Raw genomic sequence first — 55,269 nt, forward strand, 5'->3', positions numbered from 1 at the left:
CGGATACGACTCCAACCCCTGGACCGGCATCCCCGGAAAAGCCGTAGACATCGGAGTCGCCGCCGACGGCACCGTCTGGCACGTCAACGCCGACGGCGGAATCTACCGCTACACCGGAGACCAAGGCCCCACCCCCTGGATCAACATCTCCGGCGGCCTCACCCGCATCTCCGTCGGATCCAGAACCCACGTATGGGGAGTGAACTCCCTCGGCCAGATGTACCGCTACACCGGATACGACTCCAACCCCTGGACCGGCATCCCCGGAAAAGCCGTAGACATCGGAGTCGCCGCCGACGGCACCGTCTGGCACGTCAACGCCGACGGCGCAATCTACCGCTACACCGGAGACCAGCCGAGCTGACCTCGGTCAGCAAGCCCGAGAGGCCCCTGCCGGGATCGCACGGGCCTCTCGCCCCCTTCCACCGGGCAATGTCACCACGCACCGATCCCTCTACGGCCACGCGAGTGACCCACCGAACGACACGCCTAGAGCCTGTCGGGCTCGTCCTCACCTTCCTGTCCTGCCCGGACCGCCCGCCGCCGCACCGCGAGCCGCTCCAACGACCATGTGGTCCACGGGTGTTCGGGGCCGAGCACCCGTGCCCGCGCATCGGCCACCCGCTCGGCCTGCGTCACCGCTTCTTCGCGCTTACCCAGCTCACCGAGGACGCGGCTCAGCAAGGAGCGGGCGGCGAGGGTCTTGGGGTGGTCCGGTCCGTAGGTGCGCTCGAAGGCGGCCACCGCGCCACGGACGAGGGGCAAGGCCCGGTCCTGATGACCGCTGACGATCAAGGCGAAGCTGTAGTTCAGCTCGGCGGCCAAGGTGATCGGGTGCCCGGGGCCGACCGTGCTGCGGCAGTCCGCCAGCAGCTCGGGGCCGGTGATCGGGTCCAGCTCCGGGCCGACCGTGAACTCCAGCAGGTAGGTCCGCGCGATGAGCATGGACGGGTGGGCCGTGCCCAGCATGGCGGCCCGGCCCTCGACGGCCCACCGCAACAGCGACATTGCCTCCGTCTTCCGATCGAGCCCCCAGAACAGCACCGAGGACAACCCCACACAGCTCTCCAGCGTCTCGACGGCATCCGCGCCGAACGCGGCGGTGCAGTCGTCAAGGGCACGGCGGTGAGCCGCCTCCGCTTCCTCGTACCGTCCGAGCCGGTAGAGGGCCCGTCCGACCCGTTGGCGGAGCGCGATCACCGCGGGGTGGTCCGCGGTCGGCAGCTCCGTCGCGCGCCCGAGCGCGTCCTGCGCCACCGACAGCGCGGAGGCGTAGTCGCCCGCCCGGTGCAGGGCCGTCACGAGCCGCAACGCGCAGTCCAGCACCCGGGCCAGGGGCTCCGGACCGATCTCGGGCCATTGACACGCCCGGCGCAGCAACGCCCGGATGTGCGGCGCGAACGGAGCGAGTGACGGATCCTCGCGCGCCCACGGCTGCGTCGCCTCGGGCAGCACCGTGCCGAGCAGCTCGGCGGCGGCGCCGACCAGCGATCCGCGCTGCTCTGCCGGGGTGCTCCGGGCGATGCTGTCGAGCAGTACCCCGTGGGTGCGCACACAGCGGGGCGGGCCGGGTACGAGGCGGGTGAGCGAGTGGTCGAGCAGTCCACGGAGCGCCGTCTCCACCCGGGCGCGGGGCAGCACCGCGCCGATGCCGGGACCGGCCAGCAGGTGAAGCGGCAGCGGGTCGTGGGACCAGCAGGCGAGCAGCCGGATCAAGGTCGTGGCCTCGGGTAGCCCGTGGGTACGCAGTGCGTCCAGGGACAGTTCCCAGGTGTTGCTGGCGAGATGGCGCGAGTCGTGGCCGCTGCCGTACGCGGCCCCTTGGTCGAGCAGTTCTATGGCGTCCACCTCGGAGCCCCGGTCGAGGACCCGCCCGTACTCTGCCATGTTCCACGGGTCGATCACCTGGTGTGCCAGGTAGCCGCCCGCGAGGGTGAGTGCCAGCGGCAGCCGCCCGAGCCGGTCCGCGACCTCGGCCGCCTCCTCCACCGTCCCGCTCTCCGGAGCCAGATCGCACAGCACCCGTGCCGCATCCTCCCGCGGCAGTACCCCTACGTGATGCAGCTCGGCGCCGGGCCACCAATGCGCGGCGACCTGCCGGGTGGTGACGAGGGTGGTGCCGCGCGGGCTGGTGCGCAGCCAGCTGCCGTCACGCAGGATGGCCGGGTCGTCGGCGTTGTCGATCACCAGCAGCCATGGCTGGTCGGACCGGTCCAGTCGGTCCCACACCAGGTCGGCGGCGGCTCGCAGCCCGCTGCGCGCGGCGGTCAGCTCGCCTTCGTCCGCCCCGCGGTCCGCGGCGACGGCGAGCATGCCGGCGCGTAGTGAGGTCAGGTCGGAGGCATTCACCCACAGCCCGATCCGGTCGCCCTCGGCGGTCGCGGAACGGAAGATCTCGGAGGCGACGGCGGTCTTGCCGCAGCCGCCCAGGCCGTACAGGACGTAGACGTCGTGAGCGGCGCCCTCTTCGAGAGCGGCCCTCAGCCGCGCCAGCAATTCCACCCGGTCCCGCAGGACCACCGGAGAGCGCCCTATGGCCGGTCGCCGTACGGAGTCCGGCGCCGCCCCAGGCATGGCGGTCCAGGCATCACCGTGGTGGTGGTGCTCGGTGATGTGCTGGTCCCCACCGGACTGATAGACGCGGCCGTTGCTCTCGGCCCGGCCCTCGGTCGACCCACTCATCGGCGCATGCTCCTCACGCTGCCGCGCACCGGTTGGCGTATCAGCGGACGGTGGGCGGTCCGAGCGGGGCGATCTCCCGCTCGAAGAACTCCGAGAATTCCTCGCCCTTGCGGTACAGGGACTCAAATTCGGTGAGTGTCGTCGCGATCCGCTCGGAATCGGTGAACCGGCGCGCACCCGCGCCCTTCAGTTCCTCGTCGTAGATCACGGCGTACATCACTGAATTCCCGAGGACCACGACCTCCGGAAGTGGCTCCGCACGCTCCAGGTCGGCGATCTCCCGGGCATCCAGTACTCGGATCTCCTCGCCCAGCTCGGACCGGAGCCGGAAGGAATTCATCTCCCACTGGAGATACGGGGCCACGGGGAATTCGACGATACGAAGCCTCCGGAACGCCAGGCCGCGTCGCGCGCAGCCCTGGAAGTACGCGGCAACGGAATCCCGCCCGGCTTCGATCAGACGCAACGCGCCCGCCCAGTCCCCGGAGGCGAAGGCATCCCAGCTGGGCGACCCCTGCTCCTTGAACGTCTGACCACGCTCGATCTTGGCGAGGAGGGAGATGTCGCTCTCGTAGAACCGGCCGAAGTCGGCGAGGTAGTCCGGCCTCTTGAGGATCTCGCCGGCGCCGTCGCGGAAGCACTCAAACACGAGGAATGGCTCCCTTCGCCGCGATGAGCATGCTGCGGGGGATGACCACGAGGCGTTCGTCCGAGCTGATGGAGACTCCGTCCGGCAGGCGGGCGCCGAGGGAGGTGGTGAGATCACGTCCGATCACAGCGATGTCGCCGTTCTTCAGCTCCCAGATGTCCGGACATTCAGGACCACCGTTGGTCGCACCCAACTCCAGGGCCGATTTCCCCAGACGCCTCTTGAAGTCCGTTCCCGGATCCGCTTCCCATGGCCTGCTCATGACGCCGCCCCTCTGTCACCTTGTCGCTCCAACGTAGCAGTGGCATTCAATCAAATTCCTTACGTCGTAAGGGTTTTGACCTAATCAGGTGAAGGCAGCGAGGACGCATGGCCAGGGTCCTACGCCGACCCACCCGCCATCGGCGCCACCGCCACCCCCGGCGCCCCACCCGCGTACAACCGCGCGATCACATCCTCGATATCCGGCTCGCGGATCGACAGATCCACCAGCGGGTAACGCTCGGCGATGGAGGCGACCAGCGGGGCGGCGCTCGCCGAGGCGGGGAAGGACAGCCATTGGCGGGGGCCGGCGACCTTGACCGTGCGGGCGCCGGGTACGCCGTCGATCGGGGGGAGTTCGCGGTCCAGGTCGACCACGAGGGTCCGCTCGCCCTCGCCCGCCGCGCGGAGCCCGGCGAGTTGGCCGTCGTAGACCAGGCGGCCGTGGTCGATGACCATCACCCGGCGGCACAGCTGCTCGATGTCGGTGAGGTCGTGGGTGGTCAGCAGGACGGTGGTGCCGCGTTCCGCGTTCACGTCGCGGAGGAAGGAGCGGACCTTCGCCTTGCTGACGACGTCGAGGCCGATCGTCGGCTCGTCGAGGTAGAGCACCTCGGGGTCGTGCAACAGCGCCGCCGCGATGTCCCCGCGCATCCGCTGCCCGAGCGAGAGCTGCCGTACCGGCACGTCCAGCAGCGGCGCGAGGTCCAGCAGCTCCACGCAGCGCTCCAGGTTGGCGCGGTAGGCGGCGTCCGGGACGCGGTACATCCGGCGCACCAGCTCGTAGGAATCCCTCAGCGGCAGGTCCCACCAGAGGGTGGTGCGCTGGCCGAAGACGACGCCGATACGGCGGGCGAGGCGTACGCGGCCTCCGGCGCCGCCCGCCCCGGAGCGGGCGAACGGGTCGATGCCCGCGACCCGCAGCCGCCCGGCGCTGGGCATCAGAATGCCCGTCAGCATCTTGATGGTGGTGGACTTCCCGGCGCCGTTCGGGCCGATGTAGCCGACCATCTCGCCGCGGGCGACGGTGAAGTCCAGCCCGGCGACGGCCCGTACCTCCTCCCGCACCCGCCGCAGTCGCCCCACCTTGCGCCGCACCGAGAACACCTTCTCGACCCCGGCCACCTCGATCAGCGCGTCCACCACAATTCCCCTTCCTCATACGTTCGTCGGATCGCCACGTCAGCTGCCGGTGCTGCGGTACGTGGTGAGCGCGCGGCGCCACAGGAGGCCCGCGGCCGTGCAGAGCAGCGCGGCGACCGCCGGGCCCAGGAAGGCCACCCACTGCGGCAGGCCCAGCGGCTCGGGGCGGCCCAGCAGCCACAGCGCGGGCAGCCAGTTCACGAAGGCCAGCGGGACGATGAAGGTGACGCCGCGCACCAGGTCCCTGGCGAAGACCGTCGGCGGGTACTGGAGCATCGCCTTGCCGCCGTAGGTGAAGGAGTTCTGCACCTCGGCGGCGTCCTGCGCCCAGAACTGGAAGGCGGCGCCCGCCGTGAAGACCGCCCCGAAGATCGCCGTCCCGGTCAGCAGCATCACCGGCACCATCAGCACCCGGCCCGCCGTCCACGCCACGTCGACGTGGCCGAGCGCCCAGCCCAGCACCAGCAGCGCCTGGGTGATGCCGCCCAGCCGCCGCAGCGCGAACCGGTCGGCCGCCAGTTGCGCGAAGACCGGCACCGGGCGCAGCAGCAGCGTGTCCAGCGAGCCGTCCCGGATCCGGCTGCCGAGCCGGTCCATGCTGCCCATGAGCAGGTCCGCCAGGTTCATCGCGGTGCCCGACGCGCCGTAGAGCAGGGCGACCTCGGGCAGCGAGAAGCCGCCGAGGACGTCGACGCGGGAGAACATCAGCAGCAGCGCGACGAAGTCCAGCGCGGTGGCGGCGAAGTTGCCGAACGCCATCATCACGAACGACGCCCGGTAGGCGAGCGTCGAGCGCACCCACATCCACACCAGCAGCCGGTACGCGCGCAGCCCGTGCGCCACCACCGCCATCCGCCCCTCGGCGTCCACCATCCGCCCCTCGGCGTCCGGCGCGCGGTCCGCGGGCGGCGCGGCCGTTTCCCGCACCCCGTCAGCCACCGTTCACCACCACCTTCCTGGTGGCGTACGACTGCACCAGCTGCCCCAGGGCGAGCAGCGCCACCGCCCAGCCCGCCTGGAGCAGCAGGCCCCGCAGCGCACCGGCGCCGGTGCGCGCGCCGAGCAGTATGTCGGCGGGGACCTGGAGCAGCGCCGCCCAGGGCAGCAGCTGCGCGGCGTGCGCGAGGGCGTCGGGGAAGACCGGCAGCGGCAGGACCATGCCGGAGAAGAACGTCGCCGCCAGGCCGGTGATCATCGACAGGCCGGCGCCGTCCAGCAGCCAGAACGAGGTGAGCGCCACCAGATACCGCAGACCGAAGCTGACGACGACCGCCAGGATCGCCGAGGTCAGGAACAACAGCCAGGTCAACGGCGCGTCGGGCAGGGCCAGTTCGAAGAAGCAGGCGCCGACGGCGAGTGGGACGACGCCCCGGCCGACCAGCTGGAGCACCGCCCGCCCGAGGTCGGCGGCGAGCCACCACAGCTGGAGGTCGGCCGGGCGGTGCAGGTCCACCGCGATGTCGCCGGTGCGGATGCGGTCCTGGAGTTCGGCGATGCCGCCGCCGGCCATCATCGAGGTGGCGGCGAGCAGTGCCTGCCCGGTCCAGGCGAAGGTCAGCGCCTGCGGCAGGTCGTAGCCGCCCAGATGGGGCCGCTGGTCCCAGAGGGCGGTGTAGGAGTAGGCGACGATGAAGCCGAAGACGGTGTTGGTGAACACTCCGGCCGCGGTGGCGACCCGGTAGGTGGCGTAGCGCCGGAAGCTTCCGGTCGCCACGGCCGCGTAGAGCATCGAGCCGATTCCCTTTCCTGTTCGGCGCCGTGGGGCGCGGACGTGGTGCTGCGTCCGGCGCCGTGACGCGCGGATGTACGGCGCCCGGTCCGCCGGGCGCGCGGGGTGCCCGCCTCGCGGGCGTGCACCGGCGGACGGCCGTGGGGCGCCGGGCCGGACGGTGCCGGGCGGGCGCACCGGCGGCGGCCGGGCGGGGTGCGGAGGCGGAGGCCGAGGCGGAGGCCGAGGCGGAGGCGGATGAGGAGGCGGATGAGGATCGGGGGCGGGGGCGGGGGCGGGCGACGGGGCCGCGCCCGGGCGTCGGGCCGTGTTTCCGGGGGCTGAGGTCCGGCGGCGTACATGCCGGGGCGGGGCCCGGCGGCAAAACACCGGAGCTTAGCGGGACACCCGCCGCGGGCACCACGCATTTATCACCCGTGGGGGTGAGACGGGGGCGCCATCCGGCTGCCCGTGGACCGGTCACCGGTGTGTGCCGCACCCCGGGAACGGATCAGATGATGCGACAGTACGTATCGGGACGAGCACCATCATTCCCGAACATCGCGCGCATTCCTTCCGGTACCGGCCCGCCGCGGCATCCGCCCCGGCGGCGGCAGAGGAGTCCCACCAGACATGAGCGAAGAGCCGCACGGCCCGGAGAACGGCGGCCCCCGGAAGTGGGGCCCCCGCCCCGGCACACCGGCAACCGCGGGGAAGGACACCGCCCGGCGCCGCCGGCGGCGCACCGGCTGGCGCCGCGCCTTCCCCACCTGGCGGATGTTCCTCGGCTCCGCCCTGCTGGTCGTGCTGCTCGTCCTGGGCGGACTGGTCGCCGGATACCTCCTCGTCGACATCCCGGCCGCCAACAGCGCCGCCCGCGCCCAGAGCAACGTCTATCTCTACGCCGACGGCTCCGAGCTGGCGCGCGACGGCGACATCAACCGCGAGAACGTCGCCCTCGCGCAGATCCCCAAGCGCATCCAGCGGGCCGTCCTCGCCGCCGAGGACCGCGACTTCCACTCCGAATCGGCCGTCGACCCCGCCGCCATGCTCCGCGCCGCCTGGAACACCGCCACCGGCAAGGGCCGACAGTCCGGTTCGACCATCACCCAGCAGTACGTCAAGAACTACTACCTCGGCCAGGAACAGACCCTCACCCGCAAGGCCAAGGAGTTCTTCATCGCCATCAAGCTGGACCGCGAGGTCAGCAAGGAGAAGATCCTGGAGGGCTACCTCAACACCAGCTACTACGGCCGCAACGCCTACGGCATCCAGGCCGCCTCCCAGGCGTACTACGGCAAGAACGTCGACCAGCTCACCACCGCCCAGGGCGCCTACCTCGCGGCCCTCCTCAACGCCCCCAGCGCGTACGACGTCACCGCCCACCCCGAGAACCGCTCCCGCGTCCTCGACCGCTGGAGGTACGTCCTGAACGGCATGGTCAAGGAGCACTGGCTCAGCGCCGCCGACCGCGACGCCATGACCTTCCCCGCCCCCCTCTCCACCACCACCCCCGCCGGTCTCACCGGCCAGCGCGGCTACGTCGTCAAGGCCGTCACCGACTATCTGACCGACCATCACCTCGTCGACGAGGACACCCTGCGCTCCGGCGGCTACCGCATCACCACCACCCTGGAACGCAAGCGCCAGGACGCCCTCACTCACGCCGTCGGCGCCAAACTCACCGACCGGCTCAGCGACACCCGCCCCGTCGACGCCGCCGTCCGCGCCGGTGGCGCCTCCATCGACCCGGCGACCGGCCGCGTCGTCGCCCTCTACGGCGGCACCGACTACGCCAAGCAGTACGTCAACAGCGCCACCCGCCGCGACTACCAGGTCGGCTCCGTCTTCAAGCCGCTGGTCTTCGCCTCCGCCGTCCAGAACGGCTCGGTCACCCAGAGCGGCGCCCGCATCACCCCGAACACCCCCTATGACGGCACCAACAAGCGCATGGCCGTCCAGCACGGCCACTCCACAGGCTTCGCCCCCGCCAACGAGGACGACCGCTCCTACGGGCAGATCACCGTCACCGCCGCCATGGACAAGTCCGTCAACGCCGTCTTCGCACAGATGGGTATCGACGTCGGCCCCGCCAAGGTCAAGGACACCGCCGTCGCCCTCGGCGTCCCCGAGGACGCCCCCGGCCTCGCCACCTCCCAGGGCGCCATCTCCCTGGGCACCGCCACCCCCAGCGTCCTCGACATGACCCAGGTCTACGCCACCCTCGCGCACCACGGACGGCACCGCCCGTACACCCTCGTCGACAAGGTCACCAAGGACGGGCAGCAGATCGCGCTGCCCGACCGGCCCGAGACCACCGCCGTGAGCCGCTCCGCCGCCGACACCACCACCTCGATGCTCCGCAACGTCGTCGACGGCGGCACCGCCACCGCCGCCCAGGCCGCCGGGCGGCCCGCCGCGGGCAAGACCGGTACCGCCGAGGACGACAAGGCCGCCTGGTTCGCCGGGTACACCCCCGAACTCGCCACCGTCGTCGCCGTCCTCGGCCAGCACCCGGAGACCGCCGCGCAGCAACCCCTCTACGGCGCCGCCGGGCTGCCCCGCGTCAACGGCGGCGGCTTCCCCGCCCAGATCTGGGCCGACTACACCGCCGCCGCCCTGCGCGGGCAGCCGGTCCGCACCTTCGACCTGAAACTGGAGCCCGGCGCCCAGAACTCCGCCTCCCCGGGCCCGTCCGCCTCGGGCGCCTCCCCGTCCCCGTCCGGCTCCGCCACCGTGCCCGGCGCCGCACCGACCGGCGGCCCGCAGCCCACCAACCGGCCCGGCGCCCCCACCGCGGGGCCGCCGCCCGCCGGTCCCGGCACGGACGGCGGCGCAGGGGGGAACGGCGGCGGCGAGGGCGGTTACGGCTACTGAGCGAGGCCGCCGGGCGGGCGGCGGCGCCCGCCCGTGCCCGCTAATGCCCCGACGTGGCTTTCAGCCCCACCACCGCGACCAGCAGCAGACAGATGAAGAAGATCCGGGCCGCGGTCACCGGCTCACCGAGGACCACCATCCCGACCACGGCCGCACCGGCGGCGCCGATCCCGACCCACACGCCGTACGCCGTACCTATCGGCAGCGTCCGCGCCGCGACCGACAGCATCAGCATGCTCGCCACGATGCCCGCGCCGGTGAACACGCTCGGCCACAGCCGCGTGAACCCGTCGGTGAACTTCATCCCGATCGACCAGCCGACCTCCAGCAGACCGGCGACCGCGAGCAGGATCCATGCCATGACGGCACCTCCATGAAAGAGCTTCAACAGGGGGGTGCGTCGTCTTTTCCTGCCCGGTACGGCGCGTCTCGTCGGGTGATTCCGAGGCTAGCAAAGGGCATGCACAACGGGCGGTGACCTCGATCACCGCCCGTACACCCGCGGGCCCGCTCCCGTACGGCGGCGGGCCCCGGAACGTCCTACAGGTACAGCCCCGTCGAATCGTCCGCGCCCTCCAGCCGCTCCGCGGCCACCGCGTGCAGGTCCCGCTCCCGCATCAGCACGTACGCCACCCCGCGCACCTCGACCTCGGCGCGGTCCTCCGGGTCGTACAGCACCTGGTCGCCGATCTCCACGGTCCGTACGTTCTGTCCCACGGCGACCACTTCGGCCCAGGCCAGCCGACGGCCGACGGCGGCGGTGGCCGGGATGACGATGCCCCCGGTCGAGCGGCGCTCGCCCTCGGGGATGTCCGTCCGCACCAGCACGCGGTCGTGCAGCATCCGGATCGGCAGCTTGTCGTGGGTGTCCTTGGCGTTATTCGGGCTCACGGCACGACCGTACCCGCACCCCGGCCGCCGCCCGACCGCCGGGCGCCGCTCAGCGGCAGGCTCAGCCGCGCCGCTTCCGGGAGCGCACCACCAGCAGGCCCACGACGCCGACGCCGACCATCGCGACCGGCACGATCCGCTCCAGCCGCGGCGCACCGTCCTCCGACACCAACTGGGCGCGGACGTCCGACACCACGCGGTTGACCGTCACATAGGCGCGACCGGCCGTGCGGTCCACCGCCTCGACGGTCTTCGCCTTCGCCTCACCGATGATCGTCTTCGGGTGCAGCCGCACGCCGATCTCGTCGAGCATCACGGCGAGATCCTGCCGCCTGCGGACGATGTCCGCCTCGATCTGCGCAGGGGTCCTGGCTTCCGACACCGCGCTGCCTCCGTCGTCTCGGGCCGATGCGTACGGGGCCGGGCACGAGGCCCCGTACGGAACCGGCCACCACATGCGTACCGATTCGTGCACACAGTCTGTCAGCTCACACCCCGCCGCGCCCCACAGCACCCCCTGTAACGCTCGGCCCCCACGCACCGGCACAGCCGGGCCGCCCGCCCGACGCCGTAATCTCGGGGCGTACGGAACCTTCGAAGGAGAGCCATGAGCGAGCGACTGCAGCCCGGCGACACCGCCCCCGCCTTCACCCTGCCCGACGCGGACGGAAACGAGATCTCGCTCGCCGGCCACAAGGGCCGCAAGGTCATCGTCTACTTCTACCCGGCCGCCCTCACCCCCGGCTGCACCAAGCAGGCGTGCGACTTCACCGACAACCTCGACTTCCTCGCAGGTCACGGCTACGACGTCATCGGCATCTCGCCCGACAAGCCGGAGAAGCTGGCGAAGTTCCGCGAGAAGGAAGAGCTGAAGGTGACGCTCCTCGGCGACCCCGACAAGAAGGTCCTGGAGGCGTACGGCGCCTTCGGCGAGAAGAAGCTGTACGGCAAGGTCGTCACCGGCGTGATCCGCTCCACCGTCGTCGTCGACGAGGACGGCAAGGTCGAGCGCGCGCTCTACAACGTGAAGGCCACCGGCCATGTCGCGAAGATCATCAAGGATCTGAAGCTCGCCACTCCTTCCTGACCTGCGGAAATACTGACGCCCGGATGTCCTGACCCGCGGATGGGCCGAGGAGGCCGGTCGGGCGGCCTACCCCCGCCCGTCCGGTCCCTCCGCCGCCACCGCCACCCGGTCCGGCAGCTCCAGCACCGCCCGGGCGCCGCCGTCCTCCGCCGCACCGAAGTCCAGCCGCGCCCCCAGCACCCCGGCCTGACCCACCGCGATCGTCAGCCCCAGACCGTGCCCGGTCCCCCGCTCCGGCGCCGCCGTACGGAACCGCCGCGGCCCCTCCGCGCGCAGATCCGCCGGATACCCCGGCCCGTGATCCCGCACCACGATGCGGTTGCCCGCCACCACCACCTCGATCGGCGGCTTCCCGTGCCGCTCCGCGTTGGCCAGCAGATTCACCAGCACCCGTTCCACCCGGCGCCGGTCCGTCTCCACGATCCGCGGCTCCCCCTCGACCGTCACCGTCACCTCGTCCACGCCACGCTGACCCGCCGCCCGCCGTACGATCCCCCGCACCAGCGAAGGCAGCTCACAGGCGTCCACGTCCGCCCGCTCCACCCCGGCGTCCAGCCGCGACACCTCCAGCAGGTCCTCCACCAGCCGCCGCATCGCCTGCGCCCGGTCCCGCACCAGCTCCACCGCCCGTGGCTGCGGCAACAGCTCCGCCGCCGCCACCAGCCCCGCCACCGGCGTCCGCAGCTCATGCGCCACATCCGCGGTGAACTCCCGCTCCGCCTGCGCCTGCGCCGCCAGCGACGTCGCCATGTGATGCACGCTCCGGCCCAACTCGGCCACCTCGTCCCGCCCCGCGCTCGCCAACCCGTCCCACTCCAGCTCCGGCCCCGCACCCGCCGCTATCCGCCGCGCCGCCGCCGCACTCAACCGCAGCCGCCGCGACAGCCGCTGCGCCACGAACCACGACACCACCGCCATCAACACGACCGTGCCCACACCCGCGATCAGCAGCGCCCGGTCCAGCGCCACCCGCGCCGGATCGTCCTCCGGATACGCCGCCGACACCGACAGCGACCGCCCCCACCGCGCGCCGCCCGTCCCGTCATCGACACCCGTCGCCGCCCACACCCGCGGATCCTCGCCCCCGCTCAGATACGTCCCCGACCGCCCCGCGAACACCGCGTCCCGCAACGGCCCCGGCAGCGCCGCGTCGTCCAGCTGCGCCCCCATCGCCAGCGTCCCGTCCCGCTCGTATATCTGCACCGCCGAACTGAGCCGGACGTCCTGATACGCGCGCGCCGCACGCTCCCGCCCGGCGTCGGCGATGTGATGCACCGCGAAACCCAGCACCACCACGGCGAGCGCCGTCACACACGAAATGGCCAGCGCGATCCGGCCCCTGATCCCCATCACGCGAGGCTGTACACCTCCGTCGTGTCCCCCATCGGCGTCGAACCGTCGTACGTCACCTCCAGCCCGGTGAACGCCCGGCCCCCCTTGACCGTCCGCACCCCGTACAGCCGGAACCGCGCCGGGAACACCGCGTCCCCCGCCGCCCCCGCCGCCGCCTTCTCCACCTGCACCACGCCCCGGCCCTCCGCCGACGTCCGGCCGTACCGCTCCCAGGTGATCCCCGTCGCCACCATCCCCGAGTCCGCACACGTCAACGTGATCACCTGCGGCTCGACCTCCAGCTCACCGAAGCCGCAGTCCCGCACCCCGGGCAGCCCGTCCGGCGCCGCCTTCTGCGGCGCCTCCCCGGGCGCCGGACGCAGCCGCGCCGCCGACGTCTGCGGCGCCACATCGACCGCCGACGCGTGCCGGCCCGCCTGCGCACCCCACACCCCGGCCGCGATCAGCACCGTGAGCACGGCGCCCACCGGCACAGCGGTACGCCACCCCACCCGGCGCGCCCCTACGCGGTCGCCCATCGCCCTCTCCTTCCGGGGCCACGGCCCCGCACCCCGCCCGTACACCCGACGCCACCACCCCCCGCGAGGGGCCCGGCGAACGGCGGCTTCGCGGGCGCATGGCAACGGCACCGGCCCACCCTGCCCCGGCCCCCGCACGGGCTGATTGCCCGCGCACGGCGATGACCGCGCGGCTTCGTACCAGTTCTGTAACAACGCCCCGCTGACCGGGTTCGGGGAGCCCCCGCTCGCGGACCTCGAAACCCCAGGCCACCATGGCTTTCCCCGGACGGCTCAGCCGGGGTGACGTACCTCCCCTTCCGGAGCCATGGTGGTTTGATCCGCGCTCGACTGCGCAGGCGCACCCGTCGTATCCCCGCGCACTTCGCGCTCTGAACGAGAGGACCGCCTCGTGCCGACCGGCAGCACCGAAGCAGACCCCGCTTCCGAACACGATCCGGAAGCCCTCAAGCGCCACCGTGCGCTCTTCCGTGCCATAGCCCGGCGCAGGAATCCCAAACTGCGGCGCACCGACATCACCATCACCGACGAGCGCGTGGTCAAGCGGGCCGTGAAGGCGGCCGCCCTCGGTAACGCCATGGAGTGGTTCGACTTCGGGATCTACAGCTATCTCGCGGTCACCATCGGCAAGGTCTTCTTCCCCAACGGCAGCGGCACCGTCAGCCTGCTCTCCTCGTTCGCCACCTTCGCCGTGGCCTTCCTCGTCCGGCCCCTGGGCGGCGCCTTCTTCGGCCCCCTCGGCGACCGCGTCGGCCGCAAGAAGGTCCTCGCCCTCACCATGATCATGATGGCGGCGGGCACCTTCTGCATCGGCCTGATCCCCTCGTACGCGGCGATCGGCTTCTGGTCCCCGGCCCTGCTGATCCTCTTCCGGATGGTCCAGGGCTTCTCGACGGGCGGGGAGTACGGCGGCGCGTCCACGTTCATCGCCGAGTACGCGCCCGACAAGAAGCGCGGCTACTTCGGCAGCTTCCTGGAGATGGGCACCCTGATCGGCTACACCGGGGCCGCCGGGATCGTGCTGATCCTCAACACCACCGTCGGCGCCGACGCGATGCTCCACTGGGGCTGGCGCATCCCGTTCCTGGTCGCCGGGCCGCTCGGCCTGGTCGGTCTCTACCTGCGGCTGAAGCTCGACGAGACGCCCGCCTTCCAGAAGCTGGAGGCGTCCCAGACACACTCCGCGGCCGGTTCGCCCACCGAGACCGAGGCGGAGTTCGCGCACCTCTCCGAGAACGCCCCCAGGAAGAAGATCGGCGAGATCTTCGCCCAGCAGTGGCCCACGCTGATCCTCTGCATCGCCCTCGTCGGCGCGTACAACATCGCCGACTACATGCTGCTGTCGTACATGCCGACGTACCTCACCGACACCCTGCACTACAAGGAATCGCACGGCCTGCTGATCCTGCTGGCCACCATGATCGCGCTGATGCTGATCATCACCACCGTCGGCCGGCTCAACGACCGCTACGGCCGCAAACCGCTGCTGATGAGCGGCATGCTCGGCTTCTTCATCACCGCCATCCCCGCCTTCCTGCTGGTCAAGCAGGGCAGCCTCGGCGCGGTCATCGCGGGCATGGCCCTCCTGGGCCTCTCCCTCGTCTGCCTGCTGGGCACCATGTCCGCCGCCCTCCCGGCCCTCTTCCCCACCAACGTCCGCTACGGCTCGCTCTCCATCGGCTACAACCTCGCCGTCTCGCTCTTCGGCGGCACCACCCCGCTGGTGATCACCGCCCTGATGGACGCCTTCGACGGGAACGTCATGGTCCCCGCCTACTACACGATGGGCGCCGCCCTCGTCGGCGTCATCGCCGTCGCCTGCATGGAGGAAACCGCCCAGCAGCCCCTGGCGGGCTCCCCGCCCTCGGTCGCCACCAAGGAGGAGGCGGTCGAAATGATCACGGCCCAGAACCAGGAGCCGAAGTTCTGAGGGGTGGCGCACGAGGAGGGGCCGAGGGAGGAGCGGCCGAGGAGGGATTCCCCGGCTCTCTTCATCTGACGACCGAGCACTTCCCCGGCCAGGCTCATCAGCGCGGCAAGCCTGGCCCCGTGCCTGCCAACTGCCGGTACGATGAGGACGGCTGGCGGCGGTGGCGCAGTGGCGACGCAGCAGACTTAGGATCTGTGGCCCGTAAAGGGCTTGAGGGTTCGAATCCCTTCCGCCGCACCCTGAATGGCCTGCGAATCGAAGCTTCGGTTCGCAGGCCATTTCCCTGCGTACGGGCTCAGCCCAGAAGCTCCCGCACGACCGGAACCAGTGCCCGGAACGCCTTGCCGCGGTGGCTGATGGCGTTCTTCTCGTCGGGGGTCAGTTCGGCGCAGGTGCGGGATTCGCCGAGGGGCTGGAGGATCGGGTCGTAGCCGAAGCCGCCGGTGCCGGACGGGGTGGGGCGGAGGGTGCCGGGGAGAGTGCCCTCGACGACGCGTTCGGTGCCGTCGGGGAGGGCGAGGGCGGCGGCGCAGGCGAAGTGGGCGGCGCGGTGGGCGGCGTCGATGTCGGAGAGCTGGGCGAGGAGCAGGTCGAGGTTGGCGCGGTCGTCGCCGTGGCGGCCGGACCAGCGGGCGGAGAAGATGCCCGGCGCGCCGCCGAGGACCTCGACGCAGAGGCCGGAGTCGTCGGCGACGGCCGGGTGACCGGTGGCGCGGGCCAGGGCATGCGCCTTCAGCAGGGCGTTCTCGGCGAAGGTGACGCCGGTTTCCTTGACGTCAGGGATCTCCGGGTAGGCGTCGGCGCCGACGAGTTCGACGTCGAGACCGGCGGCGGTGAGGATCGCGCGGAGTTCGGTGACCTTGCCGGGGTTGCGGGTGGCGAGGATGAGGCGGCGGGGTGCGGCGGGCCGCTGCTCGGTGGTGTGCTGCATGGGAGTGATTATCCCGGGGTGCACACCTTGGTCAGTTCGCCGGCCGCGTCGGCGAGCGGCTGGAGGTCGGGGTTCCTGCCGTCCCGCACGGCCTGGCGGGCGCTGTCGATGCCGTCGTTCATGCTCTTCAGGGCCTTGGTGAGGTCGGGCTCTCCGGTGGCGTCGCCGATGCCCTTGAGGTCGTGATCGAGGCCGTCGAGGGCCTTCTCCGTCTGCTCGGGGTGGTCGGCGGCGTTCTGTGCGGTCTGCTGGAGCTTGTCGACGCCGTTGACGACGGCGGCGGCGGTGTGGGCACAGTCCATCGCCTTGTCGACGGCGCTACAGGCGGTAAGCGCGGGTATCGCGAGCGCCGCGGCGGCGAGGGCCGCGAGGGCGGTGGCGGCGGGCCGTCGGCGCGGACGGGTGCTACGGGTGCGCAGGGTCATGGGACGGTTCCTCCCCAAAGTCATGAACAGGTAAAGCAGATAGGGGGGAGAAACGCGCGGGCGGGGGGATTCGGTTGCCGCGAGGCGCTGGTGGATACGCCTCCGGCCGCGCCCCGGGAGGGAACGCGGCCGGACGGTACGAGCGGGCCGGGGCCCGGCGGGAAGGGCCGGGGCTCAGAGGGCGCGGGCGAGGGCCTCACGCTGGGCGGCTTCGAGGTCGGCGCAGCCGGTGACGGCGAGGTCGAGGAGGGCGTTGAGTTCGTCGCGGGCGAACGGCTCGGCCTCGGCGGTGCCCTGGACCTCGACGAAGCGGCCGTCGCCGGTGCAGACGACGTTCATGTCGGTCTCGGCGCGGACGTCCTCCTCGTAGCAGAGGTCGAGGAGCGGCACGGAGTCGACGATGCCGACGCTGACGGCGGAGACGGTGCTGGTCAGGGGCTTGCGTCCGGCCTTGACGATCTTCTTGTGCTGGGCCCAGGTGATCGCGTCGGCGAGGGCGACGTAGGCGCCGGTGATGGCGGCGGTGCGGGTGCCGCCGTCGGCCTGGAGGACGTCGCAGTCGAGGACGACGGTGTTCTCGCCGAGGGCCTTGAAGTCGATGATGGCGCGCAGCGAGCGGCCGATGAGACGGCTGATCTCGTGGGTGCGACCGCCGATCTTGCCGCGGACGGCCTCGCGGTCGCCGCGGGTGTTGGTGGAGCGGGGCAGCATCGCGTACTCGGCGGTGACCCAGCCCTCGCCGGTGCCCTTGCGCCAGCGGGGTACGCCCTCGGTGACGGAGGCGGTGCAGAAGACCTTGGTGTCGCCGAAGGCGACGAGGACGGAGCCTTCGGCGTGCTTGCTCCAGCCGCGTTCAAGGGAGACGGGGCGGAGCTGTTCGGGGGTGCGGCCGTCGATGCGAGACATGGCGTAGAGCCTAGCGGGAACGGGATGGGGGCGGTCCCGCGGCGGAGGGGCAGACCGGGAGCAGGAGCGGCCGGGCCGGGCCGGGGCGGGGCGGGAGCTCTCCGGCCGCCGGCCCGGAAAGCCGCGGGCGCCGCCCGGTGCGTACGCCGAGGCCCCGCCCCCCCGGCACTCCCCGAGGACGCCACGGGCCCCGGTCCGTGCACGGGTGCACGGCAGCCGGGGCCCGGCAGGCGAGCGCCTCAGCTCACATGAGATCTTCGATCTCCGCCGCGATCGGGTCCGCGTCGGTGCCGATGACGACCTGGATGGCGGTGCCCATCTTGACGACGCCGTGAGCGCCGGCGGCCTTGAGGGCGGCGTCGTCGACGAGGGAGGCGTCGACGACCTCGGTGCGCAGGCGGGTGATGCAGCCCTCGACCTCTTCGATGTTGTCGAGTCCGCCGAGCCCGGCGACGATCTTCTCAGCCTTGGTGGCCATGTCCACTCCTGCTTGTCTCGGACGCCGGCGAGGGTGCCGGCGAGGGTGCCGGGCGGTGGTGCGGGGTGCGGCGGTGTGCCCTGCGGTTGACGAACCGTAACGCACGTTCAGCCCAGCTTTACGGGCATTTGTCCGCTTTCTGGCGAAGGATAGCGATCACCCGGAGTGCACACCGGGGGCCCGGGGCCGCATCACAAGTGGTCTACACCACCAGTATGCGATACCCGCCGGGCACGGTGTCGTCGGACGGTTGCCGGAGGTGGCGGATGAGTTCTGGCGCGGCGGCGGCACCCCGCACGAAGCAGGGCGCGCATCTCTTCCAGGGCATGCAGAAGATGGGGCGCAGCCTTCAGCTGCCGATCGCGGTGCTGCCCGCCGCGGGCATCCTGAACCGGCTGGGGCAGCCGGACGTCTTCGGCGCGGACGGGCTGGGCTGGGGCTCCGTGGCCAAGGTCTTCGCGGGCGCGGGCGGCGCGCTGCTGGATTCGGGGCTGGGGCTGCCGCTGCTGTTCTGCGTCGGGGTGGCGATCGGGATGGCGAAGAAGGCGGACGGGTCGACGGCGCTCGCCGCGGTGGTGGGGTTTCTCGTCTACTTCGCGGTGCTGCACCAGTTCCCCCAGGCGTGTCCGTCGGGGCAGACGTTCACGCAGGCGGGGCCGTGGGGCGGGGTGTGTGTGGACGGGACGGGGACGGCGGCGCAGGCGACGTTCCAGAATCCGGGGGTGTTCGGCGGCATCGTGATGGGGTTCGCGGCGGCGTGGTGCTGGCAGCGGCTGCACCGGGTGAAGCTGGTGGACTGGCTGGGGTTCTTCAACGGGCGGCGGCTGGTGCCGATCGTGATGGCGTTCGTGGGGCTGGCGTTCGCGGTGGTCTGCCTGTTCGTGTGGCCGCCGGTCGGTGCCGCGCTGACGTCGTTCAGCAAGTGGCTGACGGATCTGGACTGGATCGGCTCGGGGATCTTCGGGACGGCGAACCGGGCGTTGCTGGTGGTGGGGTTGCACCAGTTCCTGAACACGTTCGTCTGGTTCCAGTTCGGCGACTTCACCAAGCCGGACGGCACGGTGGTGCACGGCGACATCAACCGCTTCCTGGCGGGCGATCCGACGGCGGGGCAGTTCACCACCGGTTTCTTCCCGATCATGATGTTCGCGCTGCCCGCCGCGGCGCTGGCGATCACGCACTGCGCGCGTCCGGGGCGCCGCAAGGAGGTGGGCGGGCTGATGCTGTCGGTGGCGCTGACGTCGTTCGTCACGGGCATCACCGAGCCGATCGAGTACTCCTTCGTCTTCATCGCGCCGGTGCTGTACGGGATCCATGCGGTGCTGACGGGGGCGTCGCTGGCGGTGTGCTGGGCGCTGGGGGTGCACGACAGCTTCAGCTTCTCGGCGGGGTTGATCGACTACGTCATCAACTGGGGGCTGGCGACGAAACCGTGGCTCATCATTCCGGTCGGGCTGTGCTTCGCGGTGCTCTACTACGCGCTGTTCCGGTTCGTGATCACGAAATTCGATCTGGCGACTCCGGGGCGTGAGCCGGTGGAAGTGGCGGAGGAACTGGAGCGGGAGAACGTGAAGTAGTCGCGGCGGTACGGGAGGTTTCCGGGAGGGCCGCCCGGGGGCCGTGAGGCCGTACCGTGGCGCGGACGGCGGTGGGCGGCGCCCGAGACCTTCGGGGCCGCCGCCTTTCCGTATGCGGGTCCGGGTCCGGTTCCGGGGCCGTGTCGGTTCCGGGTCCGGTTCCGGTCAGACCTCGTGGACCGTGCCCGCGCGTGCCGTCTCGACCGGGCCGTCGTAGACCTTCTGCGCGTCGCGCAGGGTGATGTCCGGGTCGGTCCACGGCGGGATGTGGGTGAGGATCAGCCGCCCGGCACCGGCCCGCGCGGCGGCCTCGCCGGCCTCGCGCCCGTTGAGGTGCAGGTTCGGGATGTGCTCCTTGCCGTGCGTGAAGGACGCCTCGCAGAGGAAGAGATCGGTGCCCTCGGCGAGCCGGTCGAGCGCCGCACAGGGCCCGGTGTCGCCGGAGTACGTCAGCGAGCGTCCGCCGTGCTCGATCCGGAAGCCGAACGCCTCGACGGGATGGCTGACGAGCTCCGCCCGGACGGTGAACGGGCCGATCCGGAACGTTCCCTCGGACAGCGTCCGGAAGTCGAAGACCTCGCTCATCGCGCCCTCGTGCGGCAGGTCCGCGTGGGCGGCGGTCAGCCGCCGCTCGGTGCCCGCCGGGCCGTACACCGGCATCGGCCCGCAGCGTCCGCCGTCCGGGCGGTAGTAGCGGACGACGAAGTAGCCGCACAGATCGATGCAGTGGTCGGCGTGGAGGTGGGACAGCAGGACGGCGTCGAGATCGTAGAGACCGCAGTGGCGCTGCAGCTCGCCGAGGGCGCCGTTGCCCAGGTCGAGGAGCAGCCTGAAGCCGTCGGCCTCCAAGAGGTAGCTCGAACAGGCCGAATCCGCGGAGGGAAACGACCCGGAGCATCCGACGACAGTGAGCTTCATGCGGGCGTGAACCTCCTGTGCGGGACGGCGGAGCGGCGGACCGTGCCGGGCGATGGCGTCCGGCGGGTGGCCGGTCCGTACGGGTGCCCGGCGGGTCCGGTCGCGCGGTGCGGTGCCCACGAGGGTAAGGCGCCCCGGGTGGCGCCGCTCCTGTGGCGGGGCGAGCTGTGGGCGGAATCACCAGTCCGGGTGGGCGCCGCGCGGGGCCGTCCGCGGGGCCGCGCGGGGCCGTCCGCGGGGCCGCGCGACGGGGCCGGTGGCGGTACGCCCGGCCGACCCACGACGCACGGCGGCGGGCGGCCCGTCGCAGGGCCGCCCGCCGTCGAAGTGCTGCCTCCTGCCTAGGCCCAGAGCTGGCCGTGGAGAGTGGCGATGGCCGCCTCGGTGGATTCGGCGGTGTAGACGCCGGTGGAGAGGTACTTCCAGCCGCCGTCGGCGACGACGAAGACGATGTCGGCGCTCTCCCCCGCGCGCAGCGCCTTGCGGCCGACGCCGAGCGCGGCGTGCAGGGCGGCGCCGGTGGAGATCCCGGCGAAGATGCCCTCCTCGGCGAGGAGTTCGCGGGTGCGGGCGATGGCGTCCGCCGAGCCGACGGAGAAGCGCGTGGTGAGCACCGACTCGTCGTACAGCTCGGGGATGAAGCCCTCGTCGAGGTTGCGCAGGCCGTAGACCACGTCGTCGTAGCGCGGTTCGGCGGCGACGATCTGTACGCCGGGAACCTGCTCGCGCAGATAGCGGCCGACGCCCATGAGGGTGCCGGTGGTGCCCAGGCCCGCGACGAAGTGGGTGACGGACGGGAGGTCGGCGAGGATCTCGGGGCCGGTGGTGGCGTAGTGCGCACCGGCGTTGTCGGGGTTGCCGTACTGGTAGAGCATCACCCAGTCGGGGTGCTCGGCGGCGAGTTCCTTGGCGACGCGGACGGCGGTGTTGGAGCCGCCCGCCGCGGGCGAGGAGATGATCTCGGCGCCCCACATCGCGAGGAGTTCACGCCGCTCGGACGAGGTGTTCTCCGGCATCACGCAGACGATGCGGTAGCCCTTGAGCTTGGCCGCCATGGCGAGCGAGATGCCGGTGTTGCCGCTGGTGGGCTCCAGGATCGTGCAGCCGGGGGTGAGCCTGCCGTCCTTCTCCGCCTGCTCGATCATGTGCAGCGCGGGGCGGTCCTTGACGGAGCCGGTGGGGTTGCGGTCCTCCAGCTTGGCCCAGATGCGGACGTCGGCGGAGGGCGAGAGGCGCGGCAGGCGGACGAGGGGGGTGTTCCCGACCGCCGCCAGCGGGGAGTCGTACCGCATGTCAGGCCATGCCCGCCGGGCTGCCGTCCGCGGCGGCGGAGCCACCGGCGACGGCCGGGAGGATGGTGACGTTGTCGCCGTCGGTCAGCTTGGTGGCGATGCCGTCCAGGAAGCGGACGTCCTCGTCGTTGAGGTAGACGTTGACGAAGCGGCGCAGCTGCCCGCCGTCGACGAGGCGCGCCTTGATGCCCGCGTGGCGGCTCTCCAGGTCGTCGAAGAGGTCGGCGAGGGTGTTCCCGCTGCCCTCGACGGCCTTCGCGCCGTCGGTGTAGGTGCGCAGGATGGTCGGGATTCGGACCTCGATGGCCATGAGAGAGCTCCTGTCGGAGTGCGGGGGGCGGGGGGCTGTGCGTCCCGTGTGCACGGCGTACGGCGGTGCGGGTGTGGCGGGTGGTGCGGGCCCGGATCAGGCCGCGGCGCGACCCGGACACAGGGCGCTGGTCAGGCGGCACAGATCGATGTGCAGCCGGGCCGCTCCGCAGCCGAACGCGCCCAGCAGGGCGGAGGCGGAGCGACGCGTGGCGAGCGGAGCCTGCTGGCGCATGGCCCTCCTCTGCTCGCGCACGTCGTGGTCAACCATGCGGTCATCGTATCGATTCCCGGTCCGGGTTTTGATACCTCGTCCCATGATGCGGACGGATATGTACGTCAGGTGGGACGCGGCGGGCGGCGGACCGCCGAGGACGGCGAGGAACCCCAGGTCACGGCGGGCGGGCCGCCTCCGGCGGGCACGCTCCCGGACGGCCGGTCCGGGTCCGGACCGTCAGGCGTACGCCGCGACGATCCGGACCTCCTCCTCGGTGATCTCGCCGTCCACGATGCGGAACGAGCGGAACGGGAAGGGGCCCGCGTCGTCCGTGTCGGCGGTGGAGACGAGGACGTAGTGCGCGCCGGGCTCGTTGGCGTAGCTGACGTCGGTGCGGGAGGGGTACGCCTCGGTGGCGGTGTGCGAGTGGTAGACGATCACCGGCTCCTCGTCGCGGTCGTCCATCTCGCGGTAGAGGGCGAGGAGATCGGCGGAGTCGAACTCGTAGAACGTGGGCGAGCGGGCGGCGTTGAGCATCGGGATGAACCGCTCGGGGCGGTCGCTGCCGGCCGGTCCCGCGACGACGCCGCACGCCTCGTCGGGGTGGTCCTGGCGGGCGTGCGCGACGATCCGGTCGTGGAGGTCCTGGGTCAGGGTCAGCATGCGGCAAGGATAGGAGGGCGCCCGCGGCGGCCGGGAGCGGGTGCGGGACGGTGGGCGGCGCATACGGCGACGGGCCCGTACCCACCGCGGGATGCGATGCGTACGGGCCCGTCGCCGGACAGCGGCCGGTCAGTCCTTGGCGTCCGTACCGGGCGTCTGCTCCCCGGTGGCCGGAGCCGGGACGGCGGCGCGGGCCGCGGCGCCCTCGGCCGACCGGCGCTTGATGGACAGGTAGCCGGCGCCCAGGATGGCCGCCCAGATCGGCGCCGCGTACAGCGAGATGCGGGCGTCCGGGTCGATGCCCATCAGCACGATGACCATGCCGATGAACGCGAGGGCGAAGATCGAGGTGTACGGGGCGCCGGGCGCCTTGAACTCCGACTGCGGCAGTTCACCGCGGTTGGCCTTGGCCCGGTAGCGCAGCTGCGAGAAGAGGATGACGATCCACGCCCACATGCCGGAGATCGTGGCGAAGGACACGACGTAGTTGAACGCTTCGCCGGGCCACTGGTAGTTGATCCAGACGCCGACCAGCATCATCCCGACGGAGACGCCGGTGCCCCAGGTAGGCAAACCGTTTTTGCTCAGGTGCGTGAAGAGCTTCGGTCCCTGACCGTTGACCGCGAGGTCGCGGAGCATCCGGCCGGTGGAGTACATCCCGGAGTTGGCGGACGAGAGGGCGGCGGTCAGCACGACGAAGTTGACGATGCCGGCGCCGGCGGGCAGGCCGATCTCCTGGAAGGCACGGACGAACGGGCTGACGCCGGGCTCGAAGACCGTCCAGCTGACGACCGACAGGATGATGATGAGCGCACCGATGTAGAAGAGGCCGATGCGCCACGGCACGGTGTTGATCGCCTTCGGCAGGATCTTCTTCGGGTCCTTCGCCTCGCCCGCGGTGACGCCGACGAGTTCGACGGCGAGGAACGCGAACATCACGATCTGAAGGGTCATCAACGTGCCGCCGATGCCCTTGGGGAAGAATCCGCCGTCGGCCCAGAGGTGACTGAAGGAAGCGGTCTCACCGGCATCGGAGAAGCCCAGCATGATAACGCCGAGACCGATGAGGATCATGCCGATGATCGCGGTGACCTTGACCATCGAGAACCAGAATTCGAGTTCACCGAAGATCTTTACGGAGATCAGGTTGATCCCGAAGAGCGCGACGGTGAAGACGAGCGACGATACCCATTGGGGTATGTCGTGGTTCCAGTATTGGATATAGGTGGCTGCGGCGGTGACTTCCGTGATTCCGGTCACGACCCAGAAGAGCCAGTAGGTCCAGCCGGTCACAAAGCCGATGAAGGGGCCGAGGAATTCGCGTCCGTACTCCGAGAACGAGCCGGAGACCGGGCGGTACATGAGCAGTTCGCCCAGGGCCCGCATGATGAAGAAGATGACGAGACCGACGATCGCGTAGGCCAGGATGATGCTGGGCCCCGCCTTGGATATCGCCTTGCCCGCGCCGAGGAACAGGCCGGTACCGATGGCGCCACCAATGGCGATCATCTGGATCTGGCGGTTTCCCAGACCCCGCTGGTAGCCCTCTTCCGGGCCTTCCGCAGCGGCCTCATTGCTGTCGTGCTGCTTATCGACCTGCACAGAGGTCATGAGTGGTGCGCCTTTCTCCATACCGACCCGGCCTGTCCGGATCGGGTTCCGATCCCCCCGGATGGAGTTCCTGCACGCCGGCGGTGGCCGGCTCAGCGCTCCCGCAGCGACAGGGGTGGCGTCGCTCACGGCAGGTCGTGAACATCTATCACGGCGCCTTGGAGGGCGACTAGAGACGTCGTCATGCAAGGTCACGCGAAAATTAGGACAAAGTCCTAAACAATCGGCAAGGCGCACGCGTGCGAGATGGGATCGTTATCCGGATTTGAGCATCCTCTGAGCGAACGCCTGAGGAATGGTAACCAGGACTCAGGCCATCAGCGATTCGACGAGCGTTTCCTGGAGACCGCCGAGCCAGAGGTAGGCCAGCACCATGGGCTTACGGGGGTCGGAGTCCGGAAGGCGCAGCAGCTCGCCGCCGTCGTCCTCGTCGGTGACCCCCAGGCGGGTGCCGATGGCCAGCCGGAGATCGTTGAGCCCGCCGAGCCAGCGGCGGCACTCCTCGGGTGTGAGACGCAGCACGGCGCCGTTCTCCGGGTCGGGGTGCAGCGCGTCGAGCGACCGGATCAGCGCGAGCGCGTCATCGCGTTTGCGGGCGCGCAGATCGTTCTCGGTGTAGCGGCGGAACTCGGCGGACGCAGCGCGTACGTCGTCGTCCGGCACCCGGTCCGGGCCGCCGTACGCGTCCGGGAAGAGGCGGGCGAGTACGGGGTCGGCGGGCGGTTCGCTCGGGCCGTCCCGGAAGACGGAGGCGAGCAGGTCGTCCGCGGCGTCGCCGCTCTCGTCGCCGGGACCGACCAGCTCCAGGAGCTGGACGGCGAGGCTGCGCAGGATGGAGATCTCGACCTCGTCGAGGGCGACGGCCGCGCCGCCGCCGGGCTGGGGCTCGAAATGGCCGGCCATCAGCGGTCCTGCTGAAGGGTCGCCCACAGGCCGTAGCCGTGCATGGCCTGCACGTCGCGCTCCATTTCCTCGCGGCTGCCGCTGGAGACCACCGCGCGGCCCTTGTGGTGGACGTCGAGCATGAGCTGGTGCGCCTTGTCCTTGCTGTAGCCGAAGTAGGACTGGAAGACGTAGGCGACGTAGCTCATGAGGTTGACGGGGTCGTTGTGGACGACCGTGACCCAGGGGACGTCGGGTTCGGGCACCGCGTAGGGTGCCTCGCTCGACTCGGGGCGCTCGATCTCCACTGGGACACTCACACGCCCCATGCTGCCACCCGGGGCCGGACCGTGCACAAACGCCCCTGGGCGGGTGAGTCGGCCCGGGGTCCGCGCCGGGCGCCGGACACCCGCTCGCGGGGCCCGGCGGGCGGGGCCGCGATGCCGCCGCCGACGGGGTGCGCGGCCCACCGTGAGCGGCATCACGGGCCCGGGTACCAGAAATCGTCAAACTGACGAGTATTGGGGGTAGCATCGTCCGCATGAACACAGCAGACCTGGGGCTGCCGGTGACGGTGCCGTCGACGGCGCTCTTCACCGACCAGTACGAACTCACCATGCTGCAGGCCGCGTTGCGGTCCCAGAACGCCGACCGGCGCTCGGTCTTCGAGGTCTTCACCCGGCGCCTGCCCGAGGGACGGCGCTACGGCGTGGTCGCGGGCACCGGCCGGGTGCTGGACGCGGTGGAGAACTTCCGCTTCGACGAGACCATGCTGGGCTTCCTGCGCGAGCGCGGCATCCTGGACGAGCCGACGCTGGAGTGGCTGGCCGGCTACCGCTTCCGCGGCGACATCTGGGGCTACCCGGAGGGCGAGGTCTACTTCCCCGGCTCCCCGATCATGCGGGTCGAGGGCACCTTCGCCGAGGCGGTGCTGCTGGAGACGGTGATCCTCTCCATCCTCAACCACGACTCCGCGGTGGCCGCCGCGGCGTCCCGGATGTCGGTGGCCGCCGGGGAGCGTCCGCTGATGGAGATGGGCGCCCGCCGCACCCACGAGCTGGCCGCGGTCGCCGCCGCCCGCTCCGCGTATGTCGGCGGCTTCCACACCACCTCCGATCTGGCCGCCGGCTTCCGCTACCACATCCCCACCGTGGGGACGAGCGCGCACGCCTTCACGCTGCTGCACGACACCGAGCGGGACGCCTTCACCGCGCAGGTCGACACGCTCGGCCGCGGCACCACGCTGCTGGTCGACACCTTCGACGTGACGGAGGCGGTGCGCCTGGCCGTCGAGGTCGCGGGCCCGGAGCTGGGCGCCGTCCGCATCGACTCCGGCGATCTGCTGCTCGTCGCCCACCGGGTGCGCCAGCAGCTGGACGAGCTGGGCGCGACCCACACCAAGATCGTGGTGACCAGCGATCTGGACGAGTACGCCATCGCCTCGCTCGCCGCCGCCCCCGTGGACGCGTACGGCGTCGGCACCCAGCTGGTGACCGGCAGCGGGCATCCGACCTGCTCGATGGTGTACAAGCTGGTCGCCCGCGCGCAGAGCGACGCGCCCGACGCGCCGCTGCGGCCGGTCGCGAAGAAGTCGCTGGGCGGCAAGACGTCGGTCGGCGGCCGCAAGTGGGCCGCGCGGCGGCTGGACGAGGACGGCGTCGCGGAGGCGGAGGTCGTCGGCGTCGGCGAGGTGCCCGAGGAGCTGGCCGGCCGGCAGCTGCTGGTGCCGCTGGTAACCGGCGGCAAGGTGGTCGCCCGCGAGCCGCTGGACGCCGCCCGGGAACGGCACATCGCCGCCCGCGCGGGGCTGCCGCTCTCGGCGACCCAGCTCTCCCGCGGCGAGGCGGTACTGCCCACCGAGTACCTCTGAGGCACGGCCGCGGCGGACGCCCGCCGCGGCCCGCCACCCGGGTGGCGCACGCTCCCTCCCCCCGGTGGCCGGGGCGTGGTTACTCTCGGCCGTAGGGGCCCCACCCTTCACCGCAGCCCCGGCCGTACCGGCCGTCTCCCCCCTCCGTCGGAAGGCACCGACCATGCACCGGGCACTGATCGTCATCGACGTACAGAACGACTTCTGCGAGGGCGGCAGCGTCCCGGTGACGGGCGGCGCGGAGGTCGCCGCCGCCATCACCGACCTCGTGGGCCGGGCCGCGGACAGCGGCTACCGCCATGTGGTGGCCACCCGCGACTACCACATCGACCCCGGCGCGCACTTCTCCGACCACCCGGACTTCGTGGACTCCTGGCCGGTGCACTGCGTCGCCGGGTCCGAGGGCAGCGGCTTCCACCCCCACTTCGCCCCGGCCGTCTCCTCCGGCGCCGTCGACGCCGTCTTCGACAAGGGCGCGTACGCGGCCGCGTACAGCGGTTTCGAGGGGGCGGACGACCAGGGGACCGCGCTGGCCGACTGGCTGCGCGCCCATGACGTCACCGAGGTGGACGTGGTCGGCATCGCCACCGACCACTGCGTCCGGGCCACCGCGCTCGACGCGCTCCGCGCCGGGCTGCGCACCCGGGTGCTGCTGGGACTGACCGCGGCGGTGGCCGCGCCGACCACCGAGCGGGCCATGGCCCAGCTGCGGGCGGCGGGGGCGGAGCTGACCGGCACGCCGGTGCTGGCCGGGGGCTGATCGGCGGCGGGCGCGCGCCCGAAGCCGACGGGCCGCCCCGGGCCCTCCGGGGAACGGGTCAGGCGGCCTGCGCCGGGCGGAGCAGGGTGCGTATCGGGTGCCAGGACTCGGTGTCGTCGTCCAGGGTCTGGCGCCAGACGACGCCGTCGGGGTGGTGCAGGACGGCGGTCACCTCGTCCGGGGTGGGCGGGCGCATGTTGCCGCGCAGGTAGACGGCGCGCAGTCCGAGGTTGCGCAGCCTGGTCAGGGCGCGCTGGCGGTTGGCGGCGTGGACGAGGACACGCACCCGGCGGCCGTCGCCCCCGGGTCTGGGCAGTGCCAGGGCGACCACCACGCTTCCGCCGGGAAGCCGGATGAAGCCGCCTTGGGACATCTGCATTTCTCCCCCCGTGAGGCTGGGTGTCAACAAGAAGTCGTAGGACGCATCTAAACGCGATCGGCCGCCGCCCGCTAGAGGGCGACGGACGATCATGACGTGACCTGCGGTTTCCTTATCTCTTTGGAGCGGGGGTTGCGGTGGAGGTTGCGGCGGGGGCCACCTGGAGCGTCACCGTGGAGCCGCCCTTGGCCTCCTTGGTGATCTTGATCTGGGTGCCGGTGTCAGGAACGAGCACACCGCCGGTCGGGTTCGCCTTGTCGTAGTAGACACCGTTGTGGTCGTCGAAGAGCGAGACACCCTTCTTCGCGGCGATCTTCGCGGACTTGCCGGCCTTGTGCAGCCGGAGGGCGTCCGTGCGCTGCGCGGTGAAGGTCGCGTCGTACGTCTGGAAGCGGTTGCGCATCAGCTTGCCGTCGGCCCACTTCTCGGCCTTCGGGTGCGCGTCGACCGGCAGGATCTGGCCGTGGCCCGGGTGCTGGCCGACGTTGTTGTCCGCCTGCGAGGTGTCCCACAGCCAGATCAGCACGCCGTTCTGGAACGGGAAGTGCTCGACCCAGCCGGGCCGGTCGGTGGTCCAGCCGAAGTTGTACGGGCCGGTCTTCAGGGTCTTGTCGTACGAGACGTACTGGCGGTTCTCGGCGAGGTAGTACTGCGGGTAGTCCTTGGTGAAGGACGCGCCGATGCGGGAGAAGCCCTTGGCGGTCCAGCCGTTGTCGCCGCTCTCGGCGTCGTCGGTGAAGACCGGCTTGCCGTCGGCGGTGACGGAGAGCGCGTCGGCGGCGAAGCCCTTGAGGGCCAGTCCGCCGTCGGTCTGGTAGCGGAACCGCAGGTCGATCTTCTTGCCCGCGTACGCGTCGAGCGGGAAGACCAGATCGCGGTAGGCGCCGGAGGTGCCGGTCAGGCCCGGCTTGTCGCCGCCGTCGCGGGGGATGGCCTTGCCGTCGGCGGTGCCGTCCAGCGCGGTCCAGTCGGCGCCGCCGTCGGTGGAGACCTCGGCGTAGAGGAAGTCGTAGTTCTCCTCGATGTCCCACCAGCCCTTGAGGGCAAGCTGGGCCTTGGTGGCGCCGGTGAGGTCGACCTGGCGGGTGAGGGTGTTCTTCAGGTCGTTGCCCATGTCGCTCCACCACTGGTGGGAGCCTTCGGCGGGCTGGACGATCTCGGTCTTCACCGTCTTCGCGGGCAGGTCGACGACGAGCGCCTGCTTGTCCTTGGTCTGGTACTCGGCGACGCCCAGCCGGTGGGTGGAGCGGGTCGCGGCCTTCGCCTTGCCGTAGTCGAGCCAGCCGAGCTGGAGCTTGTCCCAGGCGCTCATGTCGCCCGGCAGGTCGCCGATCGCGTCCTTGCCGGTGCCCAGCCAGGAGCCGGCCGACATCAGCGACCAGAAGTCGACGGAGGACTCGCCGCTGCCGGTGGTGTCGTACTCGTCGGGCAGCCCGAGGTCGTGGCCGTACTCATGGGCGAAGACGCCGAGGCCGCCGTTCTCCGGCTGCATGGTGTAGTCGCCGACCCAGATGCCGGTGTCGCCGATCTGCGTGCCGCCGGCCTTGTTGTCCGCCGGCCCGGCCTTGCCCGCGTCGGTGCCGTACGCGTACCAGCGGTGCGCCCAGATGGCGTCGGTCTTCTGCGCGCCGCCGCCGGCCGACTCGTCCTCACCGGCGTGCACGATCTGGAAGTGGTCGATGTAGCCGTCGGGCTCGTTGAAGTTGCCGTCGCCGTCGTAGTCGTAGCGGTCCCACTGGTCGTACTGGGCGAGGTCGGCCTTGATCTGCTCGGCGCTGCGGCCGGCGGCCTTCTGCTGTTCGGCCCACTTGTTGACGCCGTCGCGGACCAGGTCCCAGACGTTGGCGCAGTTGGTGGAGCCGCAGTAGTCGGAGCCGTAACGGGCCTCGTTCCAGTCGACCTTGACCCAGTCGGTGACCTCGCCGTCGACGGAGTAGCGGCCGGAGGACTGCTTCTCGTAGTACTTCGCCAGCGACTGCTTCTTCTTGTCGTGCGAGAAGTAGAGGTCCTGGAAGTGCTGACGGTTGAAGTCCGGCTGCCAGGCGGTGCTGTTGTCGTTCTTGCGGTCCGGCTCCGCGATGGTGTTGTGCGCGGGGCCCGGGGTGCCGCCGTACTTCTTCTCGGGCGGCCGGGGGCCGTCGCCGTCCGGGTCGTACGTCGTGGTGTCGTCGACCTTGTCGCCGAAGTCCACCAGGATCGTGAAGATCTTGTCGGTCTTCTCCCGGGCCAGCTCGACGTACTTGCCCTTACCCAGCTTGACGACCTGCGAGGCACCCTTGCGGGCCGGTGTGGCGTCGCCGTCCAGGACCTGCTTGACGGCCTCCTCGCGGCGGGCGGCCTGGCGCTCGCTGAACGGGCCCTTCAGGTCGTGGTCGGTGCTCCGCTCGGGGGCGGGGTCGTGCCGTCGGTCGGCGGCCGGGTGGGTGCCGGGAGCGGCGACGGCCGCCCCGGACGACAACGAGGCCGCCCCGATCGCGGCGATCGCCGTGGCCAGGACGGCCGGTATGAACACCCTTCTTCGCTCTCTCACTTGGCGCTTCCTCCCCTTCGCGCGAGCATCTTGAAGGGAATTTGACCGGAGAGGCGCCGGAAAAGACAGATCTTGACTTGAACACGTCAGGGACGTACGTTATCCGGTCGGCGTGACGCAATCACCGGACGCGACGGCGCCCCGGTGGGCGGTCGGCCGCCACCGGGACGCTCGCAGATGAGGAGCCGTCAGGCCGTCGACACCACCACCGTCTTGGCCGCCTTGTCGTGCAGACACTGGTGATACGGCTGGTCCCAGGTGCACCACAGGACGTTGACCAGCCAGAAGACGAAACCGCAGCACGGCACGATCTCCGGCAGCGTGTAGACCGCCGCCCGCACCCAGCCCGCCTGGGTCGTCGGCACCTCGCCGTTCGTCAGCATCGCCACCCGGATCTTCATCGCCATCTTGCCGACGGTCTGCCCCCGGTGAGTCAGCATCAGCCCCTCGTAGACCAGGTACACCAGCATCGTCACGCCCGAGACCGTCGCCTGTTTGCTGGTCTCCGCGTTGCTGGTGCTGGTGTAGTCGACCCAGCCGACGATGCCGTTCATGATCAGGGTGACCGGTACGCCGATGATGATCGCGTCGATGATCCGCGCCACGAGCCGCCGCCCGCGCCCGGCGAGCGGCGGCATCCCGGCCAGCGGGTCGGCCGCGCCGTACTCGCCCCCGTAGGGGTTGTCGGCGTAGCGGCCGCCACCTCCGTGGGGTTCACCCCCGCCGTACGGGCCGCCGCCGTGGGGGGCGCCCCCGTAGGGGGCCTGGCCGTACGGGCCGCCGGGCGGGGGGCCTTCCGGCGGCGGGCCGCCCGTGGAGCCGCCGGAGCCGGGGCCCTCGGAGCCGGGGCCTTCGGGTTCCGGGCGGCCCCAGCCCGGGCCGGGGCCGCCGCCCGCCGACGGCTCCTGCGGCTTCTTCAGGAACGGGTCGTCCTCCGGCGGTTCACCGGATCCGGGCCCGGGCTGCTCGCTGCTCATGGCCCGAGTCGACCCTCTACAGGCGTCCACCGCATCCGGCGAAGTCCGTTCGGGGGATGACGTGCCCGTTCCCCGGGTCCGTACAGGGGGACGGCCCCCGGCGGGGCCGGGGGCCGGGGGCCGGAAGGGGCACGTGCCGGGGACCGGGCCGGTCCCCGGCGCTTTCGCGGCGGTTCAGTCCGCCGCCACGAACGTCCGCGCCGCCTTGTCGTGCCAGCACTGGCGCCACGGCTTGTCGAAGAGGCACCAGGCCGCGTCGAGGACGCCGACGACGAGGAAGCCGAGGACACCGAAGACCAGCCAGCGCTTGATCAGGGACATCAGCTCGGGGGTGTCATGGCTCGCGATGTCCACGATCCGCACGCCGCACAGCTTCTTGCCGAGGCTGCGGCCCCACTTGAGCGTCGGCAGCAGCTCGATCAGCCCGCCACCGAGCACCACCGCCGCCAGCACCGCGAGGAACAACGGGGCGGTCCCGCCGTCGAGCAGATAGATCGTCACCTCACGGCCGGACTCCTTGGCCGCCGTGATCTTCGCGTCGATGTGGTCCACGGCGCCGCCCCACAGCGGCAGCGCGACGAGGACCGTCAGCACGGCGAGGAGGGCCAGGTCGATCAGCCGGGCGGCGAGCCGGCGGCCGAGCGCCGCCGGGTGCGCCTGCTCCGTGGCGAACGGGTCGGCGGTCGGCGGCTTCCACGGGATGACGCCGTCGTCACCGGCCGGTCCGCCCGCCGGACCCGCGCCGCCCGGGAACGGGAAACCGCCCCCGGCGGCCGGTCCGGGCTGCGGGACGGCCTGCGGTGGCACCGGGCCGGGCGCGGCCGGCGCCTGCGGCGGGTTGAACGGCGCCTGCCGGGGATGCGGGTGCTGCGGATGCGGCGGGTACGCCGGTCCGCTCGCGCCCGCACCGGGCATCGACTGCGGCCCGCTCGGCGCCGGGGCGGCCGGACCCTGACCGGCAGCCCTGCCCTGACCCGTGGCCGGGCCTGGATGCCGGGGCAGGCGGATCGCCATCGTGCCGCCGTCCTTGGGCACCGGGCCGTCGCCCGGGCGGACCGCGCGGATCGTGGTGGTGCCCTGGTCGCGGGCGGGCTGCCGGACCGCGCGGATGGTGACCGTGCCGTCGGGGCGCGCCGGCGGCTCCGGCTCCCCGCCCCGCGGCCCGGACGCCGCGGCGCCGGACTCCGCGTCGGCGTCGCCCCGCTCACGCGGCGACGGGACGGCGCCCCGGGACTCCCCCGTCACGGAGGACGCACCGGAGGACGCACCGGAGGACGTGCCGGAGGACGTACCGGACGACGTACCGGACGACGCGTCGGACGCGCCCCACGAGACGGGCCCGGCGGCGCCGGTGCCGCCCTGCTGGGCGGCGTCGGCCTGCCAGGCGGAGGCGGGCGCGGGGCCGCTGCCGTGCAGCCTGGCCGGATCGTCCCAGGAGAGCGGGGAACCGCCGCCCGTGGCGGAGGTCCCGGCGCCCTCGTCGAAGAAGACCGGGCCGGTCTCCTCGGCCGCGGGGGCGGCGGGCGGTGCGGCCACCGGGACGGGTGCGGGCGTCGCGCCCGGGGGCGGTGCGGGCATCGCCTCGCCCTCGGCCGGGGCCGGCCGGCTGGTGCCCGGCACCCATGCGGCACCGTCCCAGTACCGGATGTAGCCGGGGATGGAAGGGTCCGGGTAATACCCTCCAACGGGTGCGTTTCCACCACTACCGGGGGATTCCGCCACTGTCCCCAACTCCCCTCGTATCCCGCGCCTGTGCTGTGTGTGCCGTCGCCCGCCGGTACCCTCCGGCCGCGCCGTGCGCGCCGGGAGCCGCAGCCGGGCTCTTGGCATGACCGTCCGCCACACACCTCGGCTGCCCCGGGGGCACCGCGCTCGGCGTCGGTCGTCCACGGAGGAGATTAACGAAGAACCGCGGGGCGGCAGAGCGCGAGGCGAACAGGGAACCGACCCCTCGAACGTGGGTCCGAGACGTTCTCCCCCGGACAATCGCGGACGAACCCGTGCGCTCCGCTGCCCGGACGTGTGTCACGGGGTCCCGTCCGCCCCGTTCCGTACCGGCCGTTCACCCGTACGGAACCACCTGGAAGAAGTCCCCGAAAAAGTCCGCGAAAAATTTTCTCGAAGTCGCGTAAGGATCCGTGGCCCCCGGCCTCTCTCCCTGTGCGGGCGGAACACAACGGGGCCCGTACAGCGAAAGCGGAGAGGTGGGAATCCCATGCGCAGCGTGGTGGAGCGAGAGTTGGAACTGGGTCTGGTCGTGTCCCCGGAGCAGAGCGTTCCGGTGCCGGCCCGGCTGGCCTACCGCACCGACGACCCGTACGCGGTCCACATCACCTTCCACATCGGCTCGGACGCGCCCGTCCACTGGACGTTCGCGCGCGAGCTGCTGGTCGAGGGCGTGTTCCGGCCCTGCGGCCACGGCGATGTGCGGGTCTGGCCGACGAAGATGGACGGCCGCAGCCTGGTCTGCATGGCGCTCAGCTCGCCGGACGGGGACGCGCTCCTGGAGGCGCCCGCCGCCGCGGTGTCGGCGTGGCTGGAGCGCACCCTGCGGGTCGTCCCCCCGGGGTCGGAGCAGGAGCACCTCGGCATGGACAAAGGACTGAGCGAGCTGCTGGCGATGGCGACCGGCGACGCGCCGTGGGCCGGGGAGCCGTGGCCGTCCGACGAGGTTCCGGACGCGGGTGCGTAAGCCGTGCCGGACGCCGTGCCGGGCGCCGGATCCTGCGTCCCCCGCCCGGCGCCCCTCCCGCGGCTCACCCGGCCCGTTCCCGGGTCAGCCGCGGTACGCCTCCAGCAGCCGCAGCCAGATCTCGCTGATCGTCGGGTAGGCGGGGACGGCGTGCCAGAGGCGTTCGAGGGGGATCTCGGCGGCCACCGCGAGGGTCGCCGAGTGCAGCAGCTCACCGACTCCGGGGCCGACGAAGGTGGCGCCGAGGACGGTCTCACGGTCCAGGTCGACGACCATCCGGGCGCGCCCGCGGTAGCCGTCGGCGTAGAGGGCGGCCCCGGCGACGCCGCCGAGGTCCTGGTCGACGGCGCGGACCCGGTACCCGGCGCGCTCCGCCTCGGCCAGGCTGAGGCCGACCGCCGCGGCCTCGGGGTCGCTGAAGACGACCTGCGGGACGGCGGCGTGGTCGGCGGTGGCGGCGTGCGCGCCCCAGCGGTCCGTCTCCAGGATCGGCACACCCCGGGCCCGCGCGGCGAGGGCGGCTCCGGCGATCCGGGCCTGGTATTTGCCCTGGTGGGTGAGGAGCGCGCGGTGGTTGACGTCGCCGACGCCGTAGAGCCAGTCGTTGTCCGCAACGTCGGTGACGCGGCAGGTGTCGTCGACGGTCAGCCACGAGCCCGGCGTAAGGCCCACGGTCTCCAGGCCGAGGTCGTCGGTGCGCGGGGCGCGGCCGGTGGCGATCAGCAGCTCGTCGGCGACGATCTCGCCGCCGGTGTCCAGCTCCACGGTGACCGGGCCGCCCGGCGCCTCCCGGCGCACCCGGGTCACGCCCGTGCCGGTACGCAGCAGCGCCCCCGCCTCGGCCAGCGATTCGGCGACCAGCTGCCCGGCGAACGGTTCCATCCGGGGCAGCAGCCCCTCCCCCCGTACGAGGAGGGTGACCGAGGCGCCGAGGGCCCGCCAGGCGGTGGCCATCTCGACGCCGACGACGCCCCCGCCGACGATGACCAGCCGGCCCGGTACGGACGCGGCGCTGGTGGCCTCGCGGCTGGTCCAGGGCGCGGCGTCGGCGAGCCCGGGGATCGGCGGCAGCACGGCGCGGCTGCCGGTGCAGACGGCGACGGCGTGCCGGGCGTGCAGCGTCCGTTCGCCGTCCACGACGACTTTCCGCGGCCCGGCCAGGCGGCCCGTACCGCGCACCAGCGGCACACCGATCGACTCCAGCCATTGCACCTGGCCGTCGTCCTTCCAGTGCGAGGTGAAGGCGTCGCGGTGGGCGAGGACGGCCTCGGTGTCGAGGGGCCCGGTGACCGCGTCCTTGAGTCCGGGCACCCGGCGGGCCTCGGAGCGGGCGGTGACCGGGCGCAGCAGCGCCTTGCTCGGCATACAGGCCCAGTAGGAGCATTCGCCGCCGACGCGTTCGCTCTCGACGATGACGGCGCTCAGCCCGGCGGCGTGCGCCCGGTCGGCGAGGTTCTCCCCGGTGGGCCCGGCGCCCACCACGATCACGTCGTACGTCTCGTCGGCCCGGGTCGCTGCGCTGGCTGGCATCGGCTGCTCGCTCCCTGAGTGGCGCGGCGGCCGGGCGCTTCCCGGCCGGTGCGGTCGTCTCCGCCCGGAAGGCGGCGGACACCACCCATCGTGCGTCCGGTGGGGCGGGGGCGCATCCGGCATCTCTCCCCCCGCCTGCCCGAGCGCGCGGAAAAGCCCCCTCGCGCTCAAGGGTGGTCGCGAGGGGACCTTGGCCGGTGGCCGGTCAGATCAGGTGATCGAATTCACCGGCCTTGACTCCGAGCACAAAAGCCCGGAGCTTTTCCCGCGTAGTCGTCACAATGACGTCCGGATCGTCACTCTCCCGCATAAGGATTGCATCCGGAATTGCGGAAGGCGCCAACTCGACGCATGAATTGGTGTTTCCCGAGAACGAAGATTTCTGCCAGTTGATTTCACGCGCCACGTGATGCTCACATTTCCTGTGCGATGCAGCAGATTCGGTCACTGAACGGTCAGATCAGGTGATCGAACTCTCCTGCCCTGACACCCAGAATGAACGCCTCAAGCTTTTCCGGAGTGGTAGTCACCACGGCGCCGGGGTCATCGCTTTCCCGTATGAGAATCAGGCCGTCTCGCGAGGCCAACTCGACGCAATTCATATTTTCGTTGGAGTAGGAGGACTTCTGCCAACGGATTCCCTCGGCCATGGCGTTGTTTTCTCACACTTCCTGCGCGATGCGGTGAATGAGTTTTCTCGACTCTTCGGCGTTGAGCGCCAGTGATTCCAGCATCTTCCAGAGATTCCGGAACGCTTTGAGCTGAGTTTCCGCGTCCAGGATTCCACTGCCCACGTAGGCGTCGACCTGGACGGAGTCCAGTTGCGCAACCGGGCCACCTGTGTATGTCACAGGTTGAGCGGAGGCGACCATCTTCTCCACGTTGAACGGGATGACCCGAACGGATGTGGATTCGGCATCGGCCGCTGCGGAGAGCGCTTCGATCTGTTTCCGCAGAACATCCCTTCCGCCGTAACGCATGCGCAGTGCGCCCTCATGGACGATGGCATCGTAAAGCCCGGATGCCCCGCCCTCAAGGATCTTCTTCCGCCTCATGCGGTGCTCTACGCGCACATCAAGTTCCTCGGCCGAGAGCGGCAGAATACTGTTCTGGAAAACCGCTCGCGCATAGTCCTGGGTCTGCAAGACACCGGGGATCACGGACAGCTCGTACGAACGAATATATGCGGCGTGGTGCTCAAGCTCTGCCATATCGAGAAAGGCAGGTGGAAGGACTCCTCTGTACTCGTCCCACCAGAACTGCCCCCGGCGCTCGCGCGACATTGCGCACAACGCATCCACATACGCTTCGTCATCACACCCGTAGAAGGTGGCCAACCGCCGGATGCGCTCCTCGCTGACACCACTGCGGCCCGCTTCGATATGACTGATACGAGCCCGGTCCGATGCAAGCAAACCGGCAGTTTCCAAAGCCGTCTTTCCGGCCCGCTCCCGCATCTTCCGCAGTTCCGCACCCAAACGCGCCTGACGCGCGGTCGGAACCTCTCTCGGCGGCATCCGTCTCCCCCTCCGTTCCGTCGCCGCTCAGTCTCTCGCGCAAGGGTGGCACGGGTCCACCCGAACGAGGGGCCTTCGATGCGCACCCTTGCTCCGGTACACGTGTGCACCCTACGGTCTGAGTCGTGCCACCCAGACGCGGTGAAGCTCGATGTCCCTGGCTGCGCCCCCACTTGACGGCACATCACACGTGTAGCGCCTCATCCACAAAGATGCCGCGCCGCAACGAACCCACCACACGCAAGACCCCCGCGACCGCAGGACCGGTCCGGGGGCATGGTCACCAACCTTCAAGGAGTTGACGACGAGATGCACGCTATCGCGAAGCTGTGCGTTCTGCTGCTGCGGCTGTTGTTGCCCGCGCCGGGACGGCATCGGGGGCCTGTAGCAGCGCCCCGCGCCGCCCGCCACCCCCACGTACCGGCGCAGCGGGTGCCCGTCCGGCCGTCCCCCGTACTCCTGTGGAGCGAGCCCCTCGTCCCCCTCGTCCGCCCCTACGTACACGTCCTCACCGCGGAGGAGCGGCGCCCGTGGCGCGGACGGCGAACGCTGTGGCTGGCGGCGCGCGGCATCGATATCGGCGCCTGTCTTCCCCGCGGCATGGAGGTCACCGCATGACCCTCCGCCCCGACGCGCCGCTCCCCCCGCGGCTGCTGCCCTGGACCACCCTCGACGGGGGCCCGTGCTTCCTGTTCTCCGACGACGGAACCGGACGTGTCTCCCGCCTCGCCGACCGCGTCGAGGCCGAACAGCTCGGCTCCAACACCGCCCTCATCGCGGAGGCGGAACGCCTCCTGGGCGGACGGTCGTGGACCCCCGGCGAACTGCACCTGCTGACCGTTGACCTGAAGGAATCGCTGGTCGTCACCGATCGGATCGCGAAGAGCCGGGGCGCCCGGCTTCCGGAACCGCCCTACGACCCTGACGACGAACCGGACGACGACGTCGACGGCCGCGACGGCATCGACGACGAGGGGCTGCCGGAGGGATAGCCCCCCTCACCGCGCGAATGCGCTGAGCCGCAAGCACCACGAGCGGCTCAGCGCACTGCGCGGTACGGCGCCCGCCCGGTCCTCAGAAGAGCTTGCCCGGGTTGAGCAGGCCCAGCGGGTCGAAGACCTGCTTGATGGAGCGCTGCAACTCCAGGCCGACCGGTCCCAGTTCGCGGGCGAGCCACTCCTTCTTCAGGACGCCGACGCCGTGTTCGCCGGTGATCGTGCCGCCCAGCTCCAGGCCGAGGGCCATGATCTCGTCGAAGGAGGCGCGGGCCCGGCGGGACTCGTCGGCGTCGGCGGGGTCGAAGCAGACCGTGGGGTGGGTGTTGCCGTCCCCGGCGTGCGCGCAGACGCCGATGGTCAGGTCGTACTTCTCGGCGATGGCGGCGGTGCCGTCCAGCATCGCGGCGAGCTGGGAGCGGGGCACGCAGACGTCGTCGATCATGGTGGACGAGCGGACGCGTTCCAGGGCGTGGAGCGTGACCCGGCGGGCCTGGAGCAGCAGTTCGGACTCGGCCTCGGTGTCGGCGGGCACGACCTCGGTGGCGCCCGCGGCGGTGCACAGGGCGCCGAGGGCGGCGAGGTCCGCGGTCGGGTCGGGGGTGTCGAAGGCGGCGAGGAGCAGCGCCTCGGTGGTGTCGGGCAGGCCCATGCGCGCGTAGTCGTTGACGGCGCGGACGCAGGTGCGGTCCATCAGCTCCAGCAGCGACGGGGTGTGACCGGCGGCCATGATCGCGCAGACGGCCTCGCAGGCGGCGGCGGTGGAAGGGAACTCCGCGGCGAGCGCGAGTTGCCGGGGCGGCTGCGGTTTGAGGGCGAGGACGGCGCGGACGACGACGCCGAGGGTGCCCTCGGAGCCGACGATGAGGCGGGTGAGGTCGTATCCGGCGACGCCCTTGGCGGTGCGGCGGCCGGTCGTCAGCAACCGCCCGTCGGCGAGGACGACGTCGAGGCCGAGGACGTATTCGGCGGTGACGCCGTACTTGACGCAGCACAGGCCGCCGGAGGCGGTGCCGATGTTGCCGCCGATGGAGCACTCCTCCCAGCTGGAGGGGTCCGGCGGGTAGTACAGGCCGTGCGCGTTGACCGCGCGGGAGAGGGTGGCGTTGATGACGCCCGGCTCGACGACGGCGGTGCGGTCGACGGGGTTGATCTCCAGGATGCGGTCCATCTTGACGAGCGAGAGGACGAGGCAGCCGTCGGTGGCGTTGGCGGCGCCGGACAGGCCGGTGCGGGCGCCCTGCGGGACGACCGGGACGCGCAGCGCGGTGGCGGTGCGCAGGACGTGCTGGACCTCCTCGACGGTGCGCGGCAGGACGACGGCGGCGGGGCTCCCGGCGTCGCAGAAGCCCGCCATGTCACGGGCGTAGGCGCCGGTGACGTCCGGGTCCGTGAGGATCGCTTCGTCGGGAAGGCCGGCGCGCAGCTGTGCGAGAAGATCCATGGCGCCAGCGTCGCATCCGTGGCCGCCGTACGGAAGATCGTGACGGGGCGGAACCCGGCCATCCGTGGAGCTGCGGGGCCGGTGGCGGGGGCCCCGGCCACCGGCCACCGGTCACCGGTCACCGGCCACCGGCCACCGGCCACCGGTCAGAGGTTGCCGCGGCGCTCCTGCTCACGCTCGATCGCCTCGAAGAGGGCCTTGAAGTTGCCCTTGCCGAAGCCCATGGAGCCGTGCCGCTCGATCATCTCGAAGAAGACGGTCGGCTTGTCCTGGACCGGCTTGGTGAAGATCTGGAGCAGATAGCCGTCCTCGTCGCGGTCGACGAGGATCTTCAGCTCCCGCAGCGTCTCGACGGGCACCCGGGTCTCCCCGGCCCAGTCGCCGAGGGTGTCGTAGTACGAGTCGGGGGTGTCCAGGAACTCCACTCCGGCCTCGCGCATGGCGCGGACGCTAGCGACGATGTCGTTGGTGGCGAGCGCGACGTGCTGCACGCCCGGGCCGCCGTAGAACTCCAGGTACTCGTCGATCTGCGACTTCTTCTTGGCGACGGCCGGTTCGTTGAGCGGGAACTTCACCTTGCGGGTGCCGTCCGCGACGACCTTCGACATGAGCGCGGAGTACTCGGTGGCGATGTCGTCGCCGACGAACTCCTTCATGTTGGTGAAGCCCATGACGTTGTTGTAGAAGGCCACCCACTCGTTCATCCGGCCGAGTTCGACGTTGCCGACGCAGTGGTCGATGGCCTGGAAGCGGCGCGGACCAGGGGCGACGAGCGGCTTGGCGGCGACGTAGCCCGGCAGGTACGGGCCGGTGTAGTCGCGGCGCTCGACGAGGGTGTGCCGGGTCTCGCCGTAGGTGGCGATGGCGGCGCGGACGACGGTGCCGTGCTCGTCCTTGGACTCGTAGGGCTCCTCGATGCCGGTGGCGCCGTGCGCGGTGGCGTAGGCGTACGCGGCGCGGGCGTCGGGGACCTCGATGGCGAGGTCGACGACGCCGTCGCCGTGGGCGGCGACATGGTCGGCGAGGAAGCGGCCCCAGTCGGAGGACGGCTTGATCACGGAGGTGAAGACGAACCGGGCGCCGCCGGATTCGAGCACGTAACTGGCGGTCTCGCGGCAACCGTTCTCCGGTCCGCAGTAGGCGACGCGGGTCATGCCGAAGGCGGTGGCGTAGTAGTGCGCGGCCTGCTTGGCGTTGCCGACGGCGAAGACGACCGCGTCCATCCCCTTGACCGGGAAGGGATCCGCCTGCCGGGCCGTGCCAGGGGTGGGCTGAGTGTGCATCGTGTCTGCCATGGCCGCAGATTCCCTCCGATCCACAAGGTGCGCAATAGTTCGCGCATCTGCTGGGCACTATGCCTAGTGGTCGGGGGGTGCGGCCGGGCTATCTGTACAGGATGACCATCGATATCGGAGGGGTCCGCAGTGGCGATCGATCATTTGGACGGGCGGCTGATCGAGCTGTTGGCGCACGAGCCGCGGATCGGGGTCCTGGAGGCGTCGCGGCGGCTGGGCGTGGCGCGCGGCACCGTCCAGGCGCGGCTGGACCGGCTTCAGTCGAATGGAGTGATCAGAGGATTCGGCCCGGAGGTGGACCCGGCGGCACTCGGCTACCCCGTGACCGCATTTGCCACATTGGAGATCAAACAAGGCCAAGGTGCGGACGTACGTGCTCACTTGACGACCGTTCCCGAGGTGTTGGAGCTGCATACAACGACGGGACAGGGGGACATGCTCTGCAGGCTCGTCGCACGCTCCAACGCCGATCTCCAACGTGTGATCGACCGAGTGGTCGGTTTTGATGGCATCGTGCGGGCCTCGACGGCGATCGTGATGGAAAATCCGGTGCCGCTGCGCATCATCCCTCTGGTGCAACAGGCATCGGAGGACTGACGGAGGAGGGTGCCAGTGAGCTTCTGGGAGTACGTCGGCAGCCGCCACGCCCAGTTGCTGACCGATGCGGCGCAGCACGCCAGCGCGGTCTTCCAGTGCATGGTGGCCGCCACCGTCCTGGGCGTCGCGCTGGGCGTCGCGACGTACCGCACCGAATGGGCCGGGAACCTCGCGACCACCGCCACCTCGACGATCCTCACGGTCCCCTCGCTGGCCCTGATCGGTCTGCTCATCCCGATCGTCGGCCTCGGCGTCGCCCCGACCGTCATCGCCCTGACGCTGTACGGGCTGCTGCCCGTCGTCCGCAACGCCATCGTCGGGCTGCGGGGGGTGGACGCCACGCTGGTGGACGCGGCGCGCGGCATCGGGATGTCCCGCGCCGCCCAGCTGCTCCGCGTCGAACTGCCGCTGGCCTGGCCACCGATCCTCACCGGCATCCGCGTCGCCACCCAGATGCTGATGGGCATCGCCGCCATCGCCGCCTTCGCTTCCGGTCCCGGCCTGGGCAACGAGATCTTCCGCGGCATCGCGTCGCTGGGCAGCGCCAACGCCCTCAACCAGGTGCTCTCCGGCACGCTCGGAATCGTCGTCCTCGCCCTCCTCTTCGACGCCGCGTACGTCCTCATAGGACGGCTGACCATCCCCAGGGGGATTCGTGCCTGAGACGCCCGTGCCCGCCGCCGGAGGGACCGCCGCGCGCGCCGCCACCGCCGGCGCCGGGATCCGGTTGGAGAACCTCACCAAGCTCTACCCGGGCGGTCCGGCGCCCGCGGTGGACGACGTCACCATGGAGATCAACGCCGGTGAGCTGGTCGTCCTCGTCGGCCCGTCGGGCTGCGGGAAGTCCACCACGCTGAAGATGATCAACCGGCTGATCGAGCCGACGTCCGGACGCATCCGCATCGGCGACCGCGACGTCACCGGCATGGACCCGGTCAAGCTCCGCCGCACCGTCGGCTACGCCATCCAGTCCTCGGGCCTCTTCCCGCACATGACCGTCGCCCAGAACATCGCGCTCGTGCCGAAGATGACCGGCTGGCCGAGGTCGCGGATCAAGAACCGGGTCGAGGAGATGCTTGACCTCGTCGGGCTCGACCCGGGCGAGTTCCACGGCCGGTATCCGCGCCAGCTCTCCGGCGGTCAGCAGCAGCGCGTCGGCGTCGCGCGGGCGCTCGCCGCCGACCCGCCGGTGCTGCTGATGGACGAGCCGTTCGGCGCCGTCGACCCGATCACCCGCGACCACCTCCAGGACGAGCTGATCCGGCTCCAGCACGAGCTGCACAAGACGATCGTCTTCGTCACCCACGACTTCGACGAGGCGATCAAGCTCGGCGACCGGATAGCGGTGCTCCGCGAGCGCTCCCACATCGCGCAGTTCGACACCCCCGAGGCGATCCTCACCAACCCCACCGACGACTTCGTCTCCGGCTTCGTCGGCGCCGGCGCCGCCCTCAAACGCCTCAACCTCACCCGCGTACGCGACGTCGGCGTCGTCGACTTCGCCACCGCGGGCGTCGACGACCCGCTCCAGTCCATCTTCGACCTGCTGCGCGACGGCGACACCAACGAGGTGCTGCTCCTCGACCGCCACCGCCGCCCGTACAAATGGCTGCGGCGCAGCGATCTGATGCGCGCGAAGGGCACCCTGGCGCGCGCCGGGACGCTGGTGCACGACACCGTCACCCGCGACGCGACGCTGCGGGACGCGCTGGAGGCGGTCCTCACCGACAACGCGGGCCGGGTCGCGGTCACCGGGCGGCGCGGTGAGTACATCGGCGTCGTCGACATGGAGACGCTGATGAACAACGTCCACGAACTGCTGGAGGCCGACCGCCTGGAGGCCGTCGAACACCGCCACCAACTGGAGGAACAGCGGGCCCGCCGCACCCGGATGGCCCAGGAGGGCCTGGGCGGCCAGGACGGCGCGGGGGCCCCGGCGTGAGCCCCCGCGAGGAGCGCCGCGCCCCCCGGGACGAGCGGCCACCGGGCGAACACGAGGTGCACGGCCTGGCGTTCCGGGACGAGATCCACGAGCGGGAGCACGGATCCACCGCCGCGCCCGCACCGGCGGCGCCGCCCCGGGGGCTGCGCCAGATCACCTGGCAGCGGGCGCTGGCCATGCCGCTGTTCCTGGCCGCCGCGCTCCTCGCCACCTGGCTGTGGTTCCGCGGCGCCCGCCTCGACTCCATCGCCCACCAGGCGGTGGACCACGGCAAGGTCGCCCTCGCGGTGCGCCAGCACCTCCAGCTGACCGCCGTCTCCACCTTCTTCGTCCTGATCATCGCCATCCCGCTGGGCATCGCGCTGACCCGCGCCACGCTGCGCCGCGCGACGCCGTTCGCGGTCGCCGTCGCCAACCTGGGCCAGGCGGTGCCCGCCCTGGGCCTGCTGGTGCTGCTCGTCATCTGGCTGGGCATCGGCACGAAGGCGGCCGTCATCGGCATGGTGATCTACGCGGTGCTGCCGGTGCTCGCCAACACCATCGCCGGGCTGCGTGCCATCGACCCGACGCTGACGGAGGCGGCCCGCGGCATCGGCATGTCCCCGGCGGGCGTGCTCGCCCGGGTCGAACTGCCGCTGGCCGTCCCGCTGATCCTCGCCGGGGTGCGTACCGCGCTGGTGCTGAACGTCGGCACCGCCACGCTCGCCACGTTCGGCGGCGGCGGGGGCCTGGGCGACCTCATCTCGGCGGGCATCATCACCCAGCGGATGCCGGTGCTGATCCTCGGCTCCGTCCTCACCGTGGCTCTCGCGCTGCTGGTCGACTGGCTGGCCTCGCTCGCCGAAGTGCTGCTGCGGCCGCACGGTCTGGAGATATCGCGCTGATGACACCGGACCCCGGACACCGCCGCCCGTACCACCACCCGTACCGCCGCCGCCCGTACCTCCGCCGCCCGCGCCGCACCGCCCGCGCCGCCGTCCTCGCCGCCGTGGTCTGCCTCCTCGGCGGCTGCGGGCTGGTCAGCGGCAGCCCGATGACCGACGCCGTCCGCCCCGGCACCCTCGGCCGCGGCCAGCCCCTCAAGGGCGCCCAACTGACCGTGACCTCCAAGGAGTTCACCGAGAACATCATTCTCGGCCAGATCATGGGCCTGGTCTTCGAGGCGGCCGGGGCCACCGTCGTCGACAAGACCAACATCCAGGGCAGCATCGGCGCCCGCGAGGCGGTCCGCACCGGCACCGCCGACGGCATGTACGAGTACACCGGCACCGGCTGGATCACCTACCTCGGCCACGAGCTGCCGATCACCGACCCGTACCAGCAGTGGGTCGCGGTCCGCGACGCCGACCGGGCCAACGGCCTCGTCTGGCTGCCGGCCGCCCGCCTCAACAACACCTACGCGTTCTCCCTCAACCGCGCCAACGCCCGGAAGTACGGCGTCACGACCCTCTCCGGCATGGCGGCGCTGCTCAAGAAGAATCCGGGCGCGGTCACCCTCTGTGTGGACAGCGAGTTCGCCGCCCGCAACGACGGGCTGCCCGGCATGGCGAAGCGGTACGGAATGAACCTCCCGCCCGGCAACATCCACAAGATGACCAGCGGCGTCGTCTACACCCAGACCGCACAGGGCACCGCCTGCACCTTCGGCGAGGTCTACACCACCGACGGCCGGATCAAGGCGATGAACCTGACCGTCCTCGCCGACGACAAGCACTTCTTCCCGAACTACAACGCGGCGCCCGAGATGTACGGGCCGACGATGAAGAAGCACCCGGAGATCGCCGGGCTCCTCGCCCCCGTCACCAAGGCACTGGACAACACCGTCGCCCGGAAGCTGAACGCCCAGGTCGACGTCGAGGGCAAGGACCCGCACGAGGTCGCCAAGGAGTGGCTGATCGCGAAGGGGTTCATCGAGGAGAAGTGAGGTCCGGGGACGGGCCCGGCGGGCGGCCCGGGGCGGGTGCGGTGCGCGGGCGGGCGCACGCGCCGGGGCCTCGCGCCGGGGCGCGAACGTCTCCCCGCGCGCCCCGCCTCAGCAGCTGGGGACCGACCCGCCGCTCTTCAGCGCCTTGAGCGAGTCCAGCGCGCTGTTCAGCGAGGTGACGGGGATCAGCCGCATCCCGCGGGGCCGCTCGGCGAGCGCCTGGGAGCACTCGGCCTTGGGGACGAGGAAGAGGCGGGCGCCGTCGCGGTCCGCCGCCCGCAACTTCAGCGGCACCCCGCCGACCGGGCCGACCGTGCCGTCGGTCTCGATGGTGCCGGTACCGGCGAGGGTCCGGCCGCCGGTCAGATCGCCCCCGGCGCCGTCCCCGTCGAGCTTGTCGATGATCCCCAGCGCGAACATCATCCCGGCGCTCGGCCCGCCGATGTCCGCCAGCCGCAGGCTGACCTTCACGTCGCGGGGCGAACGGTGCAGATGGCCCAGCGCGGCGCCGATGGCCGCGTCCTGCGACTTCCGCATCTCGTCGGCGTTGTGCTGCGCGACCTCCTTGGTGTTTTTGCCCACCGGGTAGACCGACTCGGACGGCATCACCGCCTCGTCCGTGCGGAACCAGCCCCGGATCACCTCCGGCAGATGCACCGAGGCGTCCGGCCCGGTGGCGACGATCGCCGTCATCCGCAGCTGCCCGCTGGTCCGGCGGACATCGGCGCCGGAGATCGTGATCACCGGTTTCCCCTTGTTGTCGCCGAGGACGTTCGCCGTCGGCCCCGGATACGCCAGCGAGTACGGCAGCGGCGCGAGGGCGGCGGTCAGCAGCAGGGCGAGGACCAGAGTGGCACAGATCGTCAGGGCACGAACGCGGGAGGACACCCCGCCACCCTAGAGGACCACCGACCCGGGCCCCGCACCGCACGCCCGGCACGGGCCCGCCCCGCGGGCGCCGGGCGGCGTGCGCCACCCGGCGGCCTCAGCGCAGCGCCTCCGCGACCTCCCGCGCCGCGTCGACCACCCGCGGCCCGATCCGCTCGGAGACCGCGTCGGCGAGCATCACCACGCCCACGCTGCCCTCGATCCCGCTGACCCCGAGCAGGGGCGCCGCGGCGCCGCTCGCGCCCGCCTCCAGCTCGCCGTGGGTCAGTGCGAGCCCGGCGTCCTGGATACGGCCCTGGCGGGCCTTGAGGATCGCCCGCCCGGCGGCGCCCCGGTCCAGCGGATGCCGGAACCCGGCCCGGTACGCGACGTGGTAATCCGTCCACGTCGGCTCCACGACGGCGACGGCCAGCGCCTCGGTGCCGTCGACGAGCGTGAGATGCGCGGTGGCGCCGACGTCCTCGGCCAGCGCGCGCAGCGCGGGCAGCGCCGCCTCCCGGACCAGCGGATGCACCTGGCGACCCAGGCGCAGCACGCCCAGACCGACCCGGGCCCGGCCCCCGAGATCGCGGCGGACCAGCGCGTGCTGCTCCAGCGTGGCCAGCAGACGGTAGACCACGGTGCGGTTGACCCCGAGCTTGTGGGACAGCTCGGTGACGGTCAGGCCGTGGTCGGTGTCGGCGAGCAGTTTGAGGACGCGCAGTCCCCGGTCGAGCGTCTGGGAGGTCTCCGCGGTCACGACGCCCCCTCCTGGTCGAAGTGGCGGCTCTTCGGCGCGGGGCGCTGCGGTCCCGGTGCAGCGCGCGCAAGAGGCCGCCGGCCGCATGCACCGGCTGCGCTCCGCGGCGGCGCTGCCACGGGGCGTGTGCGTGACCGGACAGTAGCGAGCCAGTCCGCTCAGCGAAAGTCCCCGTCCAGAATCCGGTCGTTCCCGTCCGGAATGTTCGCTATATCCCGTCCGACCCGTAGGTAACTTGCCCTGTGCACACGGCGGTTGACGCGGAGAGGCGGCGCGCCGGGCGCACCGCCTCTCCGTCACTCACCGCGGCTCCCCGCCGCACGCGCTCAGCGCATCCGCGTGGCCCACTCCTGGACCTTCTTGATCCGTTCGGTCAGCTGACCGGCCGTGGCCTCCGCGCTGGGCGGGCCGCCGCAGACCCGGCGCAGCTCGGTGTGGATCACGCCGTGCGGTTTGCCGCTCTGGTGGACATACGCGCCGACCAGTGTGTTCAGCTGCTTGCGCAGCTCCAGCATCTCCTTGTGGCTGACCACCGGGCGCCGCTCGGCGGGCAGCTCCAGCAGATCGGCCTCCTCGGCCGGCTTCTTCTTGCTGTGCGCGATCTGCCGCGCCTGCCGCTTCTGGAGCAGCATCTGCACCTGGTCCGGCTCCAGCAGCCCGGGGATGCCGAGGTAGTCCTGCTCCTCCTCGCTGCCCGCGTGCGCCTGCATGCCGAACTCGGCGCTGTTGTAGAGCACCCGGTCGAAGACCGCGTCCGACTCCAGCGCCTCGAACGAGAACTGCTCCTGCTCCCCGGTGTCCTCGTCCTGTGCCTGGTTGGCCTCGTCCATCTCCTTCTCGGACTCGGCGTACGGGTCCTCGTCCCCGTCCTTCTTCGGCTTGTCGAGGACGTGGTCGCGCTCGACCTCCATCTCGCCCGCGAAGCCGAGCAGCGTCGGGACGGTCGGCAGGAACACCGACGCCGTCTCGCCGCGCTTGCGGGACCGCACGAAACGGCCGACGGCCTGCGCGAAGAAGAGCGGGGTGGAGATCGTCGTGGCGTACACGCCGACCGCCAGACGCGGCACGTCGACGCCCTCGGACACCATCCGGACCGCGACCATCCAGCGGGCGTCGGAGGCAGCGAAGTCGTCGATGCGCTGCGAGGCGCCGCTGTCGTCGGAGAGCACCAGCGTGGCGCCGTGCCCGGTGATGTCCCGGATCAGCTTGGCGTACGCGCGCGCCTGCTCCTGGTCCGAGGCGATGACCAGCGCCCCGGCGTCCGGGATGCTCTTGCGGACCTCGGTGAGCCGCTGATCGGCGGCGCGCAGCACGTTCGGCATCCAGTCGCCGCGCGGGTCCAGCGCGGTCCGCCACGCCTGCGAGACGGCGTCCTTGGTCATCGGCTCACCGAGCCGCGCGGCGATCTCGTCGCCCGCCTTCGTCCGCCAGCGCATGTTGCCGCTGTACGACATGAAGATCACCGGGCGGACGACGCCGTCGGCGAGGGCGTTGCCGTAGCCGTAGGTGTAGTCGGCCGACGACCGCCGGATGCCGTCGTTGCCCTCCTCGTACGTGACGAAGGGGATCGGGTTGGTGTCGGAGCGGAACGGCGTACCGGTCAGCGCGAGCCGCCGGGTGGCCGGTTCGAACGCCTCCAGACACGCCTCGCCCCACGACTTGGAGTCACCGGCGTGGTGGATCTCGTCGAGGATGACCAGCGTCTTGCGCTGTTCGATGCGGTTGCGGTGCAGCATCGGGCGGACGCCGACACCGGCGTACGTGATCGCGATGCCGTGGTACTCGCGGCCCAGCGGGCCCGCGCTGTACTCCGGGTCGAGCTTGATCCCGACCCGCGCGGCCGCCTCCGACCACTGCTTCTTCAGGTGCTCGGTCGGGGCGACGACGGTCACCTGCTGCACGACGTGGTGGTGGAGCAGCCACGAGGCGAGGGTGAGCGCGAAGGTGGTCTTTCCGGCCCCCGGGGTCGCGACGGCGAGGAAATCCCGGGGCTGGGTCTGGATGTACCGGTCCATGGCCGCCTGCTGCCAGGCGCGCAGCTTGTTCGCGGTACCCCAGGGGGCCCGGCCGGGGAAGGCCGGGGACAGGTGGTGATTACTGGTGGCGCTGGTGGTGGTAGTCACGGTCTCCGTCGGCTGACTCGGCGATCGGCAACCGCGTCAGCCTACCGGTGCGGGGCAGGGCGGCGAGATGGCTCGTACCGCATTCCCGTCAAGTGGGGCGAGCGTCACGCCCGGCTCTCCCGCAGCGACCGCAACCGCGCGGCGATGACCAGGACATCCTCAAGCTTCCCGGTCGCCACATCGATCACCAACCCCTCCGCGAAGTCGATGTCGGGGCGGAGCGACTCACCGTTCATGCGGAGAAACGCCATGCACGACAACCACGCCGTGCGCTTGTTGCCATCGACGAGCGGATGGTTGATGACGAGCGACTGGAGCAGCGAAGCCGCCTTGCCGAAGATGTCTGCGTACGCCTCCTGGCCGAACATCTCCGCAGACGGGCGGTGCACCGCCGATTCCAGAAGCCCCGCGTCGCGTACCTCGATACGCATGTCGTCGCAGGCGATCCCGGCGAGCGACAGGACTTCCCCCGCCGTGAGGTAGAACACCGTCACTTCAGGCGCTCCAGAAGCTCGCGCCACTTGGCGGCCTCCTGGATGCCCACCTCCCGGATCATCGCTTCCCGCGCGTGCTGCGCCAGATAGTCGTCCACGGCGCGGAGCACCACGGCGTGCATGCTGCGTCCTTCCAGGTCGGCCTGTTTCTTGAGCGCTTCGGTCCGGTCGTCGTCGAGACGCAGGTTCATAGCCATACCGAAATGGTACCGAGCGTGGGGCCAGTTCGGTACCGGATACGAAGCCCCTCCCGCCGCGCCCCCGTCCCGCCTTCCCTACGGCTCCCCCGCAGGCCGCAGCCGTCCCGTCAGGGCCGCGCCCAGGGCCGCCACCACGGCCATCGTGGCGAAGACGGCGAGGAAGGCGGCGGGGTGCGAGGCGGTGGCGGTGTGGGTGGCGGCCGGGGTGGTCGGGGAGCCGCCGCCGAAGGCGACGAAGAGGGCGCCGCCGAGGCCGACGAGGACGACGTTGCCGAGCGCGTCCGCCATCTGGAGCGACGCGGAGTTGGCGCCCGCCTCCTCGGGCCGGGACAGCTTCAGCAGCAGCACCCCGCCGCTGGAGATGTTCAGCCCCATGCCGAAGCCGCCGAGCGTCCAGGCCACCGCCACGGTCCACACCGGGACCGCGTCGGACAGCACCAGCGGCACGGCCGCGGTGGCCAGCGCCAGGAACGCCATGCCGGCACCCATCAGCCGCTCCCGGTGCCGCTCGCACCCCGGGCGGCTCTGGACGTACGAGCCGAGCGCCCAGGTCAGGCCGCCGCCGGTGAGGGAGAGCCCGGCGAGGGTGGCGGACAGGCCGCGCTCGCTGACCAGCAGCAGCGGGATGAAACTCTCCGCGGCGACCAGCGCACCGGCCGCCAGCCCGCGCATCAGGACGACCGTCGGCAGGCCCCGCGCCGCCCGGAACGTGCCCGGGGGCAGCAGCCGCCGCACCGCGGGCACCAGCAGCGCAAGCCCCGCGGCCGCCGGCAGCGCCGCGTACGGCGTCAGATGCCCGCCCGCGTACTGGAGCAGCCAGGCGCCCACCGCGACGGCCAGCGCGAGGAGGGCACGACGGCTGCACAGCACCGCCCCGAGACCGCCGCCCGGCCCCGGGGCCGCGCGCGGCAGGGCGCGCAGCGCGGGCAGCATCACCGCGAGCGGCAGCAGGACCAGCACCGGGATGGCGAGGAAGACCCAGCGCCAGCCGAGGTGTTCGGCGACACTCCCGGCGGCCAGCGGGCCGACGATCACCGGCAGCACCCACGCCGCCGAGAACGACGCCATCACCGCCGGACGCAGCCGCTCCGGGTAGGCCCGGCCGACGACGACGTACAGCGAGACGATGACCAGCCCGCCACCGAGCCCCTGAACCCCTCGCCCGGCGACGAACAGCACCATGGTCGGCGCCGCGCCCGCGACCACCAGTCCGGCGCCGAACGCGCCGATACCGGTGAAGAGCGGCGCGAGCGGCCCCCGGCGGTCGTTCCACTCCCCCGCCAGCGCCATCGCGAAGAGGCTGGTGGTGAAGAACGCGGAGAAGCCGAAGGCGTACAGCCCGATGCCGTGCAGCGCGCGGGCGGCGGCCGGCATCGCGGTGTTCACCGCGCTCGCCTCGAAGGCGATCAACGACACCACCGAGATGATCCCGAAGGTCAGCGCCCGGTACCCCCGGCCGAGGATGCCCGGGGCGGCACCGGGCGGCCAGGCGTCCGGGGCGCGCCGGTCCCCGGCGGGGTCCGTGACTGCGGCGGCGGGCGGCGTGGCGGCTGTGGTGGCGACGTCGGTGTCGCGCGCGGGGTCGGCGGTCATCTGGCCAGCGTAAGGGGCGACACACCGGATGGCCCCTGTCGCCGGAGGGGACATCGGACGGGGGTTTTCGTCGGTCGGGGGTCCTACGTCCGGATCCGCTCGCGCCTCAGGACATGGGCGGCCCGGGGCTTCGTACGCGCCCGGTACGCACCCGGTACGTGCCCCGTGAGCGCCCGGCCCGACGCTCCGTACGCGATCGGCCCGGCGCTCCGTACACGATGTACGTGCCCGGGGCCCGCCCCCGCACGCCCCGAGACCGGTCCTCCCCTCGGCAACCGGCTCCCCCATGAACCCCGCATGCCCGCGCATGGCCGCGCATGGCCGCACAGGCGCGTTCGGGGGCTATTGCCCCCAGGCCGTTACCCCTGAGCTCCCTGCGGGGTGCCCTGCGCGCTCTGTGCCACCGCCGCCTGCGGGCGGATCGGGAGGCGGCCGATGGGGCGGCCGGTGGCCGCGCGGACCGCGGAGGCGACCGCGGCGGGGGCGGTCACCACCGGAACCGCGCTGGCGGCCTTCGCGCCGAACGGGGCAACCACATCGCGCTCCTCGACGAGGTGGACGATGCGGATGTCCGGCGCGTCCAGCGCCGTCGGCAGCGCGTAGCCGGTCAGGTCCGGGTGGCGCACCTGGCCGCGCGTGGTGCGCAGGTTCTCCATCAGCGCGGCGCCCAGCCCCTGGGTGACCCCGGCCTCGATCCGGGCCCGCAGCTGACGGGGGTTGAGCACCCGCCCGACGTCCTGCGCCACGGACATCTCCACCACGCGGATGGTGCCCAGCTCGATGTCGACGTCCGCGACGCAGCGGATCGCGCAGAACGCCATCCCCACGAACGCGTCGCCCTGCCCGGACTCGTCCAGCGGCTCCGTCGGATGCGGGCGGCACTGGGCGGTGGCCCACAGCTCCTTGCCGTCCAGCGCCTCGGCGACGGTGGTGGAGAGCACCCCGTCGTACGAAGTGATCTTGCCGTCGGTGATCTGGAGCAGCTCGGTGGACATCCCGAACTTGTGGGCCAGCGGCTGCAGCAGCTGCGTACGGACCATCTTGGCGGCCCGCTCGACGGCGCCGCCGGAGACCCAGGTATGGCGCCCGTGGCAGGCGCGTCCGGCGGGCGGCTGATCGGTGTCGACGCCCGCGACGTGCACCTCCTCGACGCCCAGCGTCTCCTGCACGATCTGCCGCGCCAGCGTGGAGAAGCCGCCGCCGGTCTCCACGGCGGCGCAGATGACGGTGGCGACCGAGCCGCTGACCTTGACGGTCGCGGTGGACACCTCGTCGGCGCCCTCCGCGCCCAGCATGTGCACCATGCCCAGCGCGTAGCCGACGCCGCGGCGCACCGCGCCCGGCTCGCCCGCGCCCTCCAGGCCGCCCGGGAGCAGCCACTCCGCCGCGGGGGTGTCCTTGGGCAGGTCCGGCAGTGGCGCCTCGGTGACCGCGCGCAGCAGTTCGGCGACGGGCGCGGGGCAGGTCACCGTCTGGCCCGTGGGCAGCAGATCGCCGGTGGCCATGACGTTCCGCCGCCGGATCTCGTCCGGCTCCAGGCCCAGGCGCGCCGCGAGCTTGTCCATCTGGCCCTCGTGGGCGGCACAGACCTGCATCGCGCCCTCGCCGCGCATATGGCCGGAGGGCGGATTGTTGGTGCGGACCGCCCAGCCCTCGATGACGGCGTGCGGGACGACGTACGGGCCGCAGGAGAAGGAGACGGCGGCGGCCAGCGCCTCGGCGGAGGTGTCCGCGTAGGCGCCGGCGTCCATCAGGATCTGCGCCTCGACCTTCACCAACTTCCCCTCGGCGTCGGCGTGGTGGCGGTAGCGGAGCAGCGTCGGGTGCCGGTGCGCGTGGGTGAGGAAGGACTCCTCGCGGGTCGCGGCGAGCTTGACGGGGCAGCCGGTGCGCAGCGCGAGCAGGCCCAAGGAGAGCTGGATGCCGGGATCCTCGCGGTCCCCGGTGGCGCCGGGCACGCCGGTCACCACGACCTTGACGCGCTCCGGGTCGAGGCCGAAGGAGGCGGCGGCCAGATCGCGGTCGGTGTGCGGGTCGGTGGAGGCGGTGTAGATCTCCACGCCGCCGTCGGGCCGCGGCACCGCGAGCCCGGCCTCGGCGCCGATGGGCGCGGGGTCCTGACGGCCGATGCGGTACAGCCCTTCGACCATCACCTCCCCGACGGCCTCCGGGTCGCCGAAGCGGAGCGGGATGTGCCGGATGAGGTTGCCGTCCGGGTGCAACGGCTCGGCCTCGAAGGCGAGTTGCGGGTCGGTGACCGGGTCCAGCAGCTCGTACTCGACGGCGATGGCGGCGGCGGCCAGCCGGGCGGTATCGGGGTGGTCGGCGGCGATCGCGGCGATCGGCTCACCGTGGTAGCGCACCTCGTCCTTGGCGAACACCGGGCGGTCGGCGATGCCGCGGCCGTGCCCGGCGTCCCCGGGGACGTCCGCGTGCGTGACGACGGCGCGTACGCCGGGCAGTTCGGCGGCCTGCCGGGTGTCGAGGGAGACGATCCGCGCACGTGGATGCGGTGAGCGCAGCACCGCCGCCCACAGCAGTCCGTCGGCCCAGAGGTCGGCGGCGTACGGGAAGGTGCCCTGGGTCTTGGCGGACGCGTCGGCGGACGGCAGGGAGACGCCCAGACCGTGCGGCGGCGGCTCGACGGGCGGGATCGGCACCCCGGCGGCGGGCGTCGCGGTGGCTGCGTCGGTCGTGCCGCTCATGCGGGGCCTCCCGTCCGGTGCGGTGCGTCCGGACCGTGGGGTTCGTCGGGGTCGTGGCCGGCCGGGGCGCCACCGTGCTCGGCCGGGGCGTGCGGGGCCTGCTCGTGCGCCCCCTGCGGGGCGTGGTCCTCGGGGCCCGCCTGGTGCGGGATGTACGCGGCATCCTCGGGCGCCTCCGCGGCGGCCTCGGCGGCCTGGCGGCGGGCGGTGACGACGGCGTCGACGGCGTCGAGCACCCCGCGGTACCCGGAGCAGCGGCAGAGGTTGCCGCAGAGCGCCTGCCGGGTCTCCAGCTCGCTGGGGGCGTGGTTGCCCTCCAGGAGGTCGTGCACGGTCATCGCCATGCCCGGGATGCAGAACCCGCACTGAACGGCGCCGGAGTCGGCGAGGGCGCGCTGCACATCGGAGGGACGGCCGTGCTCGGCAAGCCCTTCGACGGTGCGGACCTCGCTGCCCGCGGTGGTGGCGGCGGGTACCAGGCAGGAGGCGACCAGCCGCCCGTCCACCTGGACGGAACAGGCGCCGCACTCCCCTTGGGAGCAGCCGTCCTTGGCCCCGGCGAGCCCGAGCCGCTCCCGCAGGACGTAGAGGAGTGATTCGCCGATCCAGGCGTCGGTGACCGGCCGGTCGGCGCCGTTGACGCGCAGCATGTACGAGGCGTGCGGGTGCTCCTCGGCGTACGCGTCGGCCCCGGCGGCGTCCGGGCCGGAGTGCGGCAGCACCTGGGGCGAGCCGTCGGCCACGGCCTCGGGAGCCACGGCCTCGGG

General features: G+C 71.8%; 56 protein-coding genes, 1 tRNA gene and 1 riboswitch (1 of these 58 only partly in view). Of the genes, 16 read left to right on the forward strand and 41 right to left on the reverse strand.

All coding sequences use genetic code 11. The features are described 5' to 3' along the window. On the forward strand, window positions 1-364 hold a 364-nt coding region (locus tag ACFWWQ_RS19630; RefSeq protein WP_384597756.1), incomplete at its 5' end, for a tectonin domain-containing protein. Window positions 365-489: 125 nt separating this feature from the next. Here the strand turns inward: ACFWWQ_RS19630 and ACFWWQ_RS19635 are convergent. The 6 genes from ACFWWQ_RS19635 to ACFWWQ_RS19660 form a co-directional block, all read right to left on the reverse strand. Further along, on the reverse strand, window positions 490-2,682 hold the full coding sequence (locus tag ACFWWQ_RS19635) for a tetratricopeptide repeat protein (protein ID WP_384597758.1): 2,193 nt from the start codon (window positions 2,680-2,682) through the stop codon (window positions 490-492). A gap of 40 nt (window positions 2,683-2,722) precedes the next feature. After that, window positions 2,723-3,331: a DUF6879 family protein gene (locus ACFWWQ_RS19640; RefSeq protein WP_384597760.1), complete on the reverse strand. Its 609-nt coding sequence runs from the start codon at window positions 3,329-3,331 to the stop codon at window positions 2,723-2,725. Then, window positions 3,324-3,593, reverse strand: a complete 270-nt coding sequence (locus tag ACFWWQ_RS19645) for a hypothetical protein (protein WP_384597762.1) — start codon at window positions 3,591-3,593, stop codon at window positions 3,324-3,326. The genes ACFWWQ_RS19640 and ACFWWQ_RS19645 overlap by 8 nt, the downstream gene beginning before the upstream one ends. 119 nt (window positions 3,594-3,712) lie before the next feature. Further along, entirely contained in the window at window positions 3,713-4,741 is a 1,029-nt protein-coding gene (locus ACFWWQ_RS19650) for an ATP-binding cassette domain-containing protein (protein ID WP_384597866.1), read from the reverse strand. 33 nt (window positions 4,742-4,774) lie between these two features. After that, entirely contained in the window at window positions 4,775-5,608 is an 834-nt protein-coding gene (locus tag ACFWWQ_RS19655) for an ABC transporter permease (RefSeq protein ID WP_384597868.1), read from the reverse strand. 58 nt (window positions 5,609-5,666) lie between these two features. After that, the gene (locus ACFWWQ_RS19660) at window positions 5,667-6,464 is read right to left on the reverse strand and encodes an ABC transporter permease (RefSeq protein ID WP_384597764.1); all 798 of its coding nucleotides are present in this window, start codon (window positions 6,462-6,464) and stop codon (window positions 5,667-5,669) included. 612 nt (window positions 6,465-7,076) lie between these two features. Here ACFWWQ_RS19660 and ACFWWQ_RS19665 point away from each other — a divergent pair. Further along, window positions 7,077-9,320: a transglycosylase domain-containing protein gene (locus tag ACFWWQ_RS19665; protein WP_384597766.1), complete on the forward strand. Its 2,244-nt coding sequence runs from the start codon at window positions 7,077-7,079 to the stop codon at window positions 9,318-9,320. 40 nt (window positions 9,321-9,360) lie between these two features. Here the strand turns inward: ACFWWQ_RS19665 and ACFWWQ_RS19670 are convergent, their stop codons facing one another. The 3 genes from ACFWWQ_RS19670 to ACFWWQ_RS19680 form a co-directional block, all read right to left on the reverse strand. Continuing rightward, on the reverse strand, window positions 9,361-9,681 hold the full coding sequence (locus ACFWWQ_RS19670; RefSeq protein ID WP_384597768.1) for a DMT family transporter: 321 nt from the start codon (window positions 9,679-9,681) through the stop codon (window positions 9,361-9,363). A 33-nt stretch (window positions 9,682-9,714) separates the two neighbouring features. After that, window positions 9,715-9,780, reverse strand: a riboswitch (guanidine-III (ykkC-III) riboswitch). Window positions 9,781-9,860: 80 nt separating this feature from the next. Then, window positions 9,861-10,163 carry a GroES family chaperonin gene (locus tag ACFWWQ_RS19675; protein ID WP_384597870.1) on the reverse strand — a complete coding sequence of 101 codons (303 nt, stop codon included), beginning with the start codon at window positions 10,161-10,163 and terminating at the stop codon, window positions 9,861-9,863. Between the two features lie 109 nt (window positions 10,164-10,272). Continuing rightward, window positions 10,273-10,593, reverse strand: a complete 321-nt coding sequence (locus ACFWWQ_RS19680) for a DUF3618 domain-containing protein (protein WP_384597770.1) — start codon at window positions 10,591-10,593, stop codon at window positions 10,273-10,275. A 225-nt stretch (window positions 10,594-10,818) separates the two neighbouring features. Here ACFWWQ_RS19680 and bcp point away from each other — a divergent pair, with 225 nt between their 5' ends. Next, window positions 10,819-11,298 carry a thioredoxin-dependent thiol peroxidase gene (bcp, locus tag ACFWWQ_RS19685; protein WP_384597772.1) on the forward strand — a complete coding sequence of 160 codons (480 nt, stop codon included), beginning with the start codon at window positions 10,819-10,821 and terminating at the stop codon, window positions 11,296-11,298. Window positions 11,299-11,364: 66 nt separating this feature from the next. Here the strand turns inward: bcp and ACFWWQ_RS19690 are convergent, their stop codons facing one another. Beyond that, a complete protein-coding gene (locus ACFWWQ_RS19690) occupies window positions 11,365-12,648 on the reverse strand; it encodes a sensor histidine kinase (RefSeq protein ID WP_384597774.1) in 1,284 nt (427 codons plus the stop codon). After that, on the reverse strand, window positions 12,648-13,169 hold the full coding sequence (locus tag ACFWWQ_RS19695) for a hypothetical protein (RefSeq protein ID WP_384597776.1): 522 nt from the start codon (window positions 13,167-13,169) through the stop codon (window positions 12,648-12,650). The genes ACFWWQ_RS19690 and ACFWWQ_RS19695 overlap by 1 nt, the downstream gene beginning before the upstream one ends. A gap of 391 nt (window positions 13,170-13,560) precedes the next feature. Between ACFWWQ_RS19695 and ACFWWQ_RS19700 the strand changes: the two genes are divergently transcribed. Both ACFWWQ_RS19700 and ACFWWQ_RS19705 read left to right on the forward strand, forming a co-directional pair. After that, on the forward strand, window positions 13,561-15,099 hold the full coding sequence (locus ACFWWQ_RS19700) for an MFS transporter (RefSeq protein WP_384597778.1): 1,539 nt from the start codon (window positions 13,561-13,563) through the stop codon (window positions 15,097-15,099). Window positions 15,100-15,253: 154 nt separating this feature from the next. Further along, window positions 15,254-15,336, forward strand: a tRNA-Leu gene (locus ACFWWQ_RS19705). 58 nt (window positions 15,337-15,394) lie between these two features. On the opposite strand, the gene rdgB is transcribed toward ACFWWQ_RS19705, so the two are convergent. The 4 genes from rdgB to ACFWWQ_RS19725 form a co-directional block, all read right to left on the reverse strand. Next, the gene (gene rdgB / locus ACFWWQ_RS19710; protein ID WP_384597780.1) at window positions 15,395-16,030 is read right to left on the reverse strand and encodes an RdgB/HAM1 family non-canonical purine NTP pyrophosphatase; all 636 of its coding nucleotides are present in this window, start codon (window positions 16,028-16,030) and stop codon (window positions 15,395-15,397) included. 8 nt (window positions 16,031-16,038) lie between these two features. Further along, the gene (locus ACFWWQ_RS19715) at window positions 16,039-16,455 is read right to left on the reverse strand and encodes a hypothetical protein (RefSeq protein WP_384597782.1); all 417 of its coding nucleotides are present in this window, start codon (window positions 16,453-16,455) and stop codon (window positions 16,039-16,041) included. A 174-nt stretch (window positions 16,456-16,629) separates the two neighbouring features. Next, window positions 16,630-17,361, reverse strand: coding sequence for a ribonuclease PH (rph, locus tag ACFWWQ_RS19720; protein WP_384597784.1), 732 nt, complete (start codon window positions 17,359-17,361; stop codon window positions 16,630-16,632). A 244-nt stretch (window positions 17,362-17,605) separates the two neighbouring features. Further along, entirely contained in the window at window positions 17,606-17,839 is a 234-nt protein-coding gene (locus ACFWWQ_RS19725) for a glucose PTS transporter subunit EIIB (RefSeq protein ID WP_143944955.1), read from the reverse strand. 266 nt (window positions 17,840-18,105) lie between these two features. Between ACFWWQ_RS19725 and ACFWWQ_RS19730 the strand changes: the two genes are divergently transcribed. Continuing rightward, on the forward strand, window positions 18,106-19,416 hold the full coding sequence (locus ACFWWQ_RS19730; RefSeq protein ID WP_384597786.1) for a PTS transporter subunit EIIC: 1,311 nt from the start codon (window positions 18,106-18,108) through the stop codon (window positions 19,414-19,416). Window positions 19,417-19,581: 165 nt separating this feature from the next. Here the strand turns inward: ACFWWQ_RS19730 and ACFWWQ_RS19735 are convergent, their stop codons facing one another. The 8 genes from ACFWWQ_RS19735 to clpS form a co-directional block, all read right to left on the reverse strand. Further along, window positions 19,582-20,334 (reverse strand): MBL fold metallo-hydrolase, encoded by a 753-nt coding sequence (locus ACFWWQ_RS19735; RefSeq protein ID WP_384597788.1) that lies wholly within the window; start codon window positions 20,332-20,334, stop codon window positions 19,582-19,584. A gap of 341 nt (window positions 20,335-20,675) precedes the next feature. Continuing rightward, window positions 20,676-21,626: a PLP-dependent cysteine synthase family protein gene (locus ACFWWQ_RS19740; protein WP_384597790.1), complete on the reverse strand. Its 951-nt coding sequence runs from the start codon at window positions 21,624-21,626 to the stop codon at window positions 20,676-20,678. A gap of 1 nt (window position 21,627) precedes the next feature. Then, window positions 21,628-21,936 carry a MoaD/ThiS family protein gene (locus tag ACFWWQ_RS19745; RefSeq protein ID WP_143941962.1) on the reverse strand — a complete coding sequence of 103 codons (309 nt, stop codon included), beginning with the start codon at window positions 21,934-21,936 and terminating at the stop codon, window positions 21,628-21,630. A 96-nt stretch (window positions 21,937-22,032) separates the two neighbouring features. After that, window positions 22,033-22,206 carry a putative leader peptide gene (locus ACFWWQ_RS19750; RefSeq protein ID WP_384597793.1) on the reverse strand — a complete coding sequence of 58 codons (174 nt, stop codon included), beginning with the start codon at window positions 22,204-22,206 and terminating at the stop codon, window positions 22,033-22,035. Window positions 22,207-22,389: 183 nt separating this feature from the next. Beyond that, window positions 22,390-22,815 (reverse strand): Mov34/MPN/PAD-1 family protein, encoded by a 426-nt coding sequence (locus ACFWWQ_RS19755; RefSeq protein WP_384597795.1) that lies wholly within the window; start codon window positions 22,813-22,815, stop codon window positions 22,390-22,392. A 129-nt stretch (window positions 22,816-22,944) separates the two neighbouring features. Continuing rightward, complete coding sequence (locus ACFWWQ_RS19760; protein ID WP_384597797.1) at window positions 22,945-24,426, reverse strand: amino acid permease; 1,482 nt, start codon at window positions 24,424-24,426, stop codon at window positions 22,945-22,947. Between the two features lie 309 nt (window positions 24,427-24,735). Then, window positions 24,736-25,329, reverse strand: coding sequence for a DUF2017 domain-containing protein (locus ACFWWQ_RS19765; protein WP_384597799.1), 594 nt, complete (start codon window positions 25,327-25,329; stop codon window positions 24,736-24,738). Beyond that, a complete protein-coding gene (gene clpS, locus ACFWWQ_RS19770; RefSeq protein ID WP_030283369.1) occupies window positions 25,329-25,637 on the reverse strand; it encodes an ATP-dependent Clp protease adapter ClpS in 309 nt (102 codons plus the stop codon). Before clpS ends, ACFWWQ_RS19765 begins: the two co-directional genes overlap by 1 nt. A gap of 212 nt (window positions 25,638-25,849) precedes the next feature. Between clpS and ACFWWQ_RS19775 the strand changes: the two genes are divergently transcribed. Both ACFWWQ_RS19775 and ACFWWQ_RS19780 read left to right on the forward strand, forming a co-directional pair. Further along, on the forward strand, window positions 25,850-27,178 hold the full coding sequence (locus ACFWWQ_RS19775) for a nicotinate phosphoribosyltransferase (protein ID WP_384597801.1): 1,329 nt from the start codon (window positions 25,850-25,852) through the stop codon (window positions 27,176-27,178). 163 nt (window positions 27,179-27,341) lie between these two features. After that, window positions 27,342-27,938, forward strand: coding sequence for an isochorismatase family protein (locus ACFWWQ_RS19780; RefSeq protein ID WP_384597803.1), 597 nt, complete (start codon window positions 27,342-27,344; stop codon window positions 27,936-27,938). 58 nt (window positions 27,939-27,996) lie between these two features. Here ACFWWQ_RS19780 and ACFWWQ_RS19785 read toward each other — a convergent pair whose 3' ends face one another. The 4 genes from ACFWWQ_RS19785 to ACFWWQ_RS19800 form a co-directional block, all read right to left on the reverse strand. Continuing rightward, window positions 27,997-28,311: a hypothetical protein gene (locus ACFWWQ_RS19785; RefSeq protein ID WP_384597872.1), complete on the reverse strand. Its 315-nt coding sequence runs from the start codon at window positions 28,309-28,311 to the stop codon at window positions 27,997-27,999. Between the two features lie 118 nt (window positions 28,312-28,429). Further along, the gene (locus ACFWWQ_RS19790) at window positions 28,430-30,847 is read right to left on the reverse strand and encodes an immune inhibitor A domain-containing protein (protein ID WP_384597805.1); all 2,418 of its coding nucleotides are present in this window, start codon (window positions 30,845-30,847) and stop codon (window positions 28,430-28,432) included. 188 nt (window positions 30,848-31,035) lie between these two features. Continuing rightward, entirely contained in the window at window positions 31,036-31,824 is a 789-nt protein-coding gene (locus ACFWWQ_RS19795) for an RDD family protein (RefSeq protein ID WP_384597807.1), read from the reverse strand. 174 nt (window positions 31,825-31,998) lie between these two features. Next, window positions 31,999-33,546 carry an RDD family protein gene (locus ACFWWQ_RS19800; RefSeq protein ID WP_384597809.1) on the reverse strand — a complete coding sequence of 516 codons (1,548 nt, stop codon included), beginning with the start codon at window positions 33,544-33,546 and terminating at the stop codon, window positions 31,999-32,001. A gap of 493 nt (window positions 33,547-34,039) precedes the next feature. Here ACFWWQ_RS19800 and ACFWWQ_RS19805 point away from each other — a divergent pair, with 493 nt between their 5' ends. Continuing rightward, window positions 34,040-34,516, forward strand: coding sequence for an SsgA family sporulation/cell division regulator (locus tag ACFWWQ_RS19805; RefSeq protein ID WP_384597811.1), 477 nt, complete (start codon window positions 34,040-34,042; stop codon window positions 34,514-34,516). 84 nt (window positions 34,517-34,600) lie between these two features. Here ACFWWQ_RS19805 and ACFWWQ_RS19810 read toward each other — a convergent pair whose 3' ends face one another. The 4 genes from ACFWWQ_RS19810 to ACFWWQ_RS19825 all read right to left on the reverse strand — a co-directional run bounded on the left by ACFWWQ_RS19810 (window position 34,601) and on the right by ACFWWQ_RS19825 (window position 37,563). Further along, complete coding sequence (locus ACFWWQ_RS19810) at window positions 34,601-36,046, reverse strand: dihydrolipoyl dehydrogenase family protein (protein WP_384597813.1); 1,446 nt, start codon at window positions 36,044-36,046, stop codon at window positions 34,601-34,603. A gap of 205 nt (window positions 36,047-36,251) precedes the next feature. Then, on the reverse strand, window positions 36,252-36,452 hold the full coding sequence (locus ACFWWQ_RS19815) for a DUF397 domain-containing protein (RefSeq protein ID WP_384597815.1): 201 nt from the start codon (window positions 36,450-36,452) through the stop codon (window positions 36,252-36,254). A gap of 49 nt (window positions 36,453-36,501) precedes the next feature. Further along, window positions 36,502-36,696 carry a DUF397 domain-containing protein gene (locus ACFWWQ_RS19820; protein ID WP_384597817.1) on the reverse strand — a complete coding sequence of 65 codons (195 nt, stop codon included), beginning with the start codon at window positions 36,694-36,696 and terminating at the stop codon, window positions 36,502-36,504. A gap of 12 nt (window positions 36,697-36,708) precedes the next feature. Further along, on the reverse strand, window positions 36,709-37,563 hold the full coding sequence (locus ACFWWQ_RS19825) for a helix-turn-helix domain-containing protein (protein ID WP_384597819.1): 855 nt from the start codon (window positions 37,561-37,563) through the stop codon (window positions 36,709-36,711). A 309-nt stretch (window positions 37,564-37,872) separates the two neighbouring features. On the opposite strand from ACFWWQ_RS19825, the gene ACFWWQ_RS19830 reads away from it, so the two are divergent. Together ACFWWQ_RS19830 and ACFWWQ_RS19835 are read left to right on the forward strand one after the other, a co-directional pair. Next, entirely contained in the window at window positions 37,873-38,181 is a 309-nt protein-coding gene (locus tag ACFWWQ_RS19830) for a hypothetical protein (RefSeq protein WP_384597821.1), read from the forward strand. Beyond that, window positions 38,178-38,555, forward strand: a complete 378-nt coding sequence (locus ACFWWQ_RS19835) for a hypothetical protein (RefSeq protein WP_384597823.1) — start codon at window positions 38,178-38,180, stop codon at window positions 38,553-38,555. Before ACFWWQ_RS19830 ends, ACFWWQ_RS19835 begins: the two co-directional genes overlap by 4 nt. A gap of 82 nt (window positions 38,556-38,637) precedes the next feature. Here ACFWWQ_RS19835 and ACFWWQ_RS19840 read toward each other — a convergent pair whose 3' ends face one another. Beyond that, the gene (locus ACFWWQ_RS19840) at window positions 38,638-40,002 is read right to left on the reverse strand and encodes an FAD-binding oxidoreductase (RefSeq protein WP_384597825.1); all 1,365 of its coding nucleotides are present in this window, start codon (window positions 40,000-40,002) and stop codon (window positions 38,638-38,640) included. Window positions 40,003-40,148: 146 nt separating this feature from the next. Next, on the reverse strand, window positions 40,149-41,285 hold the full coding sequence (gene hppD, locus ACFWWQ_RS19845; RefSeq protein WP_384597874.1) for a 4-hydroxyphenylpyruvate dioxygenase: 1,137 nt from the start codon (window positions 41,283-41,285) through the stop codon (window positions 40,149-40,151). A gap of 141 nt (window positions 41,286-41,426) precedes the next feature. Here hppD and ACFWWQ_RS19850 point away from each other — a divergent pair, with 141 nt between their 5' ends. Genes ACFWWQ_RS19850 through ACFWWQ_RS19870 form a run of 5 tightly spaced genes read left to right on the forward strand, consistent with a single transcriptional unit; the run spans window position 41,427 to window position 45,760 of the window. Then, window positions 41,427-41,894, forward strand: coding sequence for an Lrp/AsnC family transcriptional regulator (locus ACFWWQ_RS19850; protein ID WP_384597827.1), 468 nt, complete (start codon window positions 41,427-41,429; stop codon window positions 41,892-41,894). A gap of 15 nt (window positions 41,895-41,909) precedes the next feature. Continuing rightward, window positions 41,910-42,557, forward strand: a complete 648-nt coding sequence (locus tag ACFWWQ_RS19855) for an ABC transporter permease (protein ID WP_345084831.1) — start codon at window positions 41,910-41,912, stop codon at window positions 42,555-42,557. Further along, window positions 42,550-43,836 carry a betaine/proline/choline family ABC transporter ATP-binding protein gene (locus ACFWWQ_RS19860; RefSeq protein WP_384597830.1) on the forward strand — a complete coding sequence of 429 codons (1,287 nt, stop codon included), beginning with the start codon at window positions 42,550-42,552 and terminating at the stop codon, window positions 43,834-43,836. Before ACFWWQ_RS19855 ends, ACFWWQ_RS19860 begins: the two co-directional genes overlap by 8 nt. Beyond that, window positions 43,833-44,720, forward strand: a complete 888-nt coding sequence (locus tag ACFWWQ_RS19865; RefSeq protein ID WP_384597832.1) for an ABC transporter permease — start codon at window positions 43,833-43,835, stop codon at window positions 44,718-44,720. Before ACFWWQ_RS19860 ends, ACFWWQ_RS19865 begins: the two co-directional genes overlap by 4 nt. Further along, complete coding sequence (locus tag ACFWWQ_RS19870) at window positions 44,720-45,760, forward strand: glycine betaine ABC transporter substrate-binding protein (RefSeq protein ID WP_384597834.1); 1,041 nt, start codon at window positions 44,720-44,722, stop codon at window positions 45,758-45,760. The genes ACFWWQ_RS19865 and ACFWWQ_RS19870 overlap by 1 nt, the downstream gene beginning before the upstream one ends. 108 nt (window positions 45,761-45,868) lie before the next feature. On the opposite strand, the gene ACFWWQ_RS19875 is transcribed toward ACFWWQ_RS19870, so the two are convergent. The 8 genes from ACFWWQ_RS19875 to ACFWWQ_RS19910 form a co-directional block, all read right to left on the reverse strand. Then, window positions 45,869-46,648 (reverse strand): S16 family serine protease, encoded by a 780-nt coding sequence (locus ACFWWQ_RS19875; protein WP_384597836.1) that lies wholly within the window; start codon window positions 46,646-46,648, stop codon window positions 45,869-45,871. Between the two features lie 97 nt (window positions 46,649-46,745). Next, window positions 46,746-47,387 (reverse strand): IclR family transcriptional regulator, encoded by a 642-nt coding sequence (locus ACFWWQ_RS19880; RefSeq protein WP_143942392.1) that lies wholly within the window; start codon window positions 47,385-47,387, stop codon window positions 46,746-46,748. Window positions 47,388-47,713: 326 nt separating this feature from the next. Then, the gene (locus ACFWWQ_RS19885) at window positions 47,714-49,510 is read right to left on the reverse strand and encodes a DEAD/DEAH box helicase (RefSeq protein WP_384597839.1); all 1,797 of its coding nucleotides are present in this window, start codon (window positions 49,508-49,510) and stop codon (window positions 47,714-47,716) included. A gap of 104 nt (window positions 49,511-49,614) precedes the next feature. Continuing rightward, window positions 49,615-50,004 carry a type II toxin-antitoxin system death-on-curing family toxin gene (locus tag ACFWWQ_RS19890; protein WP_384597841.1) on the reverse strand — a complete coding sequence of 130 codons (390 nt, stop codon included), beginning with the start codon at window positions 50,002-50,004 and terminating at the stop codon, window positions 49,615-49,617. Continuing rightward, entirely contained in the window at window positions 50,001-50,201 is a 201-nt protein-coding gene (locus tag ACFWWQ_RS19895) for a ribbon-helix-helix protein, CopG family (RefSeq protein WP_345084854.1), read from the reverse strand. The genes ACFWWQ_RS19890 and ACFWWQ_RS19895 overlap by 4 nt, the downstream gene beginning before the upstream one ends. 78 nt (window positions 50,202-50,279) lie before the next feature. Continuing rightward, window positions 50,280-51,797, reverse strand: a complete 1,518-nt coding sequence (locus ACFWWQ_RS19900) for an MFS transporter (protein WP_384597844.1) — start codon at window positions 51,795-51,797, stop codon at window positions 50,280-50,282. 359 nt (window positions 51,798-52,156) lie between these two features. Further along, window positions 52,157-54,502, reverse strand: a complete 2,346-nt coding sequence (locus ACFWWQ_RS19905) for a xanthine dehydrogenase family protein molybdopterin-binding subunit (protein WP_384597846.1) — start codon at window positions 54,500-54,502, stop codon at window positions 52,157-52,159. After that, window positions 54,499-55,269, reverse strand: the 3' portion of a protein-coding gene (locus ACFWWQ_RS19910; protein WP_384597848.1) for a 2Fe-2S iron-sulfur cluster-binding protein. 1,974 nt of this gene lie beyond the right edge of the window; 771 of the gene's 2,745 nt are visible here — the last part of the coding sequence; its start codon lies beyond the right edge, outside the window — the gene reads right to left on this strand; its stop codon occupies window positions 54,499-54,501. The genes ACFWWQ_RS19905 and ACFWWQ_RS19910 overlap by 4 nt, the downstream gene beginning before the upstream one ends.

This window comes from Streptomyces sp. NPDC059080 (assembly GCF_042739975.1).
Taxonomy (GTDB): domain Bacteria; phylum Actinomycetota; class Actinomycetes; order Streptomycetales; family Streptomycetaceae; genus Streptomyces; species Streptomyces benahoarensis.

Coding starts and splice junctions, on each gene's coding strand:
- ACFWWQ_RS19635 (WP_384597758.1), bottom strand. CDS start 2,682: ATGAGTGGGTCGACCGAGGGCCGGGCCGAGAGCAACGGCCGCGTCTAT.
- ACFWWQ_RS19645 (WP_384597762.1), bottom strand. CDS start 3,593: ATGAGCAGGCCATGGGAAGCGGATCCGGGAACGGACTTCAAGAGGCGT.
- ACFWWQ_RS19655 (WP_384597868.1), bottom strand. CDS start 5,608: ATGGTGGACGCCGAGGGGCGGATGGCGGTGGTGGCGCACGGGCTGCGC.
- ACFWWQ_RS19660 (WP_384597764.1), bottom strand. CDS start 6,464: ATGCTCTACGCGGCCGTGGCGACCGGAAGCTTCCGGCGCTACGCCACC.
- ACFWWQ_RS19665 (WP_384597766.1), top strand. CDS start 7,077: ATGAGCGAAGAGCCGCACGGCCCGGAGAACGGCGGCCCCCGGAAGTGG.
- ACFWWQ_RS19670 (WP_384597768.1), bottom strand. CDS start 9,681: ATGGCATGGATCCTGCTCGCGGTCGCCGGTCTGCTGGAGGTCGGCTGG.
- ACFWWQ_RS19675 (WP_384597870.1), bottom strand. CDS start 10,163: ATGCTGCACGACCGCGTGCTGGTGCGGACGGACATCCCCGAGGGCGAG.
- bcp (WP_384597772.1), top strand. CDS start 10,819: ATGAGCGAGCGACTGCAGCCCGGCGACACCGCCCCCGCCTTCACCCTG.
- ACFWWQ_RS19690 (WP_384597774.1), bottom strand. CDS start 12,648: ATGGGGATCAGGGGCCGGATCGCGCTGGCCATTTCGTGTGTGACGGCG.
- ACFWWQ_RS19695 (WP_384597776.1), bottom strand. CDS start 13,169: ATGGGCGACCGCGTAGGGGCGCGCCGGGTGGGGTGGCGTACCGCTGTG.
- rdgB (WP_384597780.1), bottom strand. CDS start 16,030: ATGCAGCACACCACCGAGCAGCGGCCCGCCGCACCCCGCCGCCTCATC.
- ACFWWQ_RS19715 (WP_384597782.1), bottom strand. CDS start 16,455: ATGACCCTGCGCACCCGTAGCACCCGTCCGCGCCGACGGCCCGCCGCC.
- rph (WP_384597784.1), bottom strand. CDS start 17,361: ATGTCTCGCATCGACGGCCGCACCCCCGAACAGCTCCGCCCCGTCTCC.
- ACFWWQ_RS19725 (WP_143944955.1), bottom strand. CDS start 17,839: ATGGCCACCAAGGCTGAGAAGATCGTCGCCGGGCTCGGCGGACTCGAC.
- ACFWWQ_RS19730 (WP_384597786.1), top strand. CDS start 18,106: ATGAGTTCTGGCGCGGCGGCGGCACCCCGCACGAAGCAGGGCGCGCAT.
- ACFWWQ_RS19735 (WP_384597788.1), bottom strand. CDS start 20,334: ATGAAGCTCACTGTCGTCGGATGCTCCGGGTCGTTTCCCTCCGCGGAT.
- ACFWWQ_RS19740 (WP_384597790.1), bottom strand. CDS start 21,626: ATGCGGTACGACTCCCCGCTGGCGGCGGTCGGGAACACCCCCCTCGTC.
- ACFWWQ_RS19745 (WP_143941962.1), bottom strand. CDS start 21,936: ATGGCCATCGAGGTCCGAATCCCGACCATCCTGCGCACCTACACCGAC.
- ACFWWQ_RS19750 (WP_384597793.1), bottom strand. CDS start 22,206: ATGGTTGACCACGACGTGCGCGAGCAGAGGAGGGCCATGCGCCAGCAG.
- ACFWWQ_RS19755 (WP_384597795.1), bottom strand. CDS start 22,815: ATGCTGACCCTGACCCAGGACCTCCACGACCGGATCGTCGCGCACGCC.
- ACFWWQ_RS19760 (WP_384597797.1), bottom strand. CDS start 24,426: ATGACCTCTGTGCAGGTCGATAAGCAGCACGACAGCAATGAGGCCGCT.
- ACFWWQ_RS19765 (WP_384597799.1), bottom strand. CDS start 25,329: ATGGCCGGCCATTTCGAGCCCCAGCCCGGCGGCGGCGCGGCCGTCGCC.
- clpS (WP_030283369.1), bottom strand. CDS start 25,637: ATGGGGCGTGTGAGTGTCCCAGTGGAGATCGAGCGCCCCGAGTCGAGC.
- ACFWWQ_RS19775 (WP_384597801.1), top strand. CDS start 25,850: ATGAACACAGCAGACCTGGGGCTGCCGGTGACGGTGCCGTCGACGGCG.
- ACFWWQ_RS19780 (WP_384597803.1), top strand. CDS start 27,342: ATGCACCGGGCACTGATCGTCATCGACGTACAGAACGACTTCTGCGAG.
- ACFWWQ_RS19785 (WP_384597872.1), bottom strand. CDS start 28,311: ATGTCCCAAGGCGGCTTCATCCGGCTTCCCGGCGGAAGCGTGGTGGTC.
- ACFWWQ_RS19795 (WP_384597807.1), bottom strand. CDS start 31,824: ATGAGCAGCGAGCAGCCCGGGCCCGGATCCGGTGAACCGCCGGAGGAC.
- ACFWWQ_RS19805 (WP_384597811.1), top strand. CDS start 34,040: ATGCGCAGCGTGGTGGAGCGAGAGTTGGAACTGGGTCTGGTCGTGTCC.
- ACFWWQ_RS19810 (WP_384597813.1), bottom strand. CDS start 36,046: ATGCCAGCCAGCGCAGCGACCCGGGCCGACGAGACGTACGACGTGATC.
- ACFWWQ_RS19820 (WP_384597817.1), bottom strand. CDS start 36,696: ATGGCCGAGGGAATCCGTTGGCAGAAGTCCTCCTACTCCAACGAAAAT.
- ACFWWQ_RS19825 (WP_384597819.1), bottom strand. CDS start 37,563: ATGCCGCCGAGAGAGGTTCCGACCGCGCGTCAGGCGCGTTTGGGTGCG.
- ACFWWQ_RS19830 (WP_384597821.1), top strand. CDS start 37,873: ATGCACGCTATCGCGAAGCTGTGCGTTCTGCTGCTGCGGCTGTTGTTG.
- ACFWWQ_RS19835 (WP_384597823.1), top strand. CDS start 38,178: ATGACCCTCCGCCCCGACGCGCCGCTCCCCCCGCGGCTGCTGCCCTGG.
- ACFWWQ_RS19840 (WP_384597825.1), bottom strand. CDS start 40,002: ATGGATCTTCTCGCACAGCTGCGCGCCGGCCTTCCCGACGAAGCGATC.
- hppD (WP_384597874.1), bottom strand. CDS start 41,285: ATGCACACTCAGCCCACCCCTGGCACGGCCCGGCAGGCGGATCCCTTC.
- ACFWWQ_RS19870 (WP_384597834.1), top strand. CDS start 44,720: ATGACACCGGACCCCGGACACCGCCGCCCGTACCACCACCCGTACCGC.
- ACFWWQ_RS19895 (WP_345084854.1), bottom strand. CDS start 50,201: ATGGCTATGAACCTGCGTCTCGACGACGACCGGACCGAAGCGCTCAAG.
- ACFWWQ_RS19900 (WP_384597844.1), bottom strand. CDS start 51,797: ATGACCGCCGACCCCGCGCGCGACACCGACGTCGCCACCACAGCCGCC.
- ACFWWQ_RS19905 (WP_384597846.1), bottom strand. CDS start 54,502: ATGAGCGGCACGACCGACGCAGCCACCGCGACGCCCGCCGCCGGGGTG.